Source organism: Allobosea sp. 01N443 (assembly GCF_056399325.1).
The window spans coordinates 1-45790 of sequence record NZ_JBFTRC010000069.1 but is presented as its reverse complement, the minus strand read 5'-3'; the positions used below and the strand labels follow the sequence as shown (position 1 = coordinate 45790).

The following is a 45790-nucleotide window of genomic DNA, read 5'->3' as shown; positions in this document are numbered from 1 at the left end:
ATCCAGGAGGCCAGGACGCCCGTTGCGAATGAACCATGACGTCACGTGGGCCTGAGATTTCAGGCCCACGTGACGTCGTTACAGCGGACCGCCCTGCGCCAGGGGTCTCCATGCGTGTTCCCGGTCAGCCTCGGTGGAGAGGTCGATCGTCACCTGCGTACCCGTTCTGATACGCCGCTTCAGGATGTCGGTGCGGTCCGGACTCGTCCGAAGCGCGCCGCCCTCGTGAAGCGTTTGGAGCCGTGCACGCGAGACCCGCAGCTCGGACGCCAGCAGCCGGTCAAGGCGCGTGCTGGTCGGAAGCGTAACCTTCAGGTCGATTTCCAATGTCGTCCAATTCAGGGTGTCGCGCAGGACCTCCTTTTGGATATCAAACTCGGGGAATTCTTCGACGCGCTGCGCCTTGCGCCTCAATGCTTCGAGATTGAAGGTCTCTCTCCGGATCCATTGCGGATCGTTCGCGTGTAGCGCTTCCAGCACGGCAGGATCGATGTCGCGGACATTCTGCCGCTCGAAGATCGGTCGGTTCCATGTCTTATCGCAGCTCAGGCATTTGTAGATCAGCCACGCATCAAGCTTGCGACCGTTGGCGTTGAGCCGGATCTTGYCGCTGGATTGGAAGGCTCTCAAGCCCCCGCATCCGCTGCAGGCAATCCAAGGCTGGGGAGCAGTCTGGGGGATGATGGTCCATCGAACCCGAAATGCATTGCACATGACGTCTTGGTCTTCCGTTCGGAAGTCCACCAAGAGGGTGCATGAGACGACCCTTGCGGGCACGGTGTGGCGATGTTTCGGGCGGCTGAAGAGCTGAGACAGCGGCGCTGCTCATGGCACAAAATAACAATGCCAAACCGGTCTCTTGCCGCCACCCGATGAACATGATCATACGCGGACAGCGCGTTGCTATCCGACAGTACGGGTGAAACTGGATTGAGACCGGTGTTTACTTAGGCAAAGTCGACCTCGGTGCGCCAAAGCTCTTCACCCACAGCGATACCAAATCATCGGTCCGAGATGGAGTCCTCCGGCGCGCCGGGAATCCGAAAGCTGCCAGGTGCGGCTTCCATGCAACTTTGTGGTGCAGAGAGCCGAGATCGCCCTCGCTCGGTCGTCGATACTCGGCCTATCGGCTTGTCACAAGGGCCGGTGGGTCCGGCTTGATGATCGGGATGGCGAAATCCGAGGCACGCCTTCCCTCCAGCTGGCACGGCGCAGGCCGCCCCCGTCCGTCATTGAGCCGAGAGTCCGCGCCCCAGCTAAAGCGGCGGACCTGTCCTCGAGCGCCTTCCAGTTCCGCCCACGGACGGCAATAGCCCGAAGAAGGCCGATTTCACCCGATGCTGACCGGCAGTGCGCCGCAGGTTTGGCACCTCACTGAGAGCTGCGGTCATGGCGCGGGTGATATTCACCGCCCCAACTCCCGGCAAACAGCCCCGCCATGGCCGGTGGCGGCGACCACCGAAGCGCACTGCGTTGACCCTGCAATCAATTGGGCGTAGCAGTAATATGTTACGCCTTACGTCTTAGTGCCACTGCGACGGGAGATCCCGTTAAGGCATGGCGCCTCGCACAGCTTGAAGATTTCTGCCGTCAGGAGATTTCGCACATGCAGATCCGATTTTTGCGACCGCTTTCCCGTGTACTCGGCCTCGCGTTCCTTAGCGGAATCGCCGTCGCCGGCCTGATTAGCCCGTCTTATGCCCAGAACACCCTTGAGCGGATCAAGAGCCAGAAATCGGTCAGGGTCGGCTTCTCAAATTTCGCTCCGACGTCTTTCGTTGGGCCTGGGGGTGAGATCACTGGCTCCTCCCCCGAATTGGCGAAGGCGTTCTTCAAGAGCCTCGGCGTCGAAAAGGTCGAAGGAGTGGTCGGCGAATTCGGCTCACTGATCGGAGGCCTGCAGGCGCAGCGGTTCGACATGATCGCGGTCGCGATGCAAATCCAGCCGCGGCGCTGCGAGCAGATCGCCTTCGGTGACCCGGAGATGCAGTTGCTTCAAGGATTTGTCGTCAAGAAGGGCAACCCACTTGCGCTGAAGAGCTTCAAGGATGTGGCTGACAACAGGAACGCCCGGCTGGGAATGCTGACCGGCGCCGGGCAAATCCGTTTCGCTGACATTGCTGGGGTGACCAGGGATCAGCAGATTCTGTTCCCTGACTTCGACAAGTCGGTTGCAGGGCTGCAAGCAGGCCGCGTCGAGGCGGCGGCCGGTGCCAGCGTTGCACTGAAATACATTCTGTCGAAGATCAACAGCCCGGAGGTCGAGTTTGCCGAACTCTCCCAGCAACCCGTGGATGAAAAGGGCCAGTCGGTGACCGCCTATGCAGGCATGGGCTTCCGGCAAGGCGATACCGAGCTTCTGGGCGCATGGAACGCCTGGCTGCGCGCGGCCCGGCAATCAGGAGAGGCGCTGAGGATCATGGCGCCATTCGGCCTTGGCGAGAATGACATCGCCCCGGTCAGCGTGACCGCGCAGTCGCTCTGCCAGAACCGATAGGGTCGGGCCTGCCATTTCGCGGGAATGGCAGGCGCACATCAAACCTGAGGCCACGGGGATACCTGGGCTCGTCTTCCCGTGAGGTTGATTTCGATGACGCTCACCTATGCCGCTGCCGAAGGCCTGTCTGGGGTCAGCCTTCGACAGCAGGCGATCCAGATTCTTCGCACCCAGATCCTGATTGGCGCGCTTGCGCCCGGCCGCCTCTATTCGATCGGAGAGATTGCCGAACAGCTCAAGGTGTCGCCGACTCCAGTGCGGGAAGCCCTGCTCCATCTCGCCGGCGAGCGCCTGATCGTCATGGTCCGGAATCGAGGCTTTTCGGTTCGCGAGATCGATGACCACGACCTCGATGAACTGGCCGAATGTCGGCATTATCTCGAAGTGCCGGCAATCGTGAGCCTCACGCAGAAATCCAGGCTCGCCGGACGTGCCCTCCTCGTCGACTTGGCGTCGCAGACCGAGAAAGCGGCAGCCGAGGGCGACCTTCTCTCGTTTCTCACCGCTGACCGGCAATTTCACGTGCTCTTGCTCTCAGAGACGGGCAATTCCCGGTTGGTGGAGATGGTTGCGACCCTGAGAGATCAGACACGCCTCCACGGCCTGACGCGCTTGCGAGGCTCGCACGAACTGCTGTCCTCGGCGAAGGAGCACCGCGCGCTGATCGATCTCATCGAGGCTGGCGATGTCCCGGCAGCCCGGGAGCTCATGGGGCGGCACCTTCGGCATACCCGCGGCCTCTGGGCCGGAACAGCCAGCATTCCCGCGGAACAGAGCGTCGATCGCTGTTGACTTACAGTATGTAACCGGTAACATATTACTAAGATCAAAGCCCGTTGGAGGCTTGCAATCTCGGCCATGGAGAGCAGCTTGTCTGAGCAGAATAGACTTAAGGTCGCCGAGGCGGCCAAAGCGTTGCGCGCAGAAGCGCTCGTGATGCTGAAAGACATGACGGCCATTCCGGCCGATGCGACGACGGGGACCGGCTACCCCGAAACAGTTGCCTATCTGAAGAAGCAGCTCGCCACCTTTGCTCCCACCGAAGAGATCGACATTCCACAAAGCTATCTCGATGACCATTGGGGAAGCGATCTGTCGCTTTCACGCGAGTATCTGCCGGTGTACCGCGCTGCTCCGCGCGTGCTTGTCACGGCGATGCTGCCGGGTCGAAGCGACGAGATCGGCATCCATCTGAACAACAACTACGATCTTTACTGGGGACCGCGAAAGGAACGCGCCGGCTCGATCGCCCAAATTCTGGCGCTCAAGGCCGTCGCCAAGAGCGGTGTGAAGCTCGACAAATCGGCTTTCCTCTCTGCCACGCCCGACGCTTATATCGGCGGGGAGACCGGCGCGGGCTATCTGGTGCAGCAGGGCATGGGTCGCAGCCCGGTCGTTCTGGCCAGCAGCCTGGGCGGCCCGGATATCGTCACGGCCGGCTATAAAGGCCACTTCTGGGCGAAGATCACCGCTTTCGGCAAGGCAACGCATGGTTCGCGGCCAACGGAAGGCGTGAATGCCATCGAAGGCATGATGGCGGTACAGGACAGAGTTCGGAAACTCGCTCAGGAATTTACGGCGATCAAGACGCCCCTGGAGATCGTTCCGGCGCATGCCAACACGCCGACGATCGTCATGTGCCGCATCGCGGCCAACCTGGACGTGACGTTCATCCCGGACGAATGCGCACTCTATGTCGATCGGCGCATGAATCCCGAGGAGAAGCTGGACGATGCGATGGCGGMGCTGAGGGAACTCGTCGCTGACGCTTCGCGCGAGACCGGAATGCGAATGGAGGTCTCCTTCCCCCACACTGTTTCGAGTTCGTACACGCCGCCTGAGCATCCCTTGCACAAGGCGCTGAGCGACAACCTGAAGGCCGTCACCGGACGTGAGGCCCGTTCGATCGTCTGGTCGCATTATCTTGGACTTCACTATTTCACGGCGGGCTGGGGCAGCGCGGCCGTCGCATACACCCCCGGCGCCGTCGACCACGGCAAGGTCGTGATCGAGGCGGGCGATCCCACGGTCTCGGATGACGAGCTGATGGCCGCGATCGAAGTGATCGCGCTGACGATCTACGATTTGACCACATCCGGCGCTGTCGACGCCTGACATCGATATCGGCCAAGGAGGCGGATATGCCATCTCTTCAGAAGGTAGCGCTCGTTACGGGCGCCGGATCCGGCATCGGCCGCGCCACGGCGGTAGCGTTTCTCAAGAGCGGCTATCACGTGGTGCTGACTGGCCGCAGGCTCGATGCCTTGCAGGAAACGGCCGATCTCGGCGGGTCGCCCGGGAACGCCTTGTGCGTCTCGTGCGACGTCACGCGGCCTGAGGCCGTGAGGGATCTGTTCGCTCAATGCAAACAGCGCTTTGGCCGGCTTGATGTGCTCTTCAACAATGCTGGCGTCACCCGCGGAGGATCGATCRAGGATATCGCCTACGAGGATTGGATGACGACGGTCTCGACCAATCTCACCGGCCCGTTCCTCTGCACCCAGGAAGCGTTCAGGCTGATGAAGAGCCAGACGCCTCAGGGTGGCCGGATCATCAACAACGGCTCGCTGTCCGCGCATGTTCCGCGGCCAGCCTCGGCTCCCTACAGCGCCACAAAACACGCGATAAGCGGCTTGACCAAGACGACCGCGCTGGACGGCCGCCCGTACAACATCGCCTGCGGTCAGATCGACGTCGGCAACGCGTTGACCGAGATCGCGCGTGATATGATCGAGCGCTCCAAGGCAGCAGGCACCTACGCCCAGGCCGAGCCTGTCATGGATGTCGAGCACGTTGCCCAGTCAGTGCTCCACATGGCGAACCTGCCGCTTGAGGCCAATATCCTGTCGATGACGGTCATGGCGACCAAAATGCCATTCGTGGGTCGGGGATAGGAGGAGCCTCAGCCGGCCTCGGACCAACGAGTCTTCGTGGATTCGACGTGGTTGGTGATGATCTTGTGGAGCAGCGCCTCATCCCTCACCAGGGCAGCATCGACGAGCGCGATATGTTCCTTCGATGCCGCCACGATCTCGCGACTTCCCAATCTGGCCCGCAATCCCCTCAGCCGAGCGCGATCGCGATAGTTCATGATGAGCTCGGTGAGATGCGGCATGGCCAACGGGGCCAGGAAGGCCTGGTGGAAGCGGCGGTCGCCTTCGACATAGCTGACCAGGTCGTTCGACTGCGCGGCCTGAACAGTGGCCTCGGCGATCGCCCGGGTTTCTTGCGCGTGCTCCTCCCCCATCTTCAGTCCGGCCTCGACCGTGGAGGGAACCTCGAGCAGGAGCCGGATCTTGTGGAGCTCCTCGAGCTCTTCCGGTGTGGTCGCAGGAACGGAGAATCCGCGGTTCTTGTGGATGACGAGGAGATCCTTGCTCGCCAGATCCAGGACCGCTTCGCGAATGGGCGTCGGAGATACATCGATACCTGCCGCCAGTTGTGCGACCGAATAGATCTCTTCGGGAACGAACTCGCCCGACATGATCTGGGCCAGCAAAAGCTGCCGGACGCGTTCACGCAGGCTGACCGTCTGCGGAATTGAGAATTGGCTTAGACGTAGCTGGGACATCGACAGTCGCCCTTGTGACGGCACGACGCTTGTAGAGACGGAGCTCCGGCGGGTCGAGAAAAATGTTGACGGCTACAGGTAATATGTTACACCTCAGCTGCATCGGACGTGATGTCTGACGCTCTCTTGCTCTCCTTACAAAGGCTTAGGCACATGCGTGAAGCAATCACCCTGCCAGGGCAGCACGCCAAGTATTATTCCGATATCGTGAAGGCGAAGGGGACGCTCGTGTTCCTCGCCGGGCAGGTCGGCTGGGACGAGAAAGGCACGTGGGCGCCTGATTTCGCGAGCCAGCTGGAACTTTCCCTCGAGAATATGAAGACCGCTCTGCATGCGGCAGGCGCGACGATCGACGATGTCGTCAAAGTCAACGCCTATCTCGTCGACGTTCGGTACGGCGACGAATTCAACGAGGTCTACGCGCGTTATTTCAAGACCGACCGGCCGGTACGGACCCGTGTCCAGGCGGCGATGCTTGCGCGCGATTGCCTGGTCGAAATCGACGTCATCGCGGTGATCGACGACGCTTGAACGCGATCCATCAGAGGGGCAACGGCAATGGGATTGAAAAACTCGGATCATCTCTCGCGGCGCCTGCTCCTTTGCGGCGCGCTGGCGAGCTGGGCGGTGGTGGGAGCGTCAGCAGCGCTGTCTCAGCCGCAGGACGACAGCCTGGCGCGCATCAAGTCTCAGGGCAAAGTCCGGATTGGCTTCGCCAATATCAATCCCTACGGCTACGTGATGCCCGATGGACGGGTCACCGGGCAGGCTCCCGAACTCATCCGCGCCTTCTTCGCGGATATGGGCGTGTCCTCCCTTGAGCCCGTCGTGACGGATTTCGGTTCGCTGATCGGAGGGCTTGTAGCCAAACGCTTCGATATCGTCGCAACGGGCATGCTGATCCAGCCCGAGCGCTGCAAGATCGTGTCCTTTGGCGACCCCGAATATCAGATCAACCGGGCCTTCGCGGTCAAGAAGGGCAACCCCAAGGGCGTGACGAGCTTCGTCAGCCTGGCAAGGCACGCCGACGCGAAGATCGGCTTGTTGACGGGCGCCGGCGAGATCCGCTTTTCGGAGCTGGCCGGCATCCCCCAGGAACGCCGCCTCCTCTTCCCCGATCTTTCAGCGGCAATCGCGGGTCTTCAGGCCGGCCGGGTTGATGCCGTGGTGGCGTCGACCGTTACGATCCGCGGAGCGCTTTCGCGGGCGAATGATCCGCGCCTGGATTTCGCCGCCCTGTCCGAGCAACCCCGCGACGAATCCGGCAATGAATCGATCGGATACGGCGGCATGGCCTTTCGCAAGGACGACATTTCACTCCGTGAGGCCTGGAATACCTGGCTCGCCAAGGGCCTGAAGAGCGGCCGCGTCACGTCGATCATCGAGCCGTTCGGCTTCGGGCCGGAGACGTTGCCGAAGGAAGGCACCACTGCCGAATACGCCTGCGCGGAACGCAAATAACCGCTCGCCAAGACAAGGGGGAATACCATGAAGATCACGTCCCGGACGGCCCGTGTCGCGAATGCGCTCGCAAGCGCCCTGATCGTCAGCGCTGCGCTGTCGTTCCCGACGATTGCCCATGCCGACAGCCTGTCTTCGATCAAGAGCGAAGGCTATGCGCGGGTCGGCTTCTCGAATTTCACCCCGTGGGGCTATGTCGACGACAAGGGAGAGCTTTCAGGGGTCGAGCCGACGCTCGTCCGAGCGTTTCTCAAGTCGATCGGCGTAGACAAGATGGACGGCGTAGTCACGCAGTTCGTCTCGATCATCCCCGCACTAGATGCCAAGCGACTGGATTTCATCGGCGCCGGCATGCAAATCCGGCCCGGTCGCTGCCAGCAGATCGCTTTCGGCGAGCCGGAATGGGTCAGCACGCAGGGTTTCGTTACAAAGGCCGGCAATCCGTCCAAACTGACAAGCTTGGATGATGTGAAGAGCAATGCCGCCACCCGTCTTGCTGTTGTCGCCGGTGGCACCGAGCGGGAGTACGCCAGGATCAACGGCATCCCTGATGCTCAGGTCGTCATCTTCCCAGATCTGCCCACCGCGGCGTCTGGCATCAAGGCGGGCCGGGTCGACGCCATGATGCAGACCTCGATCACCATCCGCGGCTTGCTGGCGGGCGACAAGCATCCTGAACTCGCCTATGTCGCAATGTCGAAGCCGCCCCTCGACAAGGATGGCAATCCGGTCATCGGATATGGGGCAGTTGGTTTCCGCAAATCGGATCCGGAGCTTCTCGCCGCCTGGAATGCCTGGCTCAAAGGAGCCAAGCAGTCGGGTGAAATTGTGCGACTGCTGGAGCCGTTCGGCTTCACGGCGGCAGATATCGCACCTGACACGATCAAGACGGCAGATCTCTGCGCCGCAAAGAACTGACCGTCGCATGCTCCAGGATGAATCGTGAACCTCCTGCTTGAAATCAGTCCGGTGTTGCTGCGGGGAGCATACACAACCGTGTTGCTCACGTTGGTATCTGGGACCTGCGCGCTCCTGGTGGGCTTCGCGGTTGGGCTCGCTCGCCTGGCCCGGACCCGGTGGCTGTCCATTCCGCTGGCGATCTACATCGAGGTATTTCGCAACACGTCCTCGCTGGTCCAAATCTTCTACTTCTTCTTCGTGCTCCCTCTCATTGGGATTCGGCTCGAGGCATTCACGACAGGATGCCTCGTGCTGGCACTGAATTTCGGGGCTTATATTTCCGAGGTTGTGCGCTCAGCCATTCTTTCGATTGACCGCGGACAGCACGACGCCACCATCGCCCTGAATATGCCCACCAGCCTGAGCTACCGGCGGATCATCATCCCCCAGGCCATTCCGGTCATGCTTCCTGCCTTTGGGAATTACGCACTGGAATTGTTGAAGGCCACCTCGCTGGTTTCGCTCATAACAATCACGGAGCTGACGTTTTCCGGGGCTCAACTTGTCCAGTATTACGGGCACCCCACCCTCATCTACATGTCGATCTTCGTGATCTACCTGCTTCTGGCCTTGCCTCTAGTTGCTCTCAACAAGGCTCTTGAGCGGCACTCCGGAGGTCAGTGGAAGCCAAAGGTGCCGACGACATGAATTTCAGCCCTCAAATCACGGCGGAACTCCTCCCGGCACTGCTCAGAGGGACTGTCGTCACTCTTTACGCTACGGCCGCTGGCATGGCTGTCGCATTGGCCGTCGGGCTCTTGATCGCCGTCGCCCGCCGTGGCGGCAATCCTGTCGCCGTCCTGATCATCGACAGCTTCGTCACCGTCGTCCGCAGCACGCCTCTCCTGATTCAGCTGTATCTGCTTTTCTATGTGCTTCCACTTTACGGGCCGTCGTTCAGCCCCTTGTTTACGGGCATCCTGGGCCTGGGGTTGCATTACAGCAGCTACATCTCCGAGGTCTTCAGGGCTGGCATCGATGCTGTCCCCCGCGGGCAGTGGGAAGCCTGCATCGCCCTTCAATTCTCGCGTGTAAAAACCTGGACGAGAATAATCCTACCGCAGGCTTTTCGCATCGTCCTGCCGCAAATCGGCAACTACCTCATCTCAATGTATAAGCATGCGTCCCTTCTCGCCACGATCACAGTGGTCGAGCTTCTCGGAGCGGCATTGAACTTTGCCGGTGAAACGTTCCGATACTTCGAAGCCTTCACGCTTGTCGGCATCATATACTTCGTGATCGGCTTCGCATTTTCACGTCTTGTCCGTTACCTGGAGCAGAGAACGACTTACGGCCGGGCCTGAGTGCAAAGGTCGTTTGTATGCTTCCTGCTCCTTATCGAGTGCTGAGAATGGACCATCAGAGCGCAACTGCCTCCCAAACGCCGCTGGCGGCTGAATTCGTGAATGTCTCGAAGTCGTTCGGTGCATTCACGATCATCGACGATCTGAACCTGCAGATCAGGCCGTCAGAGCGCGTCTCGCTGATCGGCCCGAGCGGCTCCGGGAAAACCACGATCCTGCGTCTTCTGATGACCTTGGAGCGACCCAACGAGGGTGAGATCAAGGTGTTTGGAGACATCCTTTCGGCCGGCGGCGAAGGATCTGCGAAAGCTCGACCGGATCGGGAATTCAGAGCGATCCGCGGCAAGATCGRCATGGTGTTCCAGCAGTTCAACCTGTTCCCGCACATGACCGCGCTCGAAAACGTCATGGAAGCGCCGGTGCAGGTGCTCGGAATGCAACGCCAGGAGGCCCGAGACCTTGCCGAGAGTCTCTTGAAACGGGTCGGCCTGGCCGAAAAAGGCGCCTCCTATCCATCGCAACTGTCAGGTGGCCAGCAGCAGCGCGTCGCGATCGCGCGGGCCTTGGCCATGAAGCCCCAGATCATGTTGTTCGACGAGATCACGTCTGCGCTTGATCCCGAGGTCATCGGTGAGGTCCTCGAGGTTGTCCATAATCTCGCCCACGAGACCAAGATGGCGATGTTGGTTGTGACGCATGAAATGGGCTTCGCCCGTGACATTGCTGATCGCGTGATCTTCATGGAACGAGGAAAGATCGTCGAAGACGGCTCTCCGGGCGAGATCTTCAACGCTCCAAGAAACGACAGAACCAAGGCGTTTCTGAACGCAATCAAGCGATAGCCGACAAAGACATCACAGCAAAACCGGCCTGATTGGACTCATGCAGTCGGGCGACGGCCGTGCATTGCCGCGAGCAAGGGAGATCACAATGTCCTCACCTACGATAATCGGAGCCCCCGAGACCGCTTCGGCTCTCGCCTACCGTCCTCTCATAGATGCATTGGCAACCGGTTTTGCGGCGGGATGTCAGGCGCCGCTGCGCCATCACCACGCGATCGATCGGGCCGGGCAGCCGCAAGCCACGCTGCTCCTGATGCCGGCGTGGAGCCATGATGGCGACGCAGACAGCCTTCTCGGCGTCAAGATCGTGACCGTATACCCCGGCAACGCCGCGAAGGGACTGCCGGGACTCGCCTCGACCTATGTGCTCTATGATGGCTCGACGGGCCAGCAACTGGCGATCATTGACGGGAACACCATTACAGCCCGCCGAACCGTCGCGACAGCGGCGCTGGGCGCCCGGTTCCTGTCGCGTGAGAACGCACGAAGCCTCCTGCTGCTCGGCTCCGGTCGGGTTGCCAGCCTCGTCCCCGAAGCGATGCGAGCCGTTCGACCGATCGACAAGGTCGCGGTCTGGGACATCGATGGCGTCGGCGCGCGCCGTCTGGCAGCCAACCTCACCGCCAATGGTTTTCAAGCAACCGTCGTCGACAATCTCGAGCATGCGGTCGGCGAGGCCGACATTATTTCGGCAGCGACGTTGTCGACGCACCCTCTCCTTCGCGGTGATTGGGTTCGCCCGGGTACGCATGTGGATCTGATCGGCAGCTTCACGCCGACAATGCGTGAAGCGGACGATCGCCTGATGGCGGCTGCGATGATCTATGTCGATACAAGCGACGCGCTGCACGAGTCCGGCGATCTCATTCAGCCGATTGATGCGGGGGTCATCACCGCTTCCGACGTGCGGGCAACACTGACGGAACTGTGCAGGGGCTCCGCTTTCGGGCGCCAATCCGCCGAGCAGACGACCGTGTTCAAGGCCGTCGGATCGTCATTGGCCGATCTTGTCGCGGCCCGCCTTGTCTACCGTACCTTGAAGGCTCCCGAGCAGCAGATGCGCCTGAACACCGCCTCCTAATGGGTCGCGCGGCCCCATCGGGGCGACCYGGTGAGAAACCCTGTGATCTTCCGAGGAATCCCATGCAAAGCAACCGCGTTATTCATGTTGTCAGTTGTCATGCCGAGGGCGAGGTCGGCGACGTCATCGTGGGCGGCGTTCTGCCGCCGCCGGGCGAGACGATCTGGGAGCAGGCGCAGTTCATCGCCCGCGATCAGGGATTGYGGAACTTTGTGCTCAACGAGCCTCGAGGCGGCGTATTCCGCCATGTCAATCTCCTGGTGCCCCCCAAGGACCCCAGAGCCCATACCGGCTGGATCATCATGGAACCCGGCGATACCCCACCGATGTCCGGCTCAAACTCGATCTGCGTTTCGACCGTCCTGCTCAACAGCGGCATCGTCCCGATGCAGGAACCAATCACACGCCTCATCCTTGAACCTCCGGGAGGGCTGATCGAAGTCGAGGCCGAATGCAGGGACGGCAAGGCCGAGCGCATCCGGGTCCGGAACCATCCCTCCTTCGTGGACAAGCTCGATGCGCAACTCGAGATCCCTGGCATCGGCACGATGGCGGTCGACATTGCCTGGGGCGGCGACAGCTTCGTCATCATCGATGCGCCGTCGCTCGGGCTCGCAATCCGGCCGGACCAAGCCCGTGACATTGCCGAGATTGGCGTACGCGTCACGAATGCAGCCAACGAACAGCTGGGTTTCTCTCATCCGACCAACGGCTGGGACCATATCTCCTTTTGCCAGATGACCGAGCCGGTGACACGAAGGGACGGCGTCATGCACGGCACAAGCGCCGTGGCGATCCAGCCGGGCAAGATTGATCGATCGCCGTGCGGAACGGGGTGTTCGGCGCGGATGGCGGTCCTTAACGCACGCGGCGAATTGGCTGTTGGCGAACGGTTTGTCGGGCGGTCGATTGTCGATACCGAGTTCGATTGCCTGCTGGAATCGGAAGCGGGCCTGGGCGGCAAGCGAGCGATTGTCCCGGTGATTTCGGGCCGTGCCTGGATCACCGGCATCCATCAGCACATGCTCGACCCCACGGACCCATTCCCGGCCGGCTATCGGCTGTCCGATACCTGGCCAATGCAAAAACTGCAGAGATAGCGGAGCGAGCTCTTGCCCGGGGCTTTCTTGAATCCAATCGTAAAGCATTACGCGTAGCACCTTAGTTGCCCGCAAATGGGCATTCCGCGAACCTATGAACAGAGGATACCGAACATGCGCGAGTCGATTACCCTGCCCGGCCATCCCGAAAAATGGCCCTGCTTCTCCGATGTCGTGAAGGCGAAGGGGACACTGGTCTTCCTGGCGGGCCAGGTCGGCTGGGACGACCATGGCGTTTGGGCCGAAGGCTTTGAGAAACAGGCCGAACTTGCGCTCCAGAACATGGAGAGGGCTCTGGCAGCGGCCGGCGCCACGATCGACGACGTCGTCAAGGTCGTCGTCTTTGTGGCCGATGCCCGGAACGGCGACGCGGACTATCGCACCGGCAACAATTTCAACGAGATCTACTCCCGGTTCTTCAAGCGCAACTTTCCGGTTCGCACGCGGGTGCAGACCGGCATGCTCGCGAGAGATTGCCTCGTGGAGATCGATGTCATCGCTGTCATCAGCGACGATTGAACGATGGGCGGCCGATCCAACGCCGCCCACAAGCGTGCGAAAGGGAAGGCAGAGGTCTCCCCTTTCGCCCCAGTTTTGCTTGGACGGCCTTTGCCAAACATGGGCAATAGCGACTAGGCCCTGCTTGCTTCGCCTTGTGGCAGCGAGACTTCCCGACAGTTGGAAAGGGGAAGTCGCGAGAGGCGAAAACTGCGCGAAGCCTGTGTGCCAGACGCGAGACCCCGGACGTGGAAGCCTTGGTGCGGCCCCCTCTGTCCAGCCATGAGGCGTGTGGCCACCTTCATGTGTCCAGCCGGGACGTGGCTGCCCATTCCAGCCTCCTGGACGGGCCAGATACCCGTTGCGGCCGGCGCCCCAAGCGTCGCATCAAGGCCTTGCGCTCGCCCCCCAGATGCGATCGAGGAACCGGTCGGCATAGGGCTGCCAGAGTGCGCGGCCCTCCGGCGTCGGGAACAGCCTGTGCCCGTCTTCGCCGAATGCGTCCAGGAGATGATATTCGGCATCGCCGCCGGCGGAGCGATAGGCCCCTGCCATGCGGGCGGTCAGGGCGCTGTCGAAGAAGCGGTCGTTCCGGGCATAGATCCACAGGGTCGGGATCTTCGATGAACGGCCGAAGGTCGCCGCCGCGTCGACAAGGCTGTCCGRCGCGCAATTGTTGTTCGGCCGGCCGCCGGCATAGCCACCGCGGCCACCGGCGAAATTGATGACGGCGCGCACGCTCTCGGGGCCGCGGCTCGCTGCGGCCAGCGAGCCCCAGCCCCCGGCCGATTGGCCCACGAGCAGGATACGGTCGGCCCGGATCGTGGGAAGGGTCGCGAAATAGCGCGCGACATTCTGGATATCATCCGCAGTCGCCAGCCCGCCGCGAACGTAGTCCGGCTGGCTGCACGGTCCGTAGGCCTCGGCCCATTCGCCTCCGCGCGGGCCATATCCGCGACGCAGCGGCAACACGACCATGAAGCCACGCGAGACCAGCCACTCCGCCCCTGCCCGGTATTCGGGCGGCGCCATGGTCTTGCGCGCAGCCGCATTCGCGGGCGAGCCGTGGCTGACGACCGCGAGCGGGAACGGGCCGGGCCCGACCGGACTGAACACGCGCGCCGGCAGCAGGATCTCGGCCCCCTGCGCATCCCGGCCCACCGGGACGAACCAGGCCTGCTCGCCGGGGCGCTCCCGATCGACGGGCAACCGGCCCGGCCGGGGATGCTCGACCGCCTCCCAGGGGTTTGACGGCTGCGCCTGAGCCGGAGGGGCAAGCCCCAGCGCCAGGGTCGACGCCGCAACGGCACATTTCAACGGCAGCATCCAATCCCCGACAGAGGCGACGCTCGATGCAAACAGAGACATATTCGCGTTCCATCCCTAGATAATTTTCCAAACTGAAGTATCTTGCAGTATGAGAGTCAAGCGAGATCGCAAATATGCGGGGCGTATCGAATACTTATTGCAATGTATTCGAAAATGTATTGAGTCTATGCAATTAACTCATAACTGTTATCTTGATACCGCTCGTCTTTTCAAACATCCTGCCCTCAAGAATATCGTGATCGAGGCGGCCCTTCCGCTGATGTCGATCCGCATGGGGAGCGTTCGCTATGTTACGCAGATTGACCCGAGCCGCTCTCGCGGGCTCGTTCCTGCTCGGCCTTGCCGTGGCTCCGGGACAGGCCGCGACGCCCAAGGACGTATTCGTCATGGCGAGCGACCTCACCACCTTCATCACGTTCGATCCGGCTGCAGCCAACGAGTCGTTTCCCAACGAATTGTTGCGGCAGATGTGCACGCCGCTGCTCTCGCTGGATCACAAGGATCCTTCGAAAGTCGTCGCCGGCATCGCCGAGACATGGTCGAGCTCCCCGGACGGGAAGACCTGGACGTTCGCGCTGCGGCGCGGCATGGTTTTCCCGTCTGGCAATCCGGTCACCTCGTCGGGCATCGCCTGGGCCATGCGCCGGTCGATCAAGCTCAACCTGGTCAGCGCGAGCCTGATGCGCGACTGGGGGCTCACCTCGCCGGACCAGAACCGGGCGCGCAGAGGCTCCTGCTCGAGAAGAATGACATCGACTACGCCAAATCGGTCGAAGCCTCGTCGCTGGCGGCCATGGTGGCCAATCCGGAATTGCGCTTTCAGTTTCAGCCGCGCCTCGACAGCGTCTATCTCGCGCTGAACCAGAAGGACCCGATCCTCAGCAACCCGAAGGTCATCGAGGCCTTTCGCTACCTGATCGATTATCAGGGGCTGAAGGAGACCGTGCAGAAGGGGCGCGCCGAAATCCGCCAGAGCTTCGTGCCGGCCGGCGTGTTCGGGGCGCTGCCGAAGGGCGAGGACCCCTATCGGCTGGACATCGCCAAGGCAAAGGCCCTCCTCACCGAGGCAGGCTATGGCGACGGCTTCAAGAAGACCGTCCTGACGATGACGAACTACCCGTTTCCGGATCTTGCGCAGAACTTCCAGCAGAATGCCGCGAAGGTCGGCGTGACGCTGGATATTCGCACCATGGCGACGGCGCAGCTCTACACCTTGATGCGCAGCCGCGACTTCCAGATGCTGATGGMKGTCTATGATTACGATTATCCCGATGCCAACGATATGGCGCTGCGGATGGCGTATAACCCCGACAACAGCGATGCCGCGAAGGCGACGAATTTCCTGGCCTGGCGTGCCGCATGGGCGCCCGACGCCTGGTTCAAGCAGCAGGTCGAGGCCGCGCAGGTGGAGCGCGACCCCGCCAAGCGCACCGCGCTCTATGCCGAGCTGCAGCGCCGCCACATGCGCGAGGCGCCGATCATCGGCATCTTCCAGCGGCTGGGCGCGATGGCCCTGCACAAGCGGGTCAAGCGCTTCGAATATAACGGCTCGGAGTTCTTTTACGACACGATCGAGAAGGAGTGAGGCGTGAGCTCCCTGACCGATCTCGCGCCGCGCCGAAACGCCCGCCTGCGCCTGCCGCGCTGGGCAGCGCCGGCCCTGCGCGGCGGGCTCTCCGTCGCGCTCACCCTGCTTGGCCTGCTGGCCCTGACCTTCTTCATCGGGCGCGTGCTGCCCTTCGACCCGATCGCCGCGGTTGTCGGCGAGAAGGCCGATGCCAGCGTCTACGAGAACGTTCGCATCAAGCTCGGGCTCGACCAGCCGCTCTACATCCAGTTCGTCATGTTCCTGCGCGACATGCTGAGCGGCAATTTCGGGCGGGCGATCTTCACCGGCAATCCCGTCGCCGACGATCTCAGACATGTCATTCCCGCGACGGTCGAGCTTGCCACCGTCGCCATCGTGATCGGCAGCGGGCTCGGCATCCCCTTCGGCGTCGCCGCTGCGGTCTATCGGGGAAAACCGATCGACCACGCCGTGCGGCTCCTGTCGCTGATCGGCCATTCCGTCCCGATCTTCTGGCTCGGCCTGATGGGGCTGATCGTCTTCTATGCCTGGCTCGGCTGGGTCGGCGGCTCCGGCCGGGTGGATATCTTCTATCTCGACGCCGTGCCGAAGCGGACGGGGCTGCTGCTCGTCGATTCAGCACTGGCGGGCGACTGGGACGTGTTCGTCAGCGCCGCGCGGCACATCATCCTGCCGGCTCTCCTGCTCGGCTATTCCTCGATGGCCTATATCAGCCGCATGACCCGGAGCTTCATGCTCGATCAGCTGAGCCAGGAATACATCACCACGGCGCGGGTCAAAGGGCTCTCGCGGCGGCGCGTGGTCTGGGGTCATGCCTTCCGCAACGTGCTGGTCCAGCTCGCCACGGTCATTGCGATTTCCTATGGCGGGCTGCTCGAAGGAGCGGTGCTCACCGAAACGGTCTTCGCCTGGCCCGGCTTCGGTCAGTACCTGACGACCGCCCTGATGATCGGCGACATGAACGCCGTTCTCGCCTGCACATTGATCGTGGGTCTGGTCTTCATCTGCCTGAACCTGATCACCGATCTCCTTTACCGCTTCCTGGATCCGCGCACCCGATGACGGCTCATTCCTTCGAGCGCAACGCTTCGTTGCGATCCTGGCTTCTCGCCGAGGCACCGCAATCGGGCTTCCAGGCCTGGATGCAGAGCTTCTACCTCGCCTGGCTGCGCCTGGCCGCGAACCCCCTCGCCGTCATCGGCGTGGTCGTCCTGCTGGTGATCGGGCTGGTCGCGCTGATGGCGCCGTGGATCGCCACCCACTCGCCCTTCGACCAGGTCCTGGCCGAACGGCTTCAGCGCCCGAGCGCCGCGCATTGGCTCGGAACGGACGAGCTCGGCCGGGATGTCTTCAGCCGCATCGTCTATGGCGCCCGGACCACGCTCTACATCGTCGGCCTCGTTGCGGTGATCGTCGGGCCGATCGGCCTGTGCATCGGCGCGACGGCCGGTTATCTCGGAGGCTGGGTCGAAGCGCTGCTGATGCGGATCACCGACATCTTCCTGTCCTTCCCGAGCCTGATCCTGGCGTTGGCCTTCGTCTCCGCCCTGGGCCCGAGCCTGGACAATGCGATCATCGCCATCGCGCTGTCCTCCTGGCCGGGGATCGCCCGTCTCGCCAGGGCGGAAACCCTGACGATCCGCTCCAGCGACTATGTCGATGCCGTCCGCGTCATGGGGGCCTCGACACCGCGGATCATCTTCAAGCACGTCATGCCGATGTGCCTGCCCTCGGTCGTCGTGCGGGTGACGCTGAGCATGGCCAGCGTCGCGTTGACCGCGGCCGGCCTCGGCTTCCTCGGCCTGGGCGCCCAGCCTCCGACGCCGGAATGGGGCGCCATGCTCTCGACGGCGAGACAATACCTGCTTGAGCACTGGTATCTCGCCGCCATGCCCGGCCTGGCCATCCTGACCGTCAGCCTCGCCTTCAACCTGWTCGGAGACGGGTTGCGCGACATGCTGAACCCGCGCTCGTGAGGGAGAGGACGATGTCCGGGACCCAAAAGAGCCCCATCCTCACGGTCGAGGACCTGCGCGTCGGCTTTCCCGGCCCGCGCGGCCTGGTGGAAGCCGTGCGCGGCATCAGCTTCGAGGTCGGCCGGAACAAGGTCGGCATCGTCGGCGAGTCCGGCTCCGGCAAGTCGATGACCGGGCGGGCGATCCTCAACCTGTTGCCGTCGGGAGCGACCTCCACCGTCAAGTCGATGAAACTGGGCGAGACCGAGCTCGCAGGCCTGAGCGAAAACGAGATGCTCGGGATTCGCGGCAAGCGCGTCTCGATGATCCTGCAGGACCCGAAATACTCGCTCAACCCAGTCATGCGGGTGGGGCATCAGATCGCCGAAGCCTTTCGCGTGCATCATCGCGCCTCCCGCGCCGAAGCGAACGAGCGGGCCCTGGAGATGCTGGCGGCGGTCCGCATCCGCGATCCCAAGCGCGTCTTCGCGCTCTACCCGCACGAGGTCTCGGGCGGGATGGGGCAGCGCATCATGATCGCCATGATGCTCATTCCCGAGCCCGAGCTGATCATCGCGGATGAGCCGACCTCGGCGCTCGACGTCACCGTCCGGCTCCAGGTCCTGGCCATTCTCGACGAGCTCGTCACCACCCGCGGCATCGGCCTGATGTTCATCAGCCATGACCTCAACCTGGTCTCGACCTTCTGCGACGAGGTCTTGATCATGTATGCCGGGCGCATCGTGGAGCGATGCCCCGCCGCGGACCTTCACCAGGCGAAACATCCCTATACGCGCGGGCTGCTGGCCTCACTGCCCCGGCTCGAGGACGGCCATAAGCGCCTGCGGGTGCTGGAGCGCGACCCGTCCTGGCGCAACGAACCCATTCCGGCGGAAGCATGATCGAAGTCAGCCATTTGCGCGTCGCCTTCGGCGCGGGTGAAAACCAGTCCGTCGCCGTCGACGACGTCTCCTTCTCGATTCCCGAAGCGACCGTCTACGGGCTCGTGGGCGAGTCCGGCTGCGGCAAGACGACGATCCTGCGGTGCCTTGCCGGCCTCAACCGGCAATGGTCGGGGACCATCAGGATCGCCGGCAAGACCGTGGGACCGGTGCGCGATCTCGCGTTCTACCGGATGGCCCAGATGGTGTTCCAGGATCCCTATGGCTCCCTGCACCCACGGCACACCGTCAACACCATTCTCTCGGAGCCGCTGGTGGTGCACGGCATCGCCGGCATCGGCCCGCGCGTCTCCCGCGTGCTTGCCCAGGTCGGTCTTGGCGAGAGCTACCGCTACCGCTACCCGCACCAGCTCTCCGGCGGCCAGCGCCAGCGCGTGGCGATCGCGCGGGCTCTCATCCTCGAGCCCCGCATCCTGTTTCTCGACGAACCGACCTCGGCTCTCGACGTCTCCGTCCAGGCCGAGGTTCTCAACCTGCTCCGCGACATCCAGGTCGAACAGGGCCTCACCTGCGTCCTCGTCAGCCACGACCTGCCCGTCGTCGCCAATCTGTGCAACCGGCTCGCCGTGATGAACCAGGGCAAGCTGATCGAGGAGCTCGGCGTCGCCGACCTGATGTCGGCGCGCGCCCATAGCGGCTACACGCAGAGGCTCATCGCAGCCAGTGCCGGCTATGATCGTGCGCTGGTCGGCCTCGATGCGGACTAGCCCGGCCGTGGGGCGGACGGAGGTGGATGTCGACGCGGCATCGCCCTGGACGCGGCCGGGCGCTGCGACCCTGTCGCGTTAGGGAGGACGCCATGGAGGTCAAATGGTTGGAGGATTTCCTCAGCCTTGCGAGCACGGCAAGCTTCTCCCGTTCCGCTGCCGAACGCCATGTCACCCAGTCCGCCTTCAGCCGCCGCATCAGGCAACTCGAGGATTGGGTCGGCTTGCCCCTCGTCGATCGGGCCTCCTATCCGGTCCGGCTGACCTCGGCCGGCGAGAATTTCCGCGGGACCGCGCAGGAGCTGTTGCAGGACCTGTAAGCGATTTTCTGTTGATCTACTCGCATAGCGCGGTGCCGGTCTTCATCGGCGACACCGACATCATCCATATGCGATTGGGCGACGAGCGCGTCGTCCCCGTTTCAGCCCCTGATGCCAGCGGTCGCCCGCTTCACCGGATCGAGCCGGGAGCGACCCCGGCGCGGCACCTCGCCTATGGCGCCGGATCGTTCTTCCATCACGTGCTGGCGGATCTCTTCGCGAGACGAGCGCTCGAACGCATCACGATCCACGAGAACACGATGTCCGAGGGCCTGAAGGCGATGGCTCTGGCCGGTTGGGGGCTGGCCTGGATACCGGAGAGCATCGTGCGGCTCGATCTTGCCAGCGGGCAACTCGTGCGCGCCGCCGATGCCAGCTGGGACCTGACGGTCGATATCCGGCTCTACCGATCCCTGTCGAATTCCCGTCCGGTCGTTGAGCAATTCTGGCGCACCGTCAGCGAGGGCGAGCAGGACGCGGTCAGTGCAAAGCCGCAGCTCGTCCGCTGCTGACGGGCATGGGCAGTCGCTTGCCCATGCCCGTCAGATCTCGATCTCGGTTCCGAGCTCGACCACCTGCTTGGTCGGCACGCCGAAAAACGCAGCCGAGCGCTCGGCATTGCGCTGGAGGAAGGCGAACAGCGTTTCCCGCCAGACCGCCATGCCGGCGATCTGCTTGGTCGGGATGATCGTCTCCCGGCTGATGAAATAGGTGATCTGGGTGGGGTCCACTCCGGGCAGCCTGCCCTGTTCGCAGGCCATCCGAAGTCCGTCGGCGATGCTCGGATACTGCATGAAGCCGAAATGCAGGATGATCCGGGTGATGCTCTCATGGAGTTCGATCACCTCGACGCGGCCATCCTCCTCGACGCGGGGGACCTCTGCGATGACGACCGTGACCAGCAGGATGCGCTCATGCAGGACGCGGTTGTGCTTGACGAACTGCGTCAGCGCGAGCGGCACGCCATGGGGAGCCGAGGCCATGAAGACGGCGGTTCCGGGCAGTCGCGAGCAGCAGGTCGCGACCGCGCTCTCGATCAGCTCCTCCTCCGGCTGGCGCAGATTGCGGCGGGCGCGCTCAACCAGTTTGACGCCGCTGCGCCAGGTCAGCATCACGAAGGCGGCAGCGGCCGCAAGCAGGAGCGGGAACCAGCCGCCTTCGAACAGCTTGGTCGTGTTCGCGGCGAAGAAGATGCAGTCGATGACGAGGAAGAAGCCGTTGACCGCAATCACGATCACCGGCGGGTAGCCCCAGTGCAGCGCAACGAGCGCGGCCAACAGGGTGGTGATGGCCATCAGCAGGGAGACGGCGATGCCATAGGCGCCTGCCAGCGCATCGGACGAGCCGAAGCCGATCACCGCGCCGAGCGTCGCCGCCGCCAGCAGCCAGTTCACCAGCGGCACATAGATCTGGCCGATCTCGTGGCTTGCCGTGTGCTCGATATGCATGCGGGGCAGGAAGCCGAGCTGGATCGCCTGCTGCGTCAGCGAGAACACCCCGGAAATGATGGCTTGCGAGGCGATCACGGTCGCCACTGTGGCAAGGGCGACCAGCGGGTAATGCGCCCAGTCCGGCGCCAGCTGGTAGAATGGATTATCCAGCGCGGCGCTGTCGGTGATCAGGAGTCCGGCCTGACCGAAATAGTTCAGCACGAGCGCCGGCAGGGCAATGCCGAACCAGGCGAGCCTGATCGGCAGGCGGCCGAAATGTCCCATGTCGGCATACATGGCTTCGCCGCCGGTGACGGCCAGGAATGCCGCGCCGAGAATGGCGAAGCTGACATGGAAGTCCTGGTGGATCAGGAAATTGACGGCGTAGAGCGGGCTCAGCGCCACAAGCACGCCGGGCGCCTGGGCGATGCCGTGGAGGCCAAGCAGCGCGATGATGATAAACCAGCCAAGCATGACCGGACCGAAGATCGCGCCGATGAAGCCTGTGCCCTTCTTCTGGACGGCAAACAGGCCGATCAGGATGACCACGGTCAATGGCACCACGACATGCTGCAGCGCCGGCGCGTCGAGCTTCAGGCCTTCGACGGCGCTCAGCACCGAGATGGCCGGGGTGATGGCGCCGTCGCCGTAAAGCAGCGCCGCACCGATCAGGCCGACGATCAGGAGATAGGCGCGCCAGCTCCCCGGCTCGGCGTTGCGGGCCGAGAGCAGGGCCAGCATGGCGACGATGCCGCCCTCGCCGCGATTATCGGCACGCAGGATCAGCAGCGCGTATTTCATGGAGATGATCAGGATCAGCGCCCACAGGATGAGCGAGACGATGCCGAGCACCGCATCCTGACTGAGGCTGCCGCCCTGGGTCGCCGCCCTCGCCGCTTCCCGCAAGGCATAGAGCGGACTTGTTCCGATATCGCCATAGACGACGCCGAGAGCGCCGAGCGTGGCCGCGACCGGCAGGGCAGCGGGCGGTCTCGTTACCTGAGCGCTGTGGGCAGTCATGGTTCGATCCCAGCTGCAACCCAGTACCTAATCTGCGAGCATTGGGGGCAAATTGCTAGGGGGCGAGGATGCCGGTCGCGCGGGTCGGAAGGACCATCGTCGTCCCGCAGGTCAGGCGCCCGTCCAAAGGGCTGCGCTTCCTCGCCGTGCGGGATGCCGTGCGCCCCTGGTCTGATCCTCACGATCGGCCAGAACGGAGGTCAAGCTGGACCAGAACCATGGGGCCGCGTCTGAGTCACCCAAACGCCTTCAGGGGCCCTGGCCGGTTCAGGTGAAGACCGACGATTGCGGTTCGCGATCAGGCAGGACGAGCTCCGCAAGGCGCGGAGGCCGCGCCCCCTCAGTGACGGGGAGGCAACAGGGCCGAGGGCGTCACCAAGTCCTCCAGAGCCAGGCCACGTTCCTTCAGCAGGGCTTCGAGCAACGGGCGCAGCTCGCCGAGGCTTTCCGCGACGGTGTCCCGCACCGTGTCGACAACCACCTGAGTCCCCCGTTCGATCTCGACATTGACCGCGTCACCCTCTCGCTTGGCGTCGAGATTCGTCACCCGGCGCGTCTCGGGGATAATCCAGATCTCGAACCAGCCCTCGGCCTTGTTGCACTCCGAGACCGTCAGGCTGCATCCGTTGATGGCGATGTAGCCTTTCGGGAAGATGTACCGCTCGAAGGGCCGAGGGATGGAGAACCGGATGGCCTTGTTGCCTCCGTATTCCTTGATGAGGTCGATCCGCGCTGCGAAGTCGATATGGCCCGAGAGAGGGTGCCCACCGATCTCTGCGCCATCCTTCGCCGCCCGTTCGACATTGACCATGCTGCCCGGCCCACAATCCCCCAGCGTGGTGACCGCGAGGCTCTGGAGCATGACGTCGAAGAGCACCCGCTCAGTGGATATGATCGTCGTTGCCGTCAGGCAGACGCCATCCACGGCGACGCTGGCCCCGATGGCGAGCCCTTCGGTAAACCCTGCGGGGAAATCGAGCGTGAAGGTCCGGATGCCATTGTCGTCCTCAATGGCTGCAACCCGCGCTACGGTTTGAACAATGCCGGTGAACATCGCTGTCCTCATCCTCTCGAGCCGCGCCTTATAGCGCTCGCCGGATGCGGCAGGCCAGTCGATCAGGGCAAGGCCTGCGAGCGTCCGCGATGGGTCGGAGTTGGCTGTCGGCCGCTTTGACCAGGACAGCCCGGATGAACGGGCGCAGGGGCGATGGACCATGCCGGTCCGAAGGCTCACCGCCGCCGCGCTGGGAGCGACCGGGCAAGGTAGCCCAGAGCAAACGTCACCATGGCGACCGCGAGCCCGGAGCAGATCAAGCCAGCCGGAGTGATCCGCGCCCGTCCCTGCAGGGTGATGTGCTTGCCGACACGCAGGTCGAACTCGGATCTGATTTCCTCGGGATGAGTCGGAGCCTCGTCGGCAACGGGGTTCCCGGCGCTGGCATTGGTCATCAGGCGCTCCACGTCTGAATGGCAAGGCTCGGATCGTGCCATGAAGCCCGATGACATCGCCAGCCCGGAGACTGGAAGGCCGAGGTCGGGCCGCCATGGCGAAGGCTCCTTCGGCGCTTGACCTCGCCCCAAGGGCTGACTCTAGAGATGGGTTCATGAGCGATTCCTATCTTCTTGCCGGACGTTTCGGCGCCGCCACGCGGCTGTCTCCGAAGGCGTTGCGGCTCTATGCCGAACAGGGCCTGCTCGTGCCGGCCTACGTCGATCCGCAGACCGGGTACCGCTATTACGCCCCCGAGCAGGCGCCACCGGCGCGGCTGATCGCGAGGCTGCGGCGGCTCGGCCTGCCGGTGGCGCGTGTCGGGCAGCTTGTCGCGCTTGCACCCGAGGCGCGCGCCGTCGAACTGCAGGCATGGCTCAGCGCGCAGAACGAGCTTCTGGCAGAGCAGACCGAGGGTGTTCGGGCGCTTGCCCGACACGCCGACGGTGGTGAACCCGCCTTGGCCACGGCGATAAGCTTGCGCGAGATCGAGGCCAGCAAGGTCGTGTCCCGCCAGCGCCACGTCGGCGTCGAGGCCCTCGACAATTTCGTCGCCAGCGCCGAGGCCGATATCCGCGCCCATCTGCGGGGCTCGGGCCTGCCGGGCGACGGGCCGATGAGCGTGCATTGCCACAGCCTCGTCAGCCGCGACAGCGAAGGTCTGGTCGAGGTCGCCATCGCCTATGAGGGCAGCCTGGAACCTGCCGGCGACCTGCGCCTATGGCTGCAGCCGGCGCGGCGCGAGGCCTATCTGCCGGTGCCCAGGGCTTATGAAGATTTCCCGCTCGTCCTGCGCGTCTACGACGCGATCGAGGCGTGGCTCGACGCACGAAACGATCTGAGCTGCAGCGACAGCCCCTGCGAAACCTATCCCGGAACCGGCGGCGCACGTTTCGACGTCGCCTATCCGATCACCCTGTAAGCGAGCCCGCCATGACGCATTTTTCCTACACGGGCTCCGGCCCCTATTGCTACGCCAATTCCTTCGCGATGATGTTCGGGGCCGACGCGCCCTCCACCGCGGTGATCGAGATCGCCATCGGCAGTCCGTTCGGCATGCAGTTGATCGGCGGCACGCTGCCATTCTTCGATCCCTATGGCTGGGACCCGGAGAAGGGCTTTGAGGACGCGCTTTCGTCGCTCGGCTGGACATCGACGGTCACGCAGGGCGGCGAAGCCGAGGAGGCCCTCGCCCGCCTCAAGGCGGCGCTGGCTGGCGGACCAGTCTGGATCGGCCCGGTCGAGATGGGGCATCTGCGGCACCAGCCGGGCATGCGTGGACCGATCGAGGCGGACCACTATGTCGTCGTCCTTGAAGCGGATGACGAGCGTGTGGTGATGCATGATCCGCAAGGCTATCCCTATGCCACCCTGCCGGTCGCCGATTTCATGGCCGCCTGGAGCGCCAGCACGCTGATCTATGGCGCGCCCTACACCATGCGAACCACCTTCAGGCGCGTCGCAGAGGTCAGCGAGGTGGAGACGATCCGTGCGTCCGTTCGCGCGGCGATCCGCTGGCTGTCGATGGACGGCGATCTCGGCATGCCGGCCGGAAGCCTCGGCAATGGCGAAGCAGCCGAAGCCCTGGCGGCACGGATCGAGGCGCGATGCGACGAGGCGCTGCGCGGCCATATGGTCCATTTCGCGGTCAGGGTCGGCGCCCGCCGCGCGGTCGATGCCGCAGCCTGCCTGGCGCGCGCCGGCTATGCCGAGGCCGCGCGGATTGCCGACAGGCAGGCGCGCCTGATCGGCGCGATGCAATATCCGCTGGTTGTCGGCAACGACGCCGTTGCGGCGACCGCCCTTCGTGACCTGGCGCCCACCTACGACATGCTGCGGACGGCCTTGGAAAACCAAAGGTGAATGCCTGCCTGGGAGTGGACGCGCCTGGACGTTTGGACGCTTATCCCGGCGATTTGCAGCTACCCTCAGCGAATCCCGGCGGCGCTGTCATGCACCGGGACCTCGCTTGGCCGCGCCCGGAGGACAATACCGAATGGCGAATGCTGATCGCACCAGGTTCATTCCCAGGAGAACGCCGGAATCGGCGGCGATGTCGGCAAACGTCAAGCGGGCGATGGCGAWCACCGCCACCCTCAACCGTTTGACCTATAACGATGCCGATGAAGTCCGGGCCTTGTTCAGCGATCTCATCGGCAAGAAGGTCGACGACAGCTTCGTATTGATACCGCCGTTCTATACGGAAAATGGGGTCAATATCCGTGTCGGGCGCAATGTCTTCGTCAATCAGAACTGCACCTTCTATGATCTCGGCGGGCTCGATATTGCCGACGACGTGCTGATCGGGCCGAATGTGAGCATCATCACGACCGGCCACCCCCTTGAGCCGTCCCAACGGCGCGCCGGCGTCACCGCAAAGCCCATCGCGATCGGGAGAAATGTCTGGATCGCAGCCGGTGCGACCATCATCGGCGGCGTGACGATCGGAGAGAATTCGGTCGTCGCGGCGGCTTCGGTCGTCACCAGGGACGTTCCTTCGAACACTCTTGTCGGTGGCAATCCGGCGCGGGTCATTCGTTCGATCGCCGACTGAAGAACCCTCCCTATAATGGGCAGTGAAATGCTCCTTCGCCCGCGATCCCCTGGCGAATGCCGGGCCGGTTAAGGTTTACGCGGCACGGCCGGTCCATCGGCATTGCGTCAGCGCCATTGGTGGCGCAGAGGAAACGAGCGGGCTGCAGGTCACATGTGTCACCTGGCTCTTGAGAACTCTCCCATGTCTATCGCCCGTCTCTGCTTTGCGGCTTTCGCCGCCGCGCTTCTGTGCGTCGTGCCTGCCGCCGCCAAGAATTTCGCGGTTCCCGACAAGAACCCGGCCATCACGCTGACCGTTCCGAACAACTGGAAGACGCAGGAGATCGAGTTCGGCTACTCCGCGCGCCCGCAGGACGAGGCGATCTTCTTCTCGGTCGAGTTCGCGCATGCCCGTGAGATCGACAAGATGATGGCCACGAACGAATCCTGGATGAAGGAAAACAAGATCAAGCAGGTGAAGCCGATCCAGGCAGAAGTCCCGATCAACGGGATTTCCTCGACTGTCTTCCAGTTCCGCACCACTGACGCGAATGGCCCGACGACAGTCGATTTCATCCTGATGCCGGCCGGCAGCGGCCGGATGATCATGATCACCGTCTGGGGCAATGACGAAGAGCGCGAGACGCACGCCAAGGCGCTCGACGATATCTTCGGCAGCATCAAGTCGATCAACTGAGAAGACCGGCGCGTATCGGGCCTTCCGATACGCGCCTCCCCCAACGGCCGCACGACCGACCGTGCAGCACGTGGCGGCAATTGCCGCGCAGCGCGACAAGGCGTTAGTCATTGTCCGGGATTTCCGCGTGATCCGCGCTCTCTCCGCATCGGACGCCTATCTCCGCAGCGCTCTACCCGACATCCTGTGCCTGCAGGAAGTCGTGCATACGCCTTCGTCGTCAAAGGATTGGCTGACCTACCGCGACGGCGACCATGTTCTTCCCCAGCGTGCAAACTTCTTCCGCGATATCGGCGCGGCTCTGCCCGACCATACCGCAATGTTCTTCCCGGCGGCGCAGGGCATTCTCTGGGACGACGGTAAACCCGTGCCCTCGCAATGGGGCCTCGCGACATTCGTGCGATCGGCCTATCCGATCATCGGGCAGGCGCAAGGCTTCGTGCACAAGGCGTTCTCCTGGGATGGCTACGGAGACCATCCCAGGTCGCGCAACGCTCACGTCATCCGACTTTTCGATTTCGAACGGGGGTGGCCGATCACCATCGCGCATATGCATGGGCTTCGCGACCTCGCGGGCAAGCTGGACACACAAGAGCGCCTGGAGCAGGCGACGCGCTTCGCGCGGTTGATCGCGAATGTCGCGCCGCCGGGGGAGCGCCTGGTCGTCTGCGGCGATTTCAATGTCGAACCTGGCAGCCGGACGTTCGACATCCTGGCCGAGATCGGCTTGCACGACCTCGTCACGGCGACCGGATGCACCGACACCCGAACCTCGCACTACAAGAAGGCCAGTCGCTACGCCGACTATATGCTCGTGCGCAGCAGCATCGACGTGATCGAATTCACGGTGGTCGAGCATCCCGAGGTCTCGGACCATCGACCGCTTCTTCTCAGGATATGACAGGCGCCGCCGGAGATAGGCGACATGCTGCTGGAGCGCTTGTCGGAAGCGGATGGCGCGCCGCGTCGCCCCCGGTGCCGACGCCGATCCTTGGCGCACAAATTCCACTCTGCGATGGTGCTGGAATCGCGGACAAGACTGTCGCGTTCATCGGAAGTTCGCGACAGGACATAGATCTGGTCATGACAACGGCAAGCCGTCCGGACTTAAGCGACATCCATCAGGGCGATTGGGTCGACCGCCGGCTGCCGGCCGCATGGCGGCCCTATACGCGGCTGGCGCGGCTCGATCGCCCCGTGGGCATATGGCTCACGTTGTTCCCCTGTTGGGCCGCCTTGATCCAGGCCTCCCATGGCGTTCCCGACCTCGGGCTCCTGGCCATCTTCTTGCTCGGTGCGTTGCTGATGCGAAGCGCCGGCTCCACCATCAACGATATCGCCGATCGGAACTTTGACGGCCATGTCGAGCGAACCCGCTTCAGGCCGTTGGCAAGCGGGCAGATCGGCACGCGACAAGCCTTCGTCTTTCTGGGCGTCCAGCTCGCGCTGGCGGCTGCGCTGCTGCTTGGCCTTGCCCCATACACAGCTCTGGTCGCGCTCTGCGTACTCCCGCTCGTGTTCATCTACCCGCTTTGCAAGCGTTTCACCCATTGGCCGCAAGCCGTCCTGGGCGCGGCCTTCAATTGGGGCATGCTCATGGCATGGGCCGAGGTCGCGGGACAAATCCCGCCCGGCGCGGTGCTGATGTGGGCCGGGGCCATCGCCTGGCAGATCGGCTACGATACCGTCTATGCCTATGTCGACGTAAAGGACGATAGCCGCCTCGGGCTGAAATCGACGGCGATCCTGTTCGGGCGGCACGGCAAGGCGTGGGTTGGGCTGTTCTATGCGCTGACGCTTGCAGCCTGGTCGCTTGGTGGCTGGCTGCTGGGCATGTCGCKGCCCTACGCCATCGGCATGCTGCTGATCGCCGCGCATCTGGCCTGGCAGACCTGGCGGATCGACCTTGCCCGCCCCGACGTGAATTTCGGGCTGTTCCTGGCGAACATCCTGACCGGGGCGCTGCTGGCCGCTACCGCCCTGCTGGGAACGATGTGAGGCCCGGCGCGGTCGGTCGCGAAACTCGCTCGCTAAGGCCCGCGGTTCCCGACTGACATGCATCCTCATGCCCCTCGATCTCCGCCCTCGCCAGCAGCTGCCCCCCTTAAGCCGACGTTCGACCCGCTTAATTTGCTCCTGCCGGCGGTGAGCTCAATGCAATAGGACTGCGCTTAGAAACGTCTCGAGCTCTGGCGTGCGAGGCCGGGCGAGTGTCGCGGCCGCGGGACCTTCCTCCCAGATCAGGCCCTGGTGCATGAACGCCACGCGGTTGGCGACCTTGCAGGCAAAGCCGATGTCGTGGGTCACCAGCATGATGGTCATGCCGTCGCGCACCATCTCCTCCAGCAGTTTCGGCACCTCGCCGACCAGCTCCGGATCGTCGAACAGGATGAGTTGCGGCAACATCGCCAGCGAACGCGCGATGGCCAGACATTGCTGCTGACCGCCGGAGAGCTGATCGGGATAGGGATCGATCTTCTCGGCCAGTCCCACCTTTCGCAGCACGGTTTCGGCCAGGCGCCGTGCCTCGGCCAGCGGCACCCCCTTCACCACATTGGGCGCTAGCGTGATGTTCTCCTCGGCGCTGAGATGCGGGAAGAGATTGAAGCTCTGGAACACGATGCCGACATGCAGGCGCAGCTTGCGCAGATCCGTGCCGGGATCGTTGACCACGGTGCCGTTGAAGGAGATGGTGCCKCCCTGGATAGGCTCCAGCCCGTTCACGCAGCGCAGCAAGGTGCTCTTGCCCGAGCCCGAGCGGCCGATGACGGCGATGATCTCCCCCTTCGCGACGGTGAGCGACACGCCATTCAAGACCGTGTGCTGGCCGTAGCGCTTGACCACGTCATTCAGATCAAGGAGCGACATGCAGCCTCCGCTCGAGCCGCCGGCTCCATTGCGTCATGTCGAAGCAATGCGCGAAGTCAATGATGGTGATCATGACATAGATGGCGATGAGCCGGAAGGTGGTACAGGCGCCGACTCCAGCGTCACCAAACACCCCGTCCCGGTCTCCACGAAACCGGCGGCGCGCGCGGCGGCGTCGCTGCTGGCCTGGAGGCCAGGGCGATGACATCCCCAACCCCAGACCATCGGCGACGCCTCTCTATTTCTTGAGAGCCGGGCAGGCGCCGTCTGCGAGCGAGCGGAAGGCCTGGTCTCCGGGGATGGTCGCGACGAGGTTGTAGAAGTCCCAGTCGCCCTTCGACTCCTCCGGCTTCTTCACCTGGAAGACGTAGAAGTCATGGACCATGCGTCCGTCCTCGCGCAGCTTCGCGTTGCGCACGACATCGTCCTCGATCGGGATCTCGCGCATCTTGGCGATGACCGTCTTGGCATCGTCCGATTTCGCGGCTGCGACCGCCTTGAGATAATGCCGGACCGCCGAATAGATTCCGGCATGGATGGCCGAGGGAACGGTGCCGTTCTTCGCCTTGAAGCGCTCGGAGAAGGCGCGCGTCCGATCATCCAGGTTCCAGTAGAAGCCTTCCGTCAGCACGGTGCCCTGCGCGCCCTGGAGGCCGACGCTCTTCACATCCATCACGGTCATGAAGAAGGCGACCAGCTTCTGGGCGCCCTGGCCGACGCCAAAGTCCCGCGCCGTCTTGATCCCGGCGATCGTGTCGCCACCGGCATTGGCCAGCGCGATGATGTCGGCGCCCGAGCCTTGCGCGGTCAGGAGCTGCGACGATAATTCGGTTGCGGGAAAGGCATGCCGGACCGAGCCGAGATAGTTCCCGCCCTTGGCCGTCACCAGGGTCTTGGTATCGGCTTCGAGCTGGTGTCCCAGCGCATAATTCGCCGTCACCAGATACCATTTCGAGCCGGGCTTCGTCAGCGCATTCGCGACCCCGGAGACCTGGACATAGGTGTCCCACATCCATTGCACGATATGATCGGGCTGGCAGGCGTCACCGGTCAGCCGCGCCGTGCCGCCCGGAAACAGGCCGACCCGGTTCTTCTCCTTCAGCAGCGGCGGCAAGGCGAGCTGGAGCGAGGCGTTCGACATGTCGGCGAGGACATCGACCTTCTGCTGGTCGATCCATTCGCGCGCGATCACGGAGGCGACATCGGCCTTGTTCTGATGATCGGCCGAGACGGTTTCGATCGTCATGCCGGCGCATTCGGCCGCAAGGCAATCATCGATCGCCATCCTTGTCGCCAGCACCGATCCCTTGCCGGTGATGTCGGAATAGACGCCGGACATGTCGGTGAGGACGCCGATCTTGACGACTCCGTCGGAGATCTCCGCCTTGGCCGCGAGACCCGGCCACCCGAGCGCCAGCGCGACCGTCGCTGCTACGAACTTGATCCGCATTCCAAATCCTCCCAATCCGTCGACCGTCAGGCGGGTCGATCGTTCCCGTGCCAATGAGCCAGCGGCAATCCGGCAACAGGTGACCGGAATGTCGGAATGCGCGTGCCCCTCAGGCTGCCGATATAGGCGGTGCGCAGATCGGGACCGCCAAAGGTGATGCTGGCGAACCAGGGGGCGATGCTGCCGCCACAGGCGAGCATCAGCTCGGGCGTCGCCTCGTCGCGGGCGAAGGCCGCCATCAGCGCCCTGCCCGCCGCGCTGCCGCGATCATCGTCGAGCAGGATGCGCAGGTCGCCGTCGGGCGTGATCGCAAAAATGCGGTCGGTCATGACATGGGTGCCCCAGAGATTGCCGTGGGCGTCGAAGGCGATGCCGTCGATGAAGGCGCCATGATCGCTGGGGCCGAATGTCTCTCGCTGCGAAAGGCTGCCATCCCCGCCGACACGCAGCCGCGTCACGCGGCGGCCGCAGGTCTCGACGACATAGAGCCACTCCTCGGCGGCATCGAGCCTGATCTCGTTGGTGAAATGGAAGCCGTCGGCGACGACGCGCAGGCGCCCGCCATCATAGAGCGCGACATAGCCGTCCCGGATCGCGGGGCTCATCGCCTTCATCCAGTTCTTCGTCCGGGTCGAGATCGTCAACCAGATCCGGTCCCGGCTGTCGCGCAGCACGAAATTGACCTTGCCGATCGGCTCGCCGCCGATGTTGTCGATCAGGACGCGCGTCTGCCCGTCCCGGGTCATGATCTCGAGCCGGTCGGTCCCGAAATTCGAGATCAGGATGTCGCCATTGCGGGCAAAGGCCAGCCCGTTCGGCAAGGTGCCGGCGACGAAGCGGTCCTCGTCGTTTCCGGCCTCGGCAAAGCCGCGGCTCGCCTGCTGCACGATCAGCCGCTGGTKCCCGTTCGGGACGATGCGCACGACACCGCCGCGCGCATCGGCTGACCAGAGCGTGCCGTCGCGCTCGGCCAGGATGCATTCCGGGCGCTGCAGGCACTCGCCGACATAGCTGATCGCCGCTGGATCGACCGTGAAGCCGTCGATCGGATTGGATGTCCCCGCCATGGCGCGCCTCAGAAGTTCACCTGGTCGCCGCCCTTCAGCCCGAGCGTGGCGCGTGCTTCCGCCGGCGTCGCGATCTCCATTCCGAGTTCCTCGACAATGCGCCGGATCTTGGCGACCTGCTCGGCATTGCTGCGGGCGAGCTGCCCGCGGCCGATGAACAGGCTGTCCTCGAGGCCGACGCGGACATTGCCGCCCATCATCGCGGCCTGCGTGCAGAACGGCATCTGGTGGCGGCCCGCGGCCAGCACGGACCACTGATAGTCCTTGCCGAACAGCTTGTCGGCCGTACGCTTCATGAACATCAGATTGTCCATGTCGGCGCCGATGCCGCCGAGAATCCCGAAGATCAGCTGCAGGAAGACCGGAGGCTTGAACCAGCCCTGATCGAGGCAATGGGCGAGGTTGTAGAGATGGCCCACATCGTAGCATTCATGCTCGAACTTGGTGCCGTGCCCCTCGCCGAGCAGCTTATAGATCCGCTCGATATCGGCGAAGGTGTTGCGGAAGATGAAATCCTTCGTGCCGGAGAGATAGGGCTCTTCCCAGCCATGTTTCCAGTTGCTGTAGCGCTTGGCGAGCGGATGCAGCGCAAAGTTCATCGAGCCCATGTTGAGCGAGCACATCTCGGGCGCGGCCTGCAGCGGCGCGGCAAGACGCTCCTCGACGGTCATGTTGAGACCGCCGCCCGTGGTGATGTTGATCACCGCATCGGTCGCCTGCTTGATCCGCGGCAGGAACTCCATGAACACGGCCGGATTGGGCGTCGGCCGCCCATCCCTGGGATCGCGCGCATGCAGATGCAGGATGGCGGCGCCGGCCTCCGCCGCCTCGATCGCCTGCTGGGCGATCTCGCCCGGCGTGATCGGCAGGTGCTCGGACATGGTCGGCGTATGAATGCCGCCCGTGACCGCACAGGTGATGATGACCTTGCCCATATGCCCCTCCCCGGGATCGGCCGTTGTGTTTCGACCTATGCCTGCGATGTCATGCGTTCAGAATGGCGACAGCCCGGGTCCAGCCGGCCGAGCCGCCCTTCACCTTCACCGGCAGGCAGGAGATGGTGAATCCCGTCGGCGGCAGCGCTTCCAGATTGTGCAGCTTCTCGATCTGGCAGTAGCCCGCCTCCCGGCCGGCCTTGTGGCCTTCCCAGATCAGCGAGGCGTCGCCGGTCTCGGCGAAGCGGCGCGCGGTATGGCTGAACGGAGCATCCCAGCTCCAGCCATCGGTGCCGACGACGCGGATGCCCTGCCGGACGAGATGCAGCGTGGCCGCTCGCCCAAAACCGCAGCCGGAATGGATATAGTCGGCCTCGCCATAGCGCTGGCCGGCGCGGGTGTTGGCGACGACGATCTCGAAGGGCTGCAGGCGATGGCCGATGCGCCGGAGTTCGGCGTCGATTTCGTCCGGCGTCACGACATGCCCGTCCGGCATATCGCGAAAATCGAGCTTCACGCCCGGCCTGATGAACCAGTCGAGCGGCAATTCATCGATCGTCGCGGCCCGCACGCCGCCATCCATCGTCGGATGATAATGCCAGGGGGCATCGACATGGGTGCCGTTATGGGTCGAGATATTGACCTGCTCAACCGCCCAGCCCTGGCCGTCCGGAAGCTGTTCGGGGCGCAGACCCGGAAAGGCAGCGGCGATTTCCGTCGCCGTCTCACCGTGATGGCGGTAGTCGATCCTGACCTTCTGGAAGGGCGGATCGGCCGGTACGTCGTTTTCTAGGGGAATGGACAGATCGATCAGGTTCATCGCCGCCAGCCGCATGCCGGGCTTGCCGGCGTCGGGAATGGGATAGGATATCTTGGACGATCGTACAAGATCATCGACGAGGAGTGCTGATGGAGCGGGCGGCATGACCGGACCGGGCGAGGCAAAACGTTCGCGGAAGGCCGAGGCGGCGCAAGATCGGCGGCTCGCGATCCTCAGCGCGGCCGAGGCCCTGTTCGCCGAACGTGGCTATTCCGGCGTTTCGGTCCGCGACATCGCGGGCGCGGCCAAGGTGCCGCTTGCCCTTGTCGGCTATCACTTTGGGCGCAAGGAGGACCTGTTCTCCGCGGTCTTCGCGCATCGCAGCGGCTACGTCACCGAGCGCATCGACAGGATTGCCGCGGTCGATATCTCCGGCGCCAATCCCCATGCGGTCGAGGATCTGGTCCGGGCCTGGGCTGAGCCGGTCATTCGCCTGCGGGAAGCCGGCGCAGACGCATTCTCGTTGCTGGTCGCCCGCACCGCCTGGGATCCAGGGCCGGAGGCGAGCGCGATCATCGAGCGCGTCTATGACCGTCTGGCGCATAGCCTGATCGATGCGATGATGCAGGCCCTGCCCGGCCGCTCACGCGAGACAATGGTCTGGGGCTATGAATATGCGCTCGGAGCGCTCCTGATGCATGTCGCCGACCGCCGGGTCGAACGGCTCTCCGAAGGCCGTGCGCAATCGGGCGACCCGCGCATGTGCGATTTCTTCGTCCACATGATCGCGGCCCTGTTCCGCGCGCTTCCTGTTGCGAGTGACGAAGCCGCGTTGCGCGAGGGTGAGGCGCCATCGGGACTGAGAGCGTGACTGGTCGCGTGCGACGCAAGATCCATCGGAGCGAGCTTGAACCTCAGCAGGATCCGATGCCGGAACCCATGGGAGTCGCCATGCCGAACCAGACCAAGCTCCAGGACCGAATGTTGCGCCTTCGCGAGGCTTTAGAGGCGTCCTGGGACGGACGAACCTCGTACAAGGCGGCTGTGAAGCCCGGCAATCCCGCCCTTGGTCAGTGTTACCCAACCTCACGGGTCGTGCAGCACTATTACCCGCAAACGGAAATCATCAAGGGAATGGTGTGGACGGGCGAAAGTGACGAAACCCATTTCTGGAACGGCCTGCCGGTCGGCGAGGATTGGTATCACATTGACCTCAGCTGGCAGCAATTCCCGCCGGGATCGATGATCAGGGAGTTCGCGGTGCTCGACCGCGAGAACCTTGGAGACACGGAAGCAACGCTCCAACGCTGCGCGCTGTTGCTGAGCCGGGTCGAAGACTATCTTAAAACATCAGCCCGCTGACCGGCGCATGGCGCAGACGCAAGGGGGAATGTCCGGGCGAGCCAGTCGGACGCGTCGTGAGCAGCCGAGATCAGATGGATTCCTGATCCCTCTACTTTTGGACGGAAACTGCCTCCCTTGCTACGCAAGGGTCGGACCGGATGCGAGATCCGGTCCGGTGAACTGGTTGCCGGATGGTMTTCTACTGCTTGAAGCCGATCAGCACGCCATCTGCGCCGAGCGAAAGCTGAAGCCCTTGCCGGCGCGTCGCCAATCGCAGGGTCACGCCCTTGTCGTTGMGCAGATAGACATTGCCGCCGCCCTGCCTGCCAACCGCCCAGCCTTCCTTCAGCTGGACATAAGCGCCGGCGAAATCAGACACTTTGCGCAGCCCGTAGACCGTCCCGGTTGCGACCGTGCGCGATGCGCCGATGGAGCCGATGCCAAGGCCGCCGACCGAGATCGGATAGGAGCGGCCCTGAAAGCGCAAGGTGCCGCCGCCCGCCTCGCCCGAGGCGATGAAACCGGCGGAAACCTGCTCGATGCGAACAGTGCCGGTCGAAGGCCCGAGCGGCGGCGACTGCGCCAAGGCGGGTGATGCCAGCATCAGAAGGGCCGCGAAAGAAACGGCTGTCTGCCTCATCGTCGTCATCGTCTACTCCTCGCGCTCGCTTGGTGGCGCAGAGGTTTAACGCGCGAAGGGCGATTTCGATCCCGATGCAGCGATAAGTTGTGTCGGAGCCCCCTAGCGATCGCCCCGTCCCCTTTGACAGCGGCGGGGAGCGGCCCCCACCCTTGCTGGCTCAGGGGGCTGTCGACCCCGGCGATTCGGTGAGGCGCAATGACCGACGACAATCCCGCCCGGCATTGGCGGACCAAGCTCGTGCACCCCAGGGTGGCCGCATCGCAGGATTTTCGCGCCCTCGTCCCCGCCATTCATCGCGGCTCGACCGTGCTGTTCGAGCGCGTCGCCGAGGCTCGCGACGACTGGCGCGGCGAAGGCTACTCCTACGGCCTCTACGGCACGCCGACGACGCGCGAACTCGCGCTGCGCATCGCCGACCTCGAAGGCGCGCGCGCGAGCTTCGTCGTGCCGGGCGGCCAGGCGGCGATCGCGCTGATCTATCTCGCCTTCTGCCGTGCGGGCGATCACGCCCTCCTGCCCGAGACCGCCTATGGGCCCAACCGCGAACTCGCCGATGAGCTGCTGGCCGGGCTCGGCATCACGGTCGAGACCTATGATCCGCTGATCGGCTCCGGCATCGCTGCGCTGATCCGGCGAAACACGCGGCTGATCTGGTGCGAGAGCCCCGGCACGATCACCATGGAGGTGCAGGACGTGCCGGCCATCGTCGCCACAGCGCATGCGGCGGGCGTACCTGTGGCGCTCGACAACACCTATGCGGCGGGCGTGTTGTTCGATGCCTTCGCGCATGGGGTCGATGTCAGCATGCAGGCGCTGACCAAATATGTCGGCGGCCATAGCGACATCCTGCTCGGCACCGTCTCGGTCGGGACGGCGGAGGCGCAGGAGCGGATCGGCGCGACACACCGCCTGCTCGGCATGGCGGTATCACCGGACGATTGCGCGCTTGCCCTGCGCGGTCTGGAGACGCTGGCCGTTCGCCTCGACCGCCTGGAGAGGACGACGCTGGAGATCGCCCACTGGCTCAAGGCGCGCCCCGAGGTCGCGCTCGTGCTCCACCCGGCCCTGCCGGACTGTCCGGGGCACGAGATCTGGCGGCGCGATTTCACCGGCTCGGCGAGCGTGTTCTCGGTGGTGTTCGAGCCGGGCTGGGATACGCAGCGCGTCACAGATGTCGTCGAGGCGCTGCGCCTGTTCCGCTGGGCTTCAGCTGGGGCGGCACGCATAGCCTGGCGATGGCCTACCCGCCGCTACCGCGGACCCAGCGCGGCTATGATGGCCGGATCGTCCGGCTGAATGTCGGCCTGGAGGAGCCCGCCGACCTCATCGCCGACTTGGAGCAGGCCCTGAAGCAGGTCGCGTAGCGTGACGTGAATTTGCCTTACCTGGACGCGCACGGCCATCGACACGCCCTCCTTGCACGTCATCTCTGGCGATAAAGCCATGGCGATCGCCCCCTGGCGATCACCCCCCTTGGCGATTACTTGCCAGACGAAGCACTGTTTCGCATGCGATCGGCTGAAGAAGGAGAAGAGCAATGACTGGCGCAACTGAACGGGCCGTGCTGGCTGGTGGCTGCTTTTGGGGGATGCAGGATCTGATCCGGCGTCGCCCCGGCGTCATTTCCACCCGGGTCGGCTATTCCGGCGGCGACGTGCCGAATGCGACCTATCGCAATCATGGCACCCACGCCGAGGCGATCGAGATCGTCTTCGACCCGGAGAAGACGAGTTTCAGGGATATGCTCGAATTCTTCTTCCAGATTCACGACCCGACCACGAAGAACCGGCAGGGCAACGATATGGGCCTGAGCTATCGCTCGATGATCCTCTACGGGTCCGAAGAGCAAAGGAAAGTGGCGGAGGAGACGATCGCCGATGTCGATGCCTCGGGCCTGTGGCCGGGAAAAGTCGTCACCGAACTGGTGCCGGTCTCCGACTTCTGGGAGGCCGAGCCGGAACACCAGGATTATCTCGAGCGCCAGCCCGGGGGGTACACCTGCCATTTCGCCCGCCCGGACTGGAAGCTGCCGCGCCGCAGCCACGCCGCCTGACGATCGCAGGCGGGGCATGGAGAAGGGCTCGGCGCGACGAGCCCTTCGGCGGGTTGGCGGATCGGTTCCAGAGCCTGGCGCTGCCTGAGCCCGTGTCGATGACCATGCCGGGGCCGAGTGCAGGACCAGGCCGTCGGCTTTGGCCGGCCGCAGAGACGCCTTCGCGCCCAGCCTGATCACGATCCCTCTCCTCGACAGCACGGGAATGGCGTTCGCTTGGGGCCCATTCCCGGCGTCCTGGCCCTGGTCGGGACGATAGCGACGGTCCGCACGCGCCCCGGCGCAGACCCGCCCCAATGACAGCCACGCGCCGATGCCTTGGTCGTGAACGCACGCGCCGGGTCCTAGCGCGAGCCGACGATCACCCTTGCAGTCGACATCAGGCGCAGTTTGCCGTCCCGGATGGACTGGCGCGCCAGGTCGAGGACTTCGCTGCGGATCCGCTCCGCCGTCTCAGCATCGGCCTTGGCGAGCCCGGCAACGACCGGGGCGGCGATGTCGTTCATGAACTGCCAGTATTGCTCCGGCGTCTCGTGAACCATCTCGGCCGACACCTCCTCTTCGGTGATGTCGTGCAAGCCCGCTGCGGCAAAGGCGGAACGCATCAGGCCCTCCGGCGCGCAGCGAAACAGGCCTGGCGAACCCGGTGGCGGTGGCGGCATCTCAACATGACGCGCAATCGTGCCCATGATGGTCGTTGCCCAGGGATTCTTCTCCGGGGCGCTCCACACGGCGGCGCAAATGCGAGCGTTCGGCTTAGCCACGCGTGCGAACTCGCGCGCCGCTGCATCGATGTCGGGGAAGAACATGAAGCCAAAGCGGCAGAGTACGGCGTCGAAGCTCGCATCGTCGAAGGGCAACGCACCGGCATCGCACGGTCTGGTGTCGAAATTCCGCAGGCCGCGACGCGCAGCGTTCTCTGCCGCTACCGCCAGCATGGCTTGCGAGAGGTCGGTCACGGTCACGCGCCCCCGCGGGACCAGCGCCGCCGCCGAGAGCCCCGGCTCGCCGGTGCCGGCAGCCACATCCAGGACATGGGAATCGTCATGGAGATCGGCCTGTCTGATCATCGCCGCACCGAAGGGAGCAAGCCAACTCAGGACCAGGCGATCCCATGTCTTCCAGCCGGCGGAAAAACGATCCCAGGTGTCGCGCTGCTGGTCGCGGATCTGATCGAGGTTCGTGGACATGCACGTTTTCCTTCCGTGATGTACTTCCGACCCGAAAACTGAGACTAGCATGGACCGACTGCGGCAGGATTCAACCCGTTTCGCCGTGCAACAGTGCTCGCGGGGGCGAGACGTTGACCTCAGCCCCTCAGGCTGCCTGCTCTGCCATACCCGTTCGAAGGTTCAGCACGGCGGCCACAAGCTGATCCAGATCCTCCAGCCTCGTCCTGTGATTGCAGATCGCCACGCGCAGGCAGTGCCGCCCCCGGAGCGTCGTGTCGGACAGGGCAGCAATGCCGGTCTCCTGGAGGCGAAGCATGATCTCGACATTGATCTGCTTGACGCGCTCCTCGTCACGGCCCTCCGGAGCGACACGAAAGCAGACGATATTGATCTCCGGCTGGGCAACCAGCTCCAGGGCCGGCTGCGACCGGATCAGCTCGGCGAGATAGGCGGCCTGCGCGATGTTCTGGTCGATCAGGCGGCCGAATTTCGCAACGCCGTGCTCCATCAGCGCCATCCAGACCTTGAGGGCGCTGAAACCGCGCGTCGTCTGCAGCCCATATTCGTATAGCCAGTCCCCAGACGCGATGCCCCGCGTAGTGGTCTGCAGATATTCCGGGGAGACGGCAAAGCTGTTCCTGTGGCTTGCCCGGTCACGGATCAGAGCGCAGCCGACCTCGAACGGAGCGTGGAGCCATTTGTGCGGATCGAGCGCCACGGAATCGGCGCGCTCGATACCCCTCACCCGCCAGGCGTTCTTCGGTGCGATCGTCAGCAGGGCGCCAATGCAGCCGTCGACATGGAACCAGATGTTTTCATCGGCCGCGATGTCGGCGAGCGCCGCCAGATCGTCGACAGCACCGGAATTGACGGTGCCGGCCGTGCCGATGATGCAGGCGGGATGAAAGCCCTCGGCGCGGTCCTGCGCGATCGCGGCCTGCAGCGCATCCAGGTCGATCCGGCAGCTGGGGCCGGTCGGAATCCGGCGCAAGGCCTTGTTGCCGAGCCCGAGTGCCTCGACGGTCTTGCGGTGGCAGGAATGGACCTGATCGGATGCATAATAGCGCAAGGGCAGATCCAGCGCGGCGACCCCGTGCTCGCGCAGATCGATCCCCGCCGCCGTGTTGCGCGCGACGGTCAGCCCGATCAGGTTCGCCACCGAGCCGCCGCTGACAAGAGTGCCGCTGGCCGAAGACGGCAGGCCGACCATATCGCGCAGCCAGCCGACGACCTGCTGGTCGAGCCGGGCAGCAGCATGGCTCCCGCCGCCCAGGTTCGAGCCCTGAACGGCGGCGATGAAGTCGCCGAGCGCACCGGAGAAATTGCCCGCCCCCATGAACCACGACCAGAAGCGGGGATGGATATTGCCCATCGGATAGGCCAGCACGCTGTCGCGCACCAGGCCGTAGACCTGCTCGATCGGCCTGGGCTGATCGGGCACGGGGGCGCGGAACAGCGCCTCGACCTCGCCCGGCATCGGCCGCCAGACCGGCCGTTCGCGCAGATCCCTGAGATGGCGGACCGCGTCGTCGACGACGCGATGCGCCAGCGCGGCAACCGCGTCCCATTCCTGCGGATCGAGCGTTTCCTCCCCGCCATATCCGTCGGGATCCGTCTGCATCAATGGTCCCACACGCGCGTCCATGACTGTCTCCTCCGCGCTATTCGGCAGCGATCTGGAAACCGGGCGTCGATTGCGACAATGCCAGTTCGTCCGCGTCCATCCCGGGTTCGATCGCGTCGAACATCGGGGTCGAGAGGTAGCGCTCGCCGGTGTCGGGCAGCATGCACAGGATGACGGAGCCCGCCGGCGCCGTAGCAGCGACCTCCCGGGCGACGCCAAAACTCGCTCCCCCCGAGATGCCGGTGAAGATCCCTTCCTTTTGCGCCAGCAGCCGGGCCCACTCGATCGCCTTCGGTCCGGCAATCGGAACCACGTCGTCATAGTAATGCTCGTCGATCGCCTCCTGCAGCACATCGGGGATGAAATCCGGCGTCCAGCCCTGGATCGGATGCGGCTCGAAGGCGGGATGGCTAGCCGATGGCGCGCCTCCCGCACCACGCTGCTGGCTCTGGCCGCTGCCGATCAGCCGCGCATTCGCCGGCTCGCTCAGGACGATCTTCGTCTCCGGACGTTCCCGCCTGAGCACGCGCGACACGCCGACCACCGTACCGCCGGTACCGTAGCCGGTGACGAAATAGTCGAGGCGTGAGCCGGCGAAATCGCCGACGATCTCGCGGCCTGTGGTGGCCTCGTGGATGGCGGCATTGGCCTTGGTCTCGAACTGCCGGGCAAGGAACCAGCCATTCTTCTCGGCCAGTTCGACGGCCTTCAGATACATGCCGAACCCCTTTTGCGCCCGCGGCGTCAGCACGACCTTCGCGCCGAGCATCCGCATCAGCAGCCGACGTTCGACCGAAAAACTATCCGCCATGGTGACGACGAGCGGATAGCCCTTCTGCGCACAGACCATGGCGAGCCCGATGCCGGTATTGCCGCTGGTCGCCTCGACGACCGTCTGCCCGGGCCGCAAGGCGCCGCTGCGCTCGGCCTCCTCGATGATGGCCACCGCCAGCCTGTCCTTGACCGAGGCGGCCGGATTGAAGAATTCGGCCTTCACATAGATCGTGGCGTGATCGACGCCGAGATTGTTGATGCGGATGGCCGGGGTGTCGCCAATCGTGTCGAGCACGGTTTCGAACAGGCGGCCCCGACCTTGCGTCGTCCTCGAAATGTCCATCGAAGGCATGGTTTCCCTCCTTCATGACTGACTTCCGGCGGTGGCCATCCCAGCCGCCGCAGCTTCCGGCTGTGCGGATAGTCAGGGGATGCTAGGATGGCGGTGGGGTACTCCGCGTGGGAGCCACCGTTGGAGTGCGCATGGAATCGCAGGGTTCCGATGCCGATTTTTCAAGGCCCGAGCTCGAGCTCCGGCTCCTCGGTCCGCTGAAGCTCCTGCGCGCCGGTGCGGCCGAGACGCTTCCGCCCTCGCGCAAGGTGCGGGCGCTGCTTGCCTATCTCGCGCTGGCTTCGCGTCCGGTTCCCCGCGAGCGCCTCTGCAGCCTGTTATGGCAGGTCCCCGACGATCCGCGCGGCGAGCTGAGATGGTGCCTCAGCAAGCTGCGAGCGCTGGTCGACGACCCCGCTCATCGTCGCGTCTTAGCCTGCGATGACGGCATCGCGCTCGATCTCGCGGGCTGCGATGTCGATGTCCTGCGCCTGCTTGCGGCTGCCGAAGCCGGCTTCGGGCGGCTTGGCGACACGGAGCTGCAGTCGCTCACTGCCGCGGCGGAGCAAGAATTCCTGGAAGGCACCGAGCTCGCCCAGAGCATCGAGTTCGAACACTGGGTGGCGAGCCGCCGGAGCGAGTTCCGCTCGTTCGAAATCGCATTGGTGGCCGAGACGGCGCGCAGGACAGCGAGGGGAACGCCAGCAGGCTGGGCCGCGGCCCGCAGATGGATCGAGCTTTCGCCGTTCGATATCGGCGCGCACGCCCGGTTCCTGGCCGAACTCTACGATCGGCGCCTGATCGACGACTGCACCCGGCACCTCGAGAGGACCGCCAGGAGTTTCGCGGCCGACGGCATCGATTTTGCCCCCATCGCGGCCGCCTGGAGGGAGTTGAGGACGACGCCCGCGTCCGTCGCCGCCGAGGCCGCCGGCCATGAGACGACAGAGCCTTCGGCGCAGCACCGGATTTCCGTTGCGATCATGCCGCTCCAGGAAGTGAGCGCGAACGGCATCGGCCCCAGCGATCTCGGCAACGCCCTGACACATGACGTGATCAGCCGCCTGGCGCGCCTGCGTGGGCTCTTCGTCATCGCGCGCGGCTCGGTCTTCGCGATTGCGCCGGAGCAGCTGGGATATCGCGAGATCGGCGAGCGGCTGGGCGTCCGCTATGTCGTCACCGGGCTGCTGGAGCGGCACGAGCGCGCCACCACCGCCGTCATCGAAGTCGTCGAGGCGGCGAGTGCGCATATCGTCTGGACGGACCGGTTCGAGGCCTCTTCGCTCGATCGGCTCGCCGTGCTCGACGAGATCGGCAACGGCATCGTTTCGGCGATCGCTTCCGAAATCGAGACCGCGGAGCGCAATCGCGCGATCCTGAGACCTCCGGAGTCGCTCGACGCGTGGGAAGCCTATCATCGCGGGCTCTGGCACATGTACCGCTTCACCGCCGCGGAAAATGAGCAGGCCGCGGCGTTCTTCCGCCGCTCGGCGCAGCTCGATCCGACCTTTTCGCGCGCCCAGGCCGGCCTGTCCTTCACGCATTGGCAAAGGGCCTTCCAGCGCTGGGGCGAACGGAATGACGAAGTCCGACGGGCCATCGAAACCGCCGAACAGAGCCTGTTGATCGACGAGCAGAATCCCGCCGCCCATTGGTCGATGGGACGAGCCATGTGGCTCGCCGGCGATCAAGCCGAAGCCATCGGCGCGCTGGAACGGTCCGTGGCGCTCAGCCCGAATTTCGCGCTCGGGCATTACGCTCTCGCCTTCGTCCACTGCCAGGCGGGGGATCCCGAAACCGCGATCGCGGCGTCCGACCACTCCCGTCTGCTGAGCCCGCATGATCCCTTGCTGTTTGGCATTCTGGGCACGCGTGCGATGGCGCTGGTCAGGCTGGGCGCCTTCGCGGAGGCGGCGCATTGGGGCGTGAAGGCGGCCGCGCGCCCCAATGCGCATGTGCACATCCTGGCCATCGCCGCGCATTGCCTCGCGCTTGCCGGCCGTATCGAGGAGGCGCGCACCCACGTCGCACGCATCCATGCCCTCAACCCGGGTTACCGGCTCGACGATTTCCTGACTACGTTCAGGTTCGAAGCGGATACCCAGATGCGCTACCGCAAGGCTGCGGCAGCCATCGGCCTGGCCCCGTGAAAGCGCGAGGTGCAGACAGTCGCGCTCAGCCCCAAAATCCAGAAATGCCGTCCCAGAGCAATTTCAGCGCCGTCACGACCAGCAGCGCGTAGCAGGCGCGATAGATCTGGCGCTGGTCGAGCGCGCCGTGCAGCCGCCAGCCCAGCCCGACGCCCATGGGAATGGCGAGCAGGCAAAGCGCCATCAAGGTCCAGACATGGGCGCTCGGCTTCACCAGCAGCAGCCACGGCACCAGCTTGGTCGCGTTGCCGACCGTGAAGAACAGGCTCGTGGTGCCCGCATAGATCTCCTTGCCGAGGCCGAGCGGCAGCAGATACATCGCCAGCGGCGGTCCGCCGGAATGGGCGACCATGGTCGTGACACCCGAGGCGAGACCGGCCGTGATCGCCTTCGGCGTCGAACGCGGCCGGGTCGTCACCTCAGCGCCTCCGACAAGCCAGAGGCCGACGAAGATCAGGGTGATCACCCCCATCGCGAGCGTGACGGTCCGGTGGTCAAGAGAGCGGAACAGCAGAAAGCCCGCCCCGATGCCGATCACGAGCCCCGGCAGGAGCAGCACGAGATCCGGCTTCGACCAGGTCGAGGGCTTGAAGTAGCGCAGCGCATAGAGATCCATCGCGATGAACAGGGGCGCGAGCAGCCCGCCGGCGGTGACCGGGTCCATCACGAGGGACAACAGCGGAATGCCGATGATGGCGAAGCCGCCGCCAAAAGCTCCCCGCATGAAGCCAATCAGGAAGACGCCGGCAAAGGCGACCAGGATTGTGGCCCAGGTCAGGTCCATGTGGCGGCCTCCATGGAGGACGCGTGCCGGCCTCCGCCTGCGCAAGGGCCCATCGCGGCCGAGGAGGCCATCATCCCCTCCTCGCTCCACCGGAAGGGCTGACGAGGCCGCGGACCGCGTCTTCGATCTCGCTCCGCGCCAGGCCGATATCCCGCAATGCCGCGTCATCACATTCGCGAAGCCATGCAATCGCGTCGCGGCGGACGAAATAGCCCGCGATCCAGCGGTAAGAGGCGCCGAGCAGCCGGAACGGTGCGCCGGGCGTCCCTGCGACCGCATGCCGGGCGAAGGTTGCAGGAATGGGCGTCACGGAAGGTGAGRTTGAAGGAATTGCAGACATGTCCTGTCTCCCAATGCTCGATCCGGGCAAGGCGACACCACAGCCGCAAGCGCTCGCCGAGCGGGCCACCTGCTGCTTTGAGTCCCGAAGACGTCGCGGCTCCCGGTTCAATCATGTTGATGCGGACAAAATGATCCGACATAATGCTC

46 protein-coding genes and 2 pseudogenes are annotated in these 45790 nt (G+C 64.2%); 31 read left to right on the top strand and 17 right to left on the bottom strand.

Translation table 11 applies throughout. From position 1 onward, the window contains the following. Positions 1 to 78: 78 nt before the first annotated feature. Positions 79 to 714: a DUF1062 domain-containing protein gene (locus tag AC1DRP_RS18125; protein ID WP_476769171.1), complete on the bottom strand. Its 636-nt coding sequence runs from the start codon at positions 712 to 714 to the stop codon at positions 79 to 81. A gap of 892 nt (positions 715 to 1606) precedes the next feature. Here AC1DRP_RS18125 and ehuB (AC1DRP_RS18120) point away from each other — a divergent pair. The 4 genes from ehuB (AC1DRP_RS18120) to AC1DRP_RS18105 all read left to right on the top strand — a co-directional run bounded on the left by ehuB (AC1DRP_RS18120) (position 1607) and on the right by AC1DRP_RS18105 (position 5391). Next, a complete protein-coding gene (gene ehuB / locus AC1DRP_RS18120) occupies positions 1607 to 2497 on the top strand; it encodes an ectoine/hydroxyectoine ABC transporter substrate-binding protein EhuB (protein WP_441506762.1) in 891 nt (296 codons plus the stop codon). A gap of 93 nt (positions 2498 to 2590) precedes the next feature. Next, positions 2591 to 3289 (top strand): GntR family transcriptional regulator, encoded by a 699-nt coding sequence (locus tag AC1DRP_RS18115; protein ID WP_441506761.1) that lies wholly within the window; start codon positions 2591 to 2593, stop codon positions 3287 to 3289. A gap of 66 nt (positions 3290 to 3355) precedes the next feature. Then, on the top strand, positions 3356 to 4612 hold the full coding sequence (locus AC1DRP_RS18110) for a peptidase dimerization domain-containing protein (RefSeq protein ID WP_476769170.1): 1257 nt from the start codon (positions 3356 to 3358) through the stop codon (positions 4610 to 4612). A gap of 26 nt (positions 4613 to 4638) precedes the next feature. Beyond that, positions 4639 to 5391 carry an SDR family oxidoreductase gene (locus AC1DRP_RS18105; RefSeq protein WP_476769169.1) on the top strand — a complete coding sequence of 251 codons (753 nt, stop codon included), beginning with the start codon at positions 4639 to 4641 and terminating at the stop codon, positions 5389 to 5391. An 8-nt stretch (positions 5392 to 5399) separates the two neighbouring features. Here AC1DRP_RS18105 and AC1DRP_RS18100 read toward each other — a convergent pair whose 3' ends face one another. Further along, a complete protein-coding gene (locus AC1DRP_RS18100) occupies positions 5400 to 6068 on the bottom strand; it encodes a GntR family transcriptional regulator (RefSeq protein WP_441506758.1) in 669 nt (222 codons plus the stop codon). Between the two features lie 153 nt (positions 6069 to 6221). Here AC1DRP_RS18100 and AC1DRP_RS18095 point away from each other — a divergent pair, with 153 nt between their 5' ends. From AC1DRP_RS18095 to AC1DRP_RS18055, 9 genes are all read left to right on the top strand, one after another. Continuing rightward, the gene (locus AC1DRP_RS18095; protein WP_476769168.1) at positions 6222 to 6599 is read left to right on the top strand and encodes a RidA family protein; all 378 of its coding nucleotides are present in this window, start codon (positions 6222 to 6224) and stop codon (positions 6597 to 6599) included. Between the two features lie 27 nt (positions 6600 to 6626). Beyond that, positions 6627 to 7529 (top strand): ectoine/hydroxyectoine ABC transporter substrate-binding protein EhuB, encoded by a 903-nt coding sequence (gene ehuB / locus AC1DRP_RS18090; protein ID WP_476769167.1) that lies wholly within the window; start codon positions 6627 to 6629, stop codon positions 7527 to 7529. A 27-nt stretch (positions 7530 to 7556) separates the two neighbouring features. Further along, entirely contained in the window at positions 7557 to 8447 is an 891-nt protein-coding gene (ehuB, locus tag AC1DRP_RS18085) for an ectoine/hydroxyectoine ABC transporter substrate-binding protein EhuB (RefSeq protein WP_441491196.1), read from the top strand. Positions 8448 to 8471: 24 nt separating this feature from the next. Next, complete coding sequence (locus tag AC1DRP_RS18080) at positions 8472 to 9137, top strand: amino acid ABC transporter permease (RefSeq protein WP_162768001.1); 666 nt, start codon at positions 8472 to 8474, stop codon at positions 9135 to 9137. Beyond that, on the top strand, positions 9110 to 9793 hold the full coding sequence (gene ehuD / locus AC1DRP_RS18075; protein ID WP_476769166.1) for an ectoine/hydroxyectoine ABC transporter permease subunit EhuD: 684 nt from the start codon (positions 9110 to 9112) through the stop codon (positions 9791 to 9793). Before AC1DRP_RS18080 ends, ehuD begins: the two co-directional genes overlap by 28 nt. Positions 9794 to 9810: 17 nt before the next feature. Continuing rightward, on the top strand, positions 9811 to 10635 hold the full coding sequence (ehuA, locus tag AC1DRP_RS18070) for an ectoine/hydroxyectoine ABC transporter ATP-binding protein EhuA (RefSeq protein WP_476769165.1): 825 nt from the start codon (positions 9811 to 9813) through the stop codon (positions 10633 to 10635). Between the two features lie 82 nt (positions 10636 to 10717). Beyond that, positions 10718 to 11716 carry a bifunctional Delta(1)-pyrroline-2-carboxylate/Delta(1)-piperideine-2-carboxylate reductase gene (gene lhpI, locus AC1DRP_RS18065; RefSeq protein ID WP_441506803.1) on the top strand — a complete coding sequence of 333 codons (999 nt, stop codon included), beginning with the start codon at positions 10718 to 10720 and terminating at the stop codon, positions 11714 to 11716. A gap of 62 nt (positions 11717 to 11778) precedes the next feature. Next, positions 11779 to 12816, top strand: a complete 1038-nt coding sequence (locus AC1DRP_RS18060; RefSeq protein ID WP_476769164.1) for a trans-3-hydroxy-L-proline dehydratase — start codon at positions 11779 to 11781, stop codon at positions 12814 to 12816. Between the two features lie 114 nt (positions 12817 to 12930). Then, positions 12931 to 13335, top strand: a complete 405-nt coding sequence (locus AC1DRP_RS18055; protein ID WP_441506753.1) for a RidA family protein — start codon at positions 12931 to 12933, stop codon at positions 13333 to 13335. Positions 13336 to 13701: 366 nt separating this feature from the next. Here AC1DRP_RS18055 and AC1DRP_RS18050 read toward each other — a convergent pair whose 3' ends face one another. Next, complete coding sequence (locus AC1DRP_RS18050) at positions 13702 to 14682, bottom strand: alpha/beta hydrolase family protein (RefSeq protein WP_476769163.1); 981 nt, start codon at positions 14680 to 14682, stop codon at positions 13702 to 13704. A gap of 248 nt (positions 14683 to 14930) precedes the next feature. Between AC1DRP_RS18050 and AC1DRP_RS18045 the strand changes: the two are divergent. The 7 genes and pseudogenes from AC1DRP_RS18045 to AC1DRP_RS18015 form a co-directional block, all read left to right on the top strand. Beyond that, positions 14931 to 15257, top strand: a pseudogene (locus AC1DRP_RS18045) (ABC transporter substrate-binding protein); the annotation flags it as partial. After that, a complete protein-coding gene (locus tag AC1DRP_RS18040; RefSeq protein WP_476769162.1) occupies positions 15179 to 16228 on the top strand; it encodes an ABC transporter substrate-binding protein in 1050 nt (349 codons plus the stop codon). The pseudogene AC1DRP_RS18045 and the gene AC1DRP_RS18040, both read left to right, overlap by 79 nt. A 45-nt stretch (positions 16229 to 16273) precedes the next feature. Next, positions 16274 to 17293: an ABC transporter permease gene (locus AC1DRP_RS18035; protein WP_441491365.1), complete on the top strand. Its 1020-nt coding sequence runs from the start codon at positions 16274 to 16276 to the stop codon at positions 17291 to 17293. Next, entirely contained in the window at positions 17290 to 18207 is a 918-nt protein-coding gene (gene nikC / locus AC1DRP_RS18030) for a nickel transporter permease (protein ID WP_476769161.1), read from the top strand. The genes AC1DRP_RS18035 and nikC overlap by 4 nt, the downstream gene beginning before the upstream one ends. A gap of 11 nt (positions 18208 to 18218) precedes the next feature. Next, positions 18219 to 19088: an ABC transporter ATP-binding protein gene (locus tag AC1DRP_RS18025; RefSeq protein ID WP_441506749.1), complete on the top strand. Its 870-nt coding sequence runs from the start codon at positions 18219 to 18221 to the stop codon at positions 19086 to 19088. Next, complete coding sequence (locus AC1DRP_RS18020; RefSeq protein ID WP_441491186.1) at positions 19085 to 19855, top strand: ABC transporter ATP-binding protein; 771 nt, start codon at positions 19085 to 19087, stop codon at positions 19853 to 19855. Before AC1DRP_RS18025 ends, AC1DRP_RS18020 begins: the two co-directional genes overlap by 4 nt. A 92-nt stretch (positions 19856 to 19947) precedes the next feature. Beyond that, positions 19948 to 20687 (top strand): annotated as a pseudogene (locus tag AC1DRP_RS18015) (LysR family transcriptional regulator). A 30-nt stretch (positions 20688 to 20717) separates the two neighbouring features. On the opposite strand, the gene AC1DRP_RS18010 reads toward AC1DRP_RS18015, so the two are convergent. The 3 genes from AC1DRP_RS18010 to AC1DRP_RS18000 all read right to left on the bottom strand — a co-directional run bounded on the left by AC1DRP_RS18010 (position 20718) and on the right by AC1DRP_RS18000 (position 24074). Next, positions 20718 to 22625, bottom strand: a complete 1908-nt coding sequence (locus tag AC1DRP_RS18010) for a potassium transporter Kup (protein WP_441491184.1) — start codon at positions 22623 to 22625, stop codon at positions 20718 to 20720. Positions 22626 to 22965: 340 nt separating this feature from the next. Then, entirely contained in the window at positions 22966 to 23679 is a 714-nt protein-coding gene (locus AC1DRP_RS18005; protein ID WP_476769160.1) for a riboflavin synthase subunit alpha, read from the bottom strand. Positions 23680 to 23855: 176 nt separating this feature from the next. Further along, entirely contained in the window at positions 23856 to 24074 is a 219-nt protein-coding gene (locus tag AC1DRP_RS18000) for a hypothetical protein (protein ID WP_476769159.1), read from the bottom strand. A gap of 155 nt (positions 24075 to 24229) precedes the next feature. On the opposite strand from AC1DRP_RS18000, the gene AC1DRP_RS17995 reads away from it, so the two are divergent. The 6 genes from AC1DRP_RS17995 (at position 24230) to ubiA (ending at position 29344) form a co-directional block, all read left to right on the top strand. After that, a complete protein-coding gene (locus AC1DRP_RS17995; RefSeq protein WP_476769158.1) occupies positions 24230 to 25036 on the top strand; it encodes a MerR family transcriptional regulator in 807 nt (268 codons plus the stop codon). An 11-nt stretch (positions 25037 to 25047) separates the two neighbouring features. Then, entirely contained in the window at positions 25048 to 25977 is a 930-nt protein-coding gene (locus AC1DRP_RS17990) for a hypothetical protein (RefSeq protein ID WP_476769157.1), read from the top strand. A 190-nt stretch (positions 25978 to 26167) separates the two neighbouring features. Next, complete coding sequence (locus AC1DRP_RS17985; protein ID WP_476769156.1) at positions 26168 to 26668, top strand: sugar O-acetyltransferase; 501 nt, start codon at positions 26168 to 26170, stop codon at positions 26666 to 26668. 183 nt (positions 26669 to 26851) lie between these two features. Further along, positions 26852 to 27346, top strand: coding sequence for a hypothetical protein (locus AC1DRP_RS17980; protein WP_476769155.1), 495 nt, complete (start codon positions 26852 to 26854; stop codon positions 27344 to 27346). 109 nt (positions 27347 to 27455) lie between these two features. After that, entirely contained in the window at positions 27456 to 28247 is a 792-nt protein-coding gene (locus AC1DRP_RS17975) for an endonuclease/exonuclease/phosphatase family protein (protein WP_476769173.1), read from the top strand. A 182-nt stretch (positions 28248 to 28429) separates the two neighbouring features. Continuing rightward, positions 28430 to 29344: a 4-hydroxybenzoate octaprenyltransferase gene (ubiA, locus tag AC1DRP_RS17970; RefSeq protein WP_476769154.1), complete on the top strand. Its 915-nt coding sequence runs from the start codon at positions 28430 to 28432 to the stop codon at positions 29342 to 29344. A gap of 153 nt (positions 29345 to 29497) precedes the next feature. Here ubiA and AC1DRP_RS17965 read toward each other — a convergent pair whose 3' ends face one another. From AC1DRP_RS17965 to AC1DRP_RS17945, 5 genes are all read right to left on the bottom strand, one after another. Continuing rightward, positions 29498 to 30214, bottom strand: coding sequence for an amino acid ABC transporter ATP-binding protein (locus tag AC1DRP_RS17965; RefSeq protein ID WP_476769153.1), 717 nt, complete (start codon positions 30212 to 30214; stop codon positions 29498 to 29500). A 238-nt stretch (positions 30215 to 30452) separates the two neighbouring features. After that, positions 30453 to 31664 (bottom strand): ABC transporter substrate-binding protein, encoded by a 1212-nt coding sequence (locus AC1DRP_RS17960; RefSeq protein ID WP_476769152.1) that lies wholly within the window; start codon positions 31662 to 31664, stop codon positions 30453 to 30455. Positions 31665 to 31690: 26 nt separating this feature from the next. After that, positions 31691 to 32731, bottom strand: coding sequence for an SMP-30/gluconolactonase/LRE family protein (locus AC1DRP_RS17955; RefSeq protein WP_476769151.1), 1041 nt, complete (start codon positions 32729 to 32731; stop codon positions 31691 to 31693). Positions 32732 to 32739: 8 nt separating this feature from the next. Further along, positions 32740 to 33666, bottom strand: a complete 927-nt coding sequence (gene kce, locus AC1DRP_RS17950) for a 3,5-dioxohexanoate:acetyl-CoA acetone transferase (RefSeq protein WP_441491173.1) — start codon at positions 33664 to 33666, stop codon at positions 32740 to 32742. 49 nt (positions 33667 to 33715) lie between these two features. After that, a complete protein-coding gene (locus AC1DRP_RS17945) occupies positions 33716 to 34501 on the bottom strand; it encodes a cyclase family protein (protein WP_476769172.1) in 786 nt (261 codons plus the stop codon). 88 nt (positions 34502 to 34589) lie between these two features. Between AC1DRP_RS17945 and AC1DRP_RS17940 the strand changes: the two genes are divergently transcribed. Both AC1DRP_RS17940 and AC1DRP_RS17935 read left to right on the top strand, forming a co-directional pair. Further along, the gene (locus AC1DRP_RS17940; protein ID WP_476769150.1) at positions 34590 to 35297 is read left to right on the top strand and encodes a TetR family transcriptional regulator; all 708 of its coding nucleotides are present in this window, start codon (positions 34590 to 34592) and stop codon (positions 35295 to 35297) included. Between the two features lie 80 nt (positions 35298 to 35377). Further along, positions 35378 to 35788 (top strand): YunG family protein, encoded by a 411-nt coding sequence (locus tag AC1DRP_RS17935; RefSeq protein WP_441506738.1) that lies wholly within the window; start codon positions 35378 to 35380, stop codon positions 35786 to 35788. Between the two features lie 181 nt (positions 35789 to 35969). Here AC1DRP_RS17935 and AC1DRP_RS17930 read toward each other — a convergent pair whose 3' ends face one another. Further along, positions 35970 to 36419: a hypothetical protein gene (locus AC1DRP_RS17930; RefSeq protein ID WP_476769149.1), complete on the bottom strand. Its 450-nt coding sequence runs from the start codon at positions 36417 to 36419 to the stop codon at positions 35970 to 35972. Positions 36420 to 36608: 189 nt separating this feature from the next. Between AC1DRP_RS17930 and AC1DRP_RS17925 the strand changes: the two genes are divergently transcribed. Together AC1DRP_RS17925 and msrA are read left to right on the top strand one after the other, a co-directional pair. Beyond that, a complete protein-coding gene (locus AC1DRP_RS17925) occupies positions 36609 to 37709 on the top strand; it encodes a PLP-dependent transferase (RefSeq protein ID WP_476769148.1) in 1101 nt (366 codons plus the stop codon). Between the two features lie 241 nt (positions 37710 to 37950). Then, complete coding sequence (gene msrA, locus AC1DRP_RS17920; RefSeq protein ID WP_476769147.1) at positions 37951 to 38466, top strand: peptide-methionine (S)-S-oxide reductase MsrA; 516 nt, start codon at positions 37951 to 37953, stop codon at positions 38464 to 38466. A gap of 344 nt (positions 38467 to 38810) precedes the next feature. Here msrA and AC1DRP_RS17915 read toward each other — a convergent pair whose 3' ends face one another. From AC1DRP_RS17915 to AC1DRP_RS17905, 3 genes are all read right to left on the bottom strand, one after another. Next, a complete protein-coding gene (locus tag AC1DRP_RS17915; protein ID WP_476769146.1) occupies positions 38811 to 39656 on the bottom strand; it encodes a class I SAM-dependent methyltransferase in 846 nt (281 codons plus the stop codon). A 127-nt stretch (positions 39657 to 39783) separates the two neighbouring features. Then, on the bottom strand, positions 39784 to 41283 hold the full coding sequence (locus AC1DRP_RS17910; protein WP_476769145.1) for a pyridoxal phosphate-dependent decarboxylase family protein: 1500 nt from the start codon (positions 41281 to 41283) through the stop codon (positions 39784 to 39786). A gap of 16 nt (positions 41284 to 41299) precedes the next feature. Beyond that, positions 41300 to 42388, bottom strand: a complete 1089-nt coding sequence (locus AC1DRP_RS17905; RefSeq protein ID WP_476769144.1) for a PLP-dependent cysteine synthase family protein — start codon at positions 42386 to 42388, stop codon at positions 41300 to 41302. Between the two features lie 131 nt (positions 42389 to 42519). Here AC1DRP_RS17905 and AC1DRP_RS17900 point away from each other — a divergent pair, with 131 nt between their 5' ends. Beyond that, on the top strand, positions 42520 to 44517 hold the full coding sequence (locus AC1DRP_RS17900; RefSeq protein ID WP_476769143.1) for a transcriptional regulator: 1998 nt from the start codon (positions 42520 to 42522) through the stop codon (positions 44515 to 44517). A gap of 25 nt (positions 44518 to 44542) precedes the next feature. Here AC1DRP_RS17900 and AC1DRP_RS17895 read toward each other — a convergent pair whose 3' ends face one another. Both AC1DRP_RS17895 and AC1DRP_RS17890 read right to left on the bottom strand, forming a co-directional pair. Continuing rightward, positions 44543 to 45301, bottom strand: coding sequence for a sulfite exporter TauE/SafE family protein (locus AC1DRP_RS17895; RefSeq protein WP_476769142.1), 759 nt, complete (start codon positions 45299 to 45301; stop codon positions 44543 to 44545). Between the two features lie 70 nt (positions 45302 to 45371). Beyond that, complete coding sequence (locus AC1DRP_RS17890) at positions 45372 to 45641, bottom strand: YjiS-like domain-containing protein (RefSeq protein ID WP_476769141.1); 270 nt, start codon at positions 45639 to 45641, stop codon at positions 45372 to 45374. Positions 45642 to 45790 lie beyond the last annotated feature (149 nt).

Coding starts and splice junctions, on each gene's coding strand:
- AC1DRP_RS18005 (WP_476769160.1), bottom strand. CDS start 23,679: ATGTTCACCGGCATTGTTCAAACCGTAGCGCGGGTTGCAGCCATTGAG.
- AC1DRP_RS17895 (WP_476769142.1), bottom strand. CDS start 45,301: ATGGACCTGACCTGGGCCACAATCCTGGTCGCCTTTGCCGGCGTCTTC.
- ehuB (WP_441491196.1), top strand. CDS start 7,557: ATGAAGATCACGTCCCGGACGGCCCGTGTCGCGAATGCGCTCGCAAGC.
- AC1DRP_RS17915 (WP_476769146.1), bottom strand. CDS start 39,656: ATGTCCACGAACCTCGATCAGATCCGCGACCAGCAGCGCGACACCTGG.
- AC1DRP_RS18095 (WP_476769168.1), top strand. CDS start 6,222: ATGCGTGAAGCAATCACCCTGCCAGGGCAGCACGCCAAGTATTATTCC.
- AC1DRP_RS17905 (WP_476769144.1), bottom strand. CDS start 42,388: ATGCCTTCGATGGACATTTCGAGGACGACGCAAGGTCGGGGCCGCCTG.
- AC1DRP_RS17990 (WP_476769157.1), top strand. CDS start 25,048: ATGACGCATTTTTCCTACACGGGCTCCGGCCCCTATTGCTACGCCAAT.
- AC1DRP_RS18010 (WP_441491184.1), bottom strand. CDS start 22,625: ATGACTGCCCACAGCGCTCAGGTAACGAGACCGCCCGCTGCCCTGCCG.
- AC1DRP_RS18025 (WP_441506749.1), top strand. CDS start 18,219: ATGTCCGGGACCCAAAAGAGCCCCATCCTCACGGTCGAGGACCTGCGC.
- AC1DRP_RS17995 (WP_476769158.1), top strand. CDS start 24,230: ATGAGCGATTCCTATCTTCTTGCCGGACGTTTCGGCGCCGCCACGCGG.
- ehuB (WP_441506762.1), top strand. CDS start 1,607: ATGCAGATCCGATTTTTGCGACCGCTTTCCCGTGTACTCGGCCTCGCG.
- msrA (WP_476769147.1), top strand. CDS start 37,951: ATGACTGGCGCAACTGAACGGGCCGTGCTGGCTGGTGGCTGCTTTTGG.
- AC1DRP_RS17980 (WP_476769155.1), top strand. CDS start 26,852: ATGTCTATCGCCCGTCTCTGCTTTGCGGCTTTCGCCGCCGCGCTTCTG.
- AC1DRP_RS18020 (WP_441491186.1), top strand. CDS start 19,085: ATGATCGAAGTCAGCCATTTGCGCGTCGCCTTCGGCGCGGGTGAAAAC.
- ehuB (WP_476769167.1), top strand. CDS start 6,627: ATGGGATTGAAAAACTCGGATCATCTCTCGCGGCGCCTGCTCCTTTGC.
- AC1DRP_RS17900 (WP_476769143.1), top strand. CDS start 42,520: ATGGAATCGCAGGGTTCCGATGCCGATTTTTCAAGGCCCGAGCTCGAG.
- AC1DRP_RS17960 (WP_476769152.1), bottom strand. CDS start 31,664: ATGCGGATCAAGTTCGTAGCAGCGACGGTCGCGCTGGCGCTCGGGTGG.
- AC1DRP_RS18055 (WP_441506753.1), top strand. CDS start 12,931: ATGCGCGAGTCGATTACCCTGCCCGGCCATCCCGAAAAATGGCCCTGC.
- AC1DRP_RS17940 (WP_476769150.1), top strand. CDS start 34,590: ATGACCGGACCGGGCGAGGCAAAACGTTCGCGGAAGGCCGAGGCGGCG.
- AC1DRP_RS18115 (WP_441506761.1), top strand. CDS start 2,591: ATGACGCTCACCTATGCCGCTGCCGAAGGCCTGTCTGGGGTCAGCCTT.
- AC1DRP_RS18000 (WP_476769159.1), bottom strand. CDS start 24,074: ATGACCAATGCCAGCGCCGGGAACCCCGTTGCCGACGAGGCTCCGACT.
- AC1DRP_RS17925 (WP_476769148.1), top strand. CDS start 36,609: ATGACCGACGACAATCCCGCCCGGCATTGGCGGACCAAGCTCGTGCAC.
- kce (WP_441491173.1), bottom strand. CDS start 33,666: ATGGGCAAGGTCATCATCACCTGTGCGGTCACGGGCGGCATTCATACG.
- AC1DRP_RS17935 (WP_441506738.1), top strand. CDS start 35,378: ATGCCGAACCAGACCAAGCTCCAGGACCGAATGTTGCGCCTTCGCGAG.
- AC1DRP_RS17945 (WP_476769172.1), bottom strand. CDS start 34,501: ATGCGGCTGGCGGCGATGAACCTGATCGATCTGTCCATTCCCCTAGAA.
- AC1DRP_RS17910 (WP_476769145.1), bottom strand. CDS start 41,283: ATGGACGCGCGTGTGGGACCATTGATGCAGACGGATCCCGACGGATAT.
- AC1DRP_RS18100 (WP_441506758.1), bottom strand. CDS start 6,068: ATGTCCCAGCTACGTCTAAGCCAATTCTCAATTCCGCAGACGGTCAGC.